The 57,671-nt window shown below is 44.5% G+C and carries 37 protein-coding genes, 1 tRNA gene and 1 pseudogene (1 of these 39 running past the window's edge); 32 read left to right on the top strand and 7 right to left on the bottom strand.

Annotation, left to right across the window (positions count from 1 at the left end; all coding sequences use genetic code 11):
- Both AC1RM2_RS02320 and AC1RM2_RS02315 read left to right on the top strand, forming a co-directional pair.
- On the top strand, positions 1–193 hold the final stretch of the coding sequence (locus AC1RM2_RS02320) for a DUF4959 domain-containing protein (protein WP_492982976.1). Its footprint begins 1,034 nt before the window's first position; 193 of the gene's 1,227 nt are visible here — the last part of the coding sequence; the start codon falls outside the window, past its left edge; its stop codon occupies positions 191–193.
- 33 nt (positions 194–226) lie between these two features.
- Positions 227–1,438: a DUF4998 domain-containing protein gene (locus AC1RM2_RS02315; RefSeq protein WP_492982975.1), complete on the top strand. Its 1,212-nt coding sequence runs from the start codon at positions 227–229 to the stop codon at positions 1,436–1,438.
- Between the two features lie 326 nt (positions 1,439–1,764).
- Here AC1RM2_RS02315 and AC1RM2_RS02310 read toward each other — a convergent pair whose 3' ends face one another.
- Positions 1,765–2,892: a hypothetical protein gene (locus AC1RM2_RS02310; protein ID WP_492982974.1), complete on the bottom strand. Its 1,128-nt coding sequence runs from the start codon at positions 2,890–2,892 to the stop codon at positions 1,765–1,767.
- 444 nt (positions 2,893–3,336) lie between these two features.
- Here AC1RM2_RS02310 and AC1RM2_RS02305 point away from each other — a divergent pair, with 444 nt between their 5' ends.
- The 14 genes from AC1RM2_RS02305 (at position 3,337) to AC1RM2_RS02240 (ending at position 31,070) form a co-directional block, all read left to right on the top strand.
- Positions 3,337–5,046, top strand: coding sequence for an alpha/beta hydrolase (locus tag AC1RM2_RS02305; protein WP_492982973.1), 1,710 nt, complete (start codon positions 3,337–3,339; stop codon positions 5,044–5,046).
- 29 nt (positions 5,047–5,075) lie between these two features.
- On the top strand, positions 5,076–6,677 hold the full coding sequence (locus tag AC1RM2_RS02300) for a M81 family metallopeptidase (protein WP_492982972.1): 1,602 nt from the start codon (positions 5,076–5,078) through the stop codon (positions 6,675–6,677).
- Between the two features lie 261 nt (positions 6,678–6,938).
- Positions 6,939–7,328 (top strand): hypothetical protein, encoded by a 390-nt coding sequence (locus tag AC1RM2_RS02295; protein WP_492982971.1) that lies wholly within the window; start codon positions 6,939–6,941, stop codon positions 7,326–7,328.
- A gap of 107 nt (positions 7,329–7,435) precedes the next feature.
- On the top strand, positions 7,436–8,734 hold the full coding sequence (locus AC1RM2_RS02290; RefSeq protein ID WP_492982970.1) for an aminotransferase class V-fold PLP-dependent enzyme: 1,299 nt from the start codon (positions 7,436–7,438) through the stop codon (positions 8,732–8,734).
- A gap of 577 nt (positions 8,735–9,311) precedes the next feature.
- Positions 9,312–10,193, top strand: a complete 882-nt coding sequence (locus tag AC1RM2_RS02285) for an AraC family transcriptional regulator (protein WP_492982969.1) — start codon at positions 9,312–9,314, stop codon at positions 10,191–10,193.
- A 122-nt stretch (positions 10,194–10,315) separates the two neighbouring features.
- The gene (locus AC1RM2_RS02280; RefSeq protein WP_492982968.1) at positions 10,316–14,470 is read left to right on the top strand and encodes a hybrid sensor histidine kinase/response regulator transcription factor; all 4,155 of its coding nucleotides are present in this window, start codon (positions 10,316–10,318) and stop codon (positions 14,468–14,470) included.
- Between the two features lie 50 nt (positions 14,471–14,520).
- On the top strand, positions 14,521–15,483 hold the full coding sequence (locus AC1RM2_RS02275) for a family 43 glycosylhydrolase (protein WP_492982967.1): 963 nt from the start codon (positions 14,521–14,523) through the stop codon (positions 15,481–15,483).
- Between the two features lie 596 nt (positions 15,484–16,079).
- Positions 16,080–19,301, top strand: coding sequence for a SusC/RagA family TonB-linked outer membrane protein (locus AC1RM2_RS02270; RefSeq protein WP_492982965.1), 3,222 nt, complete (start codon positions 16,080–16,082; stop codon positions 19,299–19,301).
- A 23-nt stretch (positions 19,302–19,324) separates the two neighbouring features.
- Positions 19,325–21,070 (top strand): RagB/SusD family nutrient uptake outer membrane protein, encoded by a 1,746-nt coding sequence (locus AC1RM2_RS02265; RefSeq protein ID WP_492982963.1) that lies wholly within the window; start codon positions 19,325–19,327, stop codon positions 21,068–21,070.
- Positions 21,071–21,303: 233 nt separating this feature from the next.
- Positions 21,304–22,521: a multiheme c-type cytochrome gene (locus tag AC1RM2_RS02260; RefSeq protein ID WP_492982961.1), complete on the top strand. Its 1,218-nt coding sequence runs from the start codon at positions 21,304–21,306 to the stop codon at positions 22,519–22,521.
- Between the two features lie 15 nt (positions 22,522–22,536).
- Entirely contained in the window at positions 22,537–26,109 is a 3,573-nt protein-coding gene (locus AC1RM2_RS02255; RefSeq protein WP_492982959.1) for a VCBS repeat-containing protein, read from the top strand.
- Positions 26,110–26,451: 342 nt separating this feature from the next.
- Positions 26,452–28,287: a 3-keto-alpha-glucoside-1,2-lyase-like domain-containing protein gene (locus AC1RM2_RS02250; RefSeq protein ID WP_492982957.1), complete on the top strand. Its 1,836-nt coding sequence runs from the start codon at positions 26,452–26,454 to the stop codon at positions 28,285–28,287.
- Positions 28,288–28,299: 12 nt separating this feature from the next.
- Complete coding sequence (locus AC1RM2_RS02245; protein WP_492982956.1) at positions 28,300–30,270, top strand: c-type cytochrome; 1,971 nt, start codon at positions 28,300–28,302, stop codon at positions 30,268–30,270.
- A gap of 29 nt (positions 30,271–30,299) precedes the next feature.
- Complete coding sequence (locus tag AC1RM2_RS02240; RefSeq protein WP_492982954.1) at positions 30,300–31,070, top strand: 3-keto-disaccharide hydrolase; 771 nt, start codon at positions 30,300–30,302, stop codon at positions 31,068–31,070.
- Positions 31,071–31,239: 169 nt separating this feature from the next.
- Here AC1RM2_RS02240 and AC1RM2_RS02235 read toward each other — a convergent pair whose 3' ends face one another.
- From AC1RM2_RS02235 to AC1RM2_RS02225, 3 genes are all read right to left on the bottom strand, one after another.
- Positions 31,240–31,836, bottom strand: coding sequence for a hypothetical protein (locus tag AC1RM2_RS02235; protein WP_492982952.1), 597 nt, complete (start codon positions 31,834–31,836; stop codon positions 31,240–31,242).
- A gap of 364 nt (positions 31,837–32,200) precedes the next feature.
- Complete coding sequence (locus AC1RM2_RS02230) at positions 32,201–33,007, bottom strand: phytanoyl-CoA dioxygenase family protein (RefSeq protein WP_492982950.1); 807 nt, start codon at positions 33,005–33,007, stop codon at positions 32,201–32,203.
- A 257-nt stretch (positions 33,008–33,264) separates the two neighbouring features.
- Positions 33,265–34,041 (bottom strand): SDR family NAD(P)-dependent oxidoreductase, encoded by a 777-nt coding sequence (locus AC1RM2_RS02225; protein ID WP_492982948.1) that lies wholly within the window; start codon positions 34,039–34,041, stop codon positions 33,265–33,267.
- A 235-nt stretch (positions 34,042–34,276) separates the two neighbouring features.
- On the opposite strand from AC1RM2_RS02225, the gene AC1RM2_RS02220 reads away from it, so the two are divergent.
- Both AC1RM2_RS02220 and AC1RM2_RS02215 read left to right on the top strand, forming a co-directional pair.
- Positions 34,277–35,476: a hypothetical protein gene (locus AC1RM2_RS02220; protein WP_492982946.1), complete on the top strand. Its 1,200-nt coding sequence runs from the start codon at positions 34,277–34,279 to the stop codon at positions 35,474–35,476.
- Between the two features lie 877 nt (positions 35,477–36,353).
- On the top strand, positions 36,354–38,030 hold the full coding sequence (locus AC1RM2_RS02215; RefSeq protein WP_492982944.1) for a hypothetical protein: 1,677 nt from the start codon (positions 36,354–36,356) through the stop codon (positions 38,028–38,030).
- Between the two features lie 213 nt (positions 38,031–38,243).
- Here the strand turns inward: AC1RM2_RS02215 and AC1RM2_RS02210 are convergent, their stop codons facing one another.
- The 3 genes from AC1RM2_RS02210 to AC1RM2_RS02200 form a co-directional block, all read right to left on the bottom strand.
- Entirely contained in the window at positions 38,244–38,696 is a 453-nt protein-coding gene (locus AC1RM2_RS02210) for a cold-shock protein (protein WP_492982942.1), read from the bottom strand.
- 306 nt (positions 38,697–39,002) lie between these two features.
- On the bottom strand, positions 39,003–39,620 hold the full coding sequence (locus AC1RM2_RS02205) for a hypothetical protein (protein WP_492982940.1): 618 nt from the start codon (positions 39,618–39,620) through the stop codon (positions 39,003–39,005).
- Between the two features lie 123 nt (positions 39,621–39,743).
- Positions 39,744–39,816 (bottom strand) — tRNA-Gly (locus AC1RM2_RS02200).
- Positions 39,817–40,388: 572 nt separating this feature from the next.
- Here AC1RM2_RS02200 and AC1RM2_RS02195 point away from each other — a divergent pair.
- From AC1RM2_RS02195 to AC1RM2_RS02130, 14 genes and pseudogenes are all read left to right on the top strand, one after another.
- Complete coding sequence (locus AC1RM2_RS02195) at positions 40,389–40,616, top strand: hypothetical protein (protein ID WP_492982938.1); 228 nt, start codon at positions 40,389–40,391, stop codon at positions 40,614–40,616.
- Entirely contained in the window at positions 40,594–40,746 is a 153-nt protein-coding gene (locus AC1RM2_RS02190) for a hypothetical protein (RefSeq protein WP_492982936.1), read from the top strand. The genes AC1RM2_RS02195 and AC1RM2_RS02190 overlap by 23 nt, the downstream gene beginning before the upstream one ends.
- A gap of 392 nt (positions 40,747–41,138) precedes the next feature.
- Positions 41,139–41,513 carry a hypothetical protein gene (locus tag AC1RM2_RS02185; protein WP_492982934.1) on the top strand — a complete coding sequence of 125 codons (375 nt, stop codon included), beginning with the start codon at positions 41,139–41,141 and terminating at the stop codon, positions 41,511–41,513.
- A gap of 4 nt (positions 41,514–41,517) precedes the next feature.
- Positions 41,518–42,054 carry a hypothetical protein gene (locus tag AC1RM2_RS02180; protein ID WP_492982932.1) on the top strand — a complete coding sequence of 179 codons (537 nt, stop codon included), beginning with the start codon at positions 41,518–41,520 and terminating at the stop codon, positions 42,052–42,054.
- Positions 42,039–43,472: a GspE/PulE family protein gene (locus AC1RM2_RS02175; RefSeq protein WP_492982930.1), complete on the top strand. Its 1,434-nt coding sequence runs from the start codon at positions 42,039–42,041 to the stop codon at positions 43,470–43,472. The genes AC1RM2_RS02180 and AC1RM2_RS02175 overlap by 16 nt, the downstream gene beginning before the upstream one ends.
- A gap of 8 nt (positions 43,473–43,480) precedes the next feature.
- Positions 43,481–45,415 (top strand): type II secretion system protein GspD, encoded by a 1,935-nt coding sequence (locus AC1RM2_RS02170; RefSeq protein WP_492982928.1) that lies wholly within the window; start codon positions 43,481–43,483, stop codon positions 45,413–45,415.
- A 4-nt stretch (positions 45,416–45,419) separates the two neighbouring features.
- A complete protein-coding gene (locus tag AC1RM2_RS02165; RefSeq protein WP_492982926.1) occupies positions 45,420–46,634 on the top strand; it encodes a hypothetical protein in 1,215 nt (404 codons plus the stop codon).
- Position 46,635: 1 nt separating this feature from the next.
- Positions 46,636–47,160: a hypothetical protein gene (locus AC1RM2_RS02160; RefSeq protein ID WP_492982924.1), complete on the top strand. Its 525-nt coding sequence runs from the start codon at positions 46,636–46,638 to the stop codon at positions 47,158–47,160.
- Positions 47,161–47,477: 317 nt separating this feature from the next.
- A complete protein-coding gene (locus AC1RM2_RS02155) occupies positions 47,478–51,512 on the top strand; it encodes a PKD domain-containing protein (protein WP_492982922.1) in 4,035 nt (1,344 codons plus the stop codon).
- 18 nt (positions 51,513–51,530) lie between these two features.
- Complete coding sequence (locus AC1RM2_RS02150) at positions 51,531–55,319, top strand: DUF6443 domain-containing protein (protein WP_492982920.1); 3,789 nt, start codon at positions 51,531–51,533, stop codon at positions 55,317–55,319.
- Positions 55,320–55,330: 11 nt separating this feature from the next.
- The gene (locus AC1RM2_RS02145) at positions 55,331–55,741 is read left to right on the top strand and encodes a hypothetical protein (protein WP_492982918.1); all 411 of its coding nucleotides are present in this window, start codon (positions 55,331–55,333) and stop codon (positions 55,739–55,741) included.
- 458 nt (positions 55,742–56,199) lie between these two features.
- Positions 56,200–56,283: pseudogene (locus AC1RM2_RS02140) on the top strand (transposase); the annotation flags it as partial.
- A 30-nt stretch (positions 56,284–56,313) separates the two neighbouring features.
- A complete protein-coding gene (locus AC1RM2_RS02135; protein WP_492988278.1) occupies positions 56,314–56,439 on the top strand; it encodes a hypothetical protein in 126 nt (41 codons plus the stop codon).
- 279 nt (positions 56,440–56,718) lie between these two features.
- Positions 56,719–57,372, top strand: coding sequence for an NADase-type glycan-binding domain-containing protein (locus tag AC1RM2_RS02130; RefSeq protein ID WP_492982916.1), 654 nt, complete (start codon positions 56,719–56,721; stop codon positions 57,370–57,372).
- The last annotated feature ends 299 nt before the right edge of the window (positions 57,373–57,671 follow it).

The following is a 57,671-nucleotide window of genomic DNA, read 5'->3' as shown; positions in this document are numbered from 1 at the left end:
GCCGCCGCCGTCGGGTTTGCCAAATAACCAGGCCAACGCGTCAGATCTGGCCTTTGTTGCCGCGGGCGTAAACTTTGCCATCCCGTTTGCTGCACCGGCTACCAAATTTATCAGGCTGGATGTATCGCGCACGTTTGGCGGCTTAAACTATGTAAACGCTATTGAGGTATCGTTATATGGCAATCCTTTGTAATACAACGTGTTGTTAACATTAAAAATTAAGAAAATGAAAATTAATTTCAAGGTTGCTGTTTTCTTTTTGCTGTACCTGTCGCTGGCCGGCTGCAAAAAATACGATACAGACTATAAATCTTTTTTAGATCATCACGAGGTAACTTACCCTGGTTTAGCCAGCGGGGTTACCTACCACACCGGCAATTTGCGGGCCGTACTGGTTTGGCACCCCAGCCCCGATCCGAGTATCAAAAACTACGTGGTAAGCTGGAATAACGGCAGCGATTCGGTAGTTGTTAATGCTACCTCGCACAGTCCGGCCGATTCAATTACCGTATCAATCCCCAATTTAAAAGAGTATGTATATACTTTCACCATTGTGACACATGATAACGATGGCAATAAATCGGTAGGGCAGGATTTAAACAACGTGCGGGTATACGGTCCATCGTACATCTCGGCGCTGTTTAACCGGGGCTATAACACGTCAAACCCATATTCGTTAAATGACGACGGCACCGTAACGTTAAACTTTAACAAGGCCGATACAGGTAACGTATCAACCACCATTATGTATACCAATAAGCTTGGTGTTGCCGCCCAAAAATCATTCGGGCCAAATGATAACTCGGTAACTTTAACCGATTATAAGCTGGGCAGCCCTATAAGCTACCAGTCGGCATATAAACCAACGCCCGACGCGGTGGATGCGTTTCCGGTAAAAACAGCCGATAGCTTCCCAACCATTTACAATATTGTGGAGTGCGATAAATCATTGTTCAGGGCCTATAACCTGCCAACAGATGTGCCATCGGCCTACGGCTGGGAAACTTATTACCTGTGGGATAAAAGCACCGGCGAGCCTGGTTTTCATACCCCCGGCCAAAATTTTCCAATTTGGTTCACCTTTGATATGGGGCAATCGGCATCGCTGGCGAAAATGAAAATCTGGCAGCGCGAATCGGGCCTGTATAACTACGGTAATCCAAAACGCTTCGAAATTTACGGCAGCAACAACCCAAGCTCAAACGGCGACTTTAGCAATTGGGTAATGCTTGGCAGCTTTACCTCGGTTAAGCCATCGGGCCTGCCGGTTGGCCAAAACACCGATGCCGATCTGGCGTTTGAACGCGCCGGCGAGCCATTTACCTTCCCGGCCAATTTAGCGCCATACCGCTACATCCGGTTTAAAGTACTGGAAACATGGGGCGGCGGCAACTACTTCCACCTGTGCGAGCTTACGATGTACAAAACAGATAAATAATAGGTTTATAAATTGGTTAAATGTAGCCGGTAGCCGTAATGGTTGCCGGCTTTTTTGTGGGGGGGGCGAAGGCAGTTTTGTAGAGACGCATCACATGCGTCTCCCACATGCAAATCATCCCGCAATAACGGTTGCCGGCTTTTTTCTTGCGGAGAAATGTGGCAGAAAGCGGGGGAAAGCGCGATTCCCCTCTCAAGAGGGGCGGAGGGGTGTGTTTATACAAGCGAACGATGAACGCTGGTTAACACACCCCTGCCAGTGCTCAATCCGGTGCGCCCTTTTTTGAGAAAGGACCTCAAACAATCGGATATTCCAACAAGGCGTCCTCACTTCTTTTTAGCTGTATCCGGCCCGGAAAAAGTTGTTCTGCCAATTTGGGTAGTTACCCTTAGTTTTTGAGTGGTGGCCACTTTATCTTTCTGCACCATGGCCAGGTATTTTTTTAAGATGGCCTTTTGCTTCGTAGTTCCTTTTTGGGCTAATTGGGTTAGCTGGTCGTGAAAGGCATCTGTAAAAAGCGTGTCGTTGCCAAAATTGCCAAAGCAGGCTATCTTTTTGGCGGTAAGTTCTTTATGGTCAGATTGCTGCGCCGAAATATCGGGTTGATAAGCCTTGCTTTTATAGTCCCATACATAATTTACCCCCTCTTCGCCATCAATAAGCGAAATGTCTGAATGGGAACACCAGGGGCAATCGCCTTCGTTAACAGCGCCGGGAAAAAACTTGTATTTATAATTAACCCAAATTTCATCGGCATCTTCGGTGTTAAGGTCGCTGCTGTTAAATGTAAAGCTTGTGCTCACTTCCTGGTTTATATATAAACCCCATCCGTCAATGTGGGTTTTATTAACCAACTCGAGGCAATGATAAACCCTGTTGTTAATCAGTTTATAAAAACTATAACCATCTGAATAAATTCCCGAACCCCGTTCATATAACCGCCTGAAATAAAATGTTTTGTTTGCCGAAAAGCTATTTGCCACATAAAGTTCGGGCCCCGAATAAAAAATGTAAAATTCTTCCAGGTAAACCAGGTACCAGTTACCGGCAATGTTTTTAAATACCGCCATCGAGGGGTAACTCGCATCCCAGCCCATCAGGCATGCCAGTTCTTCGCCTGGTTCCTGGTCAAGGTTTATAAATAGCGGGTTTAGCAGCGCCATTCCTCTTCTAACCGAATCTACGTCACCCTCATCCTTGATTTTAAGAAGCGAATCGGGTTTGGTATACTTCTCAAATTCGCGCAGCAATAAATTGGCGTGCTTGTGTTTGTATTCAAAATGCCGCACCTTCTCTATCCAGGCCGTTGGTATAGATATCCTCACATTATAATCGTCGTGCCGGCTAGTGTCCCGGTAAACGTTTTTCTCCGGTTTTGGGGGATTATTATCGTGACGGCCGCAGCCAAAAAACAAGGGAAATAAAAGCAAAACAACAGAAAAAAAGCGGCGCATGGTTAGGTTGGTATTTGGGTATTAATTTACAGAATAAGTGCCGCATTTATTTAATAGAATCTGAAAAAATTAGCATCATTTGAGAAGCCATTCACCAATTTAATCTTTGGGCGTTCCCCTCTGGGTCGTGCTTTCTCCTCATACGCCTGCAGGCATTACGCACGAGGCCGGTATCCGGTACAATCACTAACGCGAAATAGGGGTGCTGAGGGGTATGGGTAAAATTGCTAATTCGATTTAGCATGATGTTTAGTTGTCAATGGAGGTGCTTATAAGCCATGGATACAGTTGCTAATTCGTTTTAGTATTGTATATATCTGTCATTAAGGTAGACACGACATCTCTCATTGCGCCCTCTCGAGAGAATAAAAAAAAACGCCAAAAACATGTGTTTTTTTTAACCTTCATCTTTTTCCCTATATTTAATCCCAAACCCGGCCCTACATGAAAAAGCTGATCTTATTCATACTCCTTATCTCTCCATTTTTTGTAAACGCCCAAACCTTCCGGGTAAATATTGATCCTTCGCTTGGCGAAAGCAAGGAATTAGATGGCAGGCTGTTATTGTTGCTGTCAAAAAACAACAAAGCCGAGCCCCGTTTCCAGGTGAGTGACGGTGCCGAATCGCAGCTGGTTTTTGGGATGGATATCAACGGGTGGCAGCCGGGCACCAGCCAGCTAATAGATGTGCAGGCTTACGGTTACCCGCTGGAGCGTTTGAAGGATGTGCCTGCCGGCGATTATTATGTGCAGGTGCTGTTACATAAATACGAGACCTTTCATCTTAAAACCGGCCAAACCGTAAAGCTGCCCATGGATAGGGGCGAAGGCCAGCACTGGAATATAGCGCCGGGCAATATTTATTCGACCCCGGTCAAAATTCATTTCGACCCGGCTGTTTCTAACGAATTAGCGCTTAATATCAGCAAGGTTATCCCACCTATTGAAGCCCCCAAGGATACCAAATACATCAAACACATCAAAATTCAAAGCAAGCTGCTCACCGAATTCTGGGGCAGGCCGATGTACCTTGGCGCCAATATATTGCTGCCTGCCGGTTTTGATGAGCACCCTAATGTGAAATATCCGCTGGCTATTTTCCACGGGCATTTCCCTGCCGACCTGGAAGGCTTTAGCACCACGCCGCCCGACCCGAATTTGAAGCCCGATACTTCGGCACGCTTCCATATCACAGGTTATAACAGGATAGTGCAGCAGGAGGCCTACGATTTTTATAAGCAATGGACAGGGCCTGCCTTCCCGCGGGTGCTGGCCATCGAGATTCAGCATGCCAACCCGTATTATGACGATTCATACGCCGTAAACTCGGCCAATCTTGGTCCGTACGGCGATGCGATCACTTACGAATTGATCCCCGAGATTGAAAAGCAGTTCAGGGGGATAGGTAAAGGCTGGGCCAGGTTTATGTACGGCGGCTCCACAGGTGGCTGGGAAGTACTGGCCGCGCAGGTTTTTTATCCCAACGAGTATAACGGCTGCTACGCCGCCTGCCCCGACCCGGTAGATTTTCACCATTACATGACCATTAATCTTTATGGTGATAAAAACGCCTATTTCCTGTCGTCAGATTTTAAACAGACACCCCGCCCCGAAGAACGCGACTACCTGGGTCACGTAGGATCGACCATGAAAGAGGTTAATCAAAGCGAACTGGCAATAGGGACACGGAGTCGTAGCGGTGGTCAGTTTGATATCTGGGAAGCGGTATTTTCGCCCATGGATAAGGATGGCTACCCCAAACGCATTTACGATAAAAATACCGGCGCTATAGATACCTCGGTTGCCGCCTACTGGCGCGAGCACTTTGACCTTACACACATCATCCAACGCGACTGGCCTAAAATTGGCAACCGCTTAAAAGGCAAAATTCACATCTATGTAGGCGATATGGATACCTACTATCTCAACAACGCCGTTTACACTGCCGAAGACATGCTCAAAAAGCTCAATAACCCCAACTGTAGCTGCGAAGTTGACTACGGCGACCGCGCCGAACACTGCTGGAACGGCGACCATACCCAACCCAACTATATCAGCCGCCTGCGCTACCACCAAATGTTTATCAAAAAATGGGCCGCCGAAATTAAAACAAGGGCACCAAAGGGAGCGGATTTGAAGAGTTGGAGGTATTGAGAGGATGAAATGCAATTTACCCAATAGCTATGTTTAAACACCCCATACCGGCAATACTATTATTTAGCCTTACTTTTTGTTTGGCGGCCACCTTGCCCAATAAAATCAAACACAGCGGCACGCCATCTGGTAACAGGTCTACACTGAAACCATTGCCCCGGATAGCCATTTGCGGCCTGGGCATCGAGTCGAGCACGTTTTCGCCGGCACTAACGGATGAAGCCGCTTTTCATGCCAAATACGGGGCCGAGGTTTTTAGTTCGTACCCATTTATGGCTGCCGACTCGCCTTTGCGCAGGAGCGCGCTTTGGTTCCCTGCTTTGGTGGGCAAAAGCCTGCCTGGCGGGGCGGTTACCAGGGCTGCTTACGAGTCGCTGGTTGGTAAAACTTTAGATTCGCTTAAAAAACACCTGCCTTATGATGGGTTGTATTTTGATATTCACGGCGCCATGAGCGTTGTGGGATTGGATGACCCGGAGGGCGACCTGATAACCAGGATCAGGAAAGTAGTGGGCACAAAAACGCTTATCTCCACATCTATGGACCTGCACGGCAATGTTTCCTGGCGGCTGGCCCAAAACACCGACCTGATTACCTGCTACCGCATGGCCCCGCATGAAGATGCCATGCAAACCAAACAGCGGGCTGTTGCAAACCTCCTTAGCCGGATTGAAACAGGTAAAGGAAAACCGATGTTCAAGGCTTATATCTCTATCCCGATTTTACTGCCCGGCGAAAAAACAAGCACCCGGATTGAGCCCGGTAAAAGCATATACAAGGCTGTAGCGCCGGCTTCGGTACAGCCGGGCGTTATTGATGCTGCTATTTGGATTGGCTACGCCTGGGCCGATGAGCCGCGCAACCATGCCGTTGTAATGGTAACTGGCGACGATAAAGCCGTAGTAACAGCCACCGCCGAAAAACTGGCCCAAAACTTTTGGAATGCCCGTAAAGCTTTTGAATTTGTAGCTCCAACAGGCACTTTAACAGAATGTCTTGATAAGGCTGTAGCCAGCCCAAAACATCCATTTTACATCAGCGATTCGGGCGATAACCCAACTGCTGGCGGTGCAGGAGACGCCACTTGGACGCTGACACAGATATTGGCCCGGCCGGAGTTTAAAACCGATGCAGGCCCATCGTTGCTGTATGCATCTATCCCTGCGCCGCAATTGATCAAAAGCGCCATAGCCGCGGGCGTAGGCGGCCATGTGGATGGTTTGGCCGGCGCAGCCGTTGATGCGCGTTTTGCACCACCCGTAAGGCTATCGGGCGCGGTAGAATCTATCCAATACGGCGATAAGGATGCCGAAGTGGAAGCCGTGATAAAAGTGGGCAGCGTACACGTGATCATTACCCAAAAGCGCAAACCTTATCACAAAGAAATTGACTTTACCCGCCTGGGCCTAAACCCGCGAACCGCCGGTATTGTGGTAGTGAAAATTGGCTACCTTGAACCCGAACTATATGCCATGCGCGCCGATTGGCTGCTGGCCATAACCCCCGGCGGGGTTGATCAGAACATCGAACGGCTGCCGTACCAACGCATCCAACGCCCCATGTTTCCATTGGATAAGGACATGAAAGACCCGGATTTGAAGGCAAAGCTGGTGCCGGCGGCGGGTGAATAATAGTTTTTTGATGTAACGCTATGAAGCTGACGGAATTTTATTCAATATTGTAACCTGTTTTTCGTCGTCCTTGTGCGTATTCGTCGGTAAAACCCAAAGAAAAGTAATAACACTCAACAAAATATATTAAAAATCAATATTCTAATCTACCGTCATTGCGAGGTACGAAGCAATTCCAAACAATGTGGGACTCAGCATGTAGGGGATTGCTTCGTGCCTCGCAATGACGGATATGTGATATAGATAATCAATAACTAAAAAATGAAAACAACCGTCCTCATATCCCGCCTGCTGCTTGGCTTTTTATACCTGGTGTTTGGCCTTGATTATTTTCTGCATTTTATACCGTACCAGCCCTTACATACCGGCGCTGCGGGAGCCTTCATCGCCGGGTTAAAGGGGACGGGGTACTTTTATCCTATCCAAAAAGTGATACAGATAACAGGAGGCCTGTCGCTGCTCACTAATCGTTACGCGCCCTTTTCGGCAGTAGTACTGTTCCCTATCAGTTTAAATGTGTTGTTGTTCCACACCTTCCTGGTGCCGTCGGGCTGGCTGATGGGCGTTTTCCTGGTAGCCCCAAACCTGCTTTTAGGCGTTGGGTATTGGAAGTATTATAAAGCAATGTTTGTTGCAAAGGCGGTGGCATAACAGCTTAGTTAATACCTTTCTTTAAATCGCTTCTAATCAGCAATCTCAGCAGCAAAAAACACGGGCCGATTGCTTGTTTGTATCCATCAAATACGCTAAATTCGTTCATGACCAATAATCGACGCAGTTTTATCAAACAGGCGGCCGTACTAACCGGCGCTTTTTCGGCTACAAGCTTGTTTAACCAGGCGCATGCCGCCGACTGGACATCAGCATTAAACAGGGTAAGCCGTTTAACGCCGCAAGAGGTGGCGCAGGACGAGGATTTTTGGGGCGTTATCCAGCGGTCGTACTCGGTGAGCGCCAATATCATCAACCTGAACAATGGCGGTGTGTCGCCCTCGCCAATTGTGGTGCAGCAGGCCGTAGAGCGCTACAACCAGCTTACCAACGAAGGCCCATCGTATTTTATGTGGCGCATCCTTGACCAGGGACGCGAGCCATTGCGCGAAAAGCTTGCCTTGCTGGCCGGTGCCCTGCCCGATGAAATTGCGGTAAACCGCAACGCTACCGAAGCGTTGAATACCATCATCTGCGGCTTGCCCCTGAAAAGCGGCGATGAAGTGATTGGCGCAAAGTTAGATTACCCGCATATGGTACAAGCTTATCGCCAGCGGGCTCTGCGCGACGGCATAGTATACAAACAACTGACTTTCGACTTTCCGATTGAGAATGACGAGCAGATTGTAAAAGCCTACCAGGATGCCATCACGTCCAAAACAAAACTGATACACGTTACGCATATAGTGAACTACGTAGGCCAGATTATGCCCGTGCGCAAAATTTGCGATATGGCACATGCCCGGGGTATAGAGGTTATTGTAGACGGGGCCCATTCTTTTGGGCTGCTCGACTTCAAGATTCCCGATTTAAATTGCGATTACTTTGGCACCAGTCTGCATAAATTCCTGTCGGCACCTATTGGCAGCGGCATGATGTGGATTAAAAAAGAAAAAATAAGTAAGGTAATGCCCCTTTTGTGCGATGATAACCCACTGGGGCCCGATATCCGCAAGTTTGAAAACCTGGGCACCCGCAGCTTCCCGATAGAGCAGGGGATAGGCGAGGCCATCAACTTTCAGCTGGCAATTGGCAGTAAACGTAAGGAGGATCGCATCCGTTATCTTAAAAATTACTGGGCTACCAAAGTACAGCACCTGCCCAAAGTAAAGCTGCATACCTCGTTAAAACCCGAATACTCCTGCGCTATCTGCGGCATATCTATTGATGGCATGACACCCGCGCAACTGGATGCCGCGTTATTTAGTCAATATAAAATTCACCAGGTATCCATTGTATTTGAAAATGTAAACTGTGTGCGCATAACCCCGCACGTATACACCACCCTTGCCGACCTGGATAAGCTGGTAAAAGCGATTACAGAAATAGCCGGCAAGGCCACCTGATGTTAGGTTAATTATGATAGTCCTGAGTCGAAAGTTTTACGTTCTGAGAGGCTGTTTAAAATAAAAAAAACGACCGTCATTGCGAGTGACCATCAGCCTATGCTGAAAAAAGCAGTAATGACATGGCTGCGACCGGAATTTATGTAGAGACGCATCACATGCGTCTCCCGCCAGACCGGCTTCGATTTGCATGTGGGAGACGCATGTGATGCGTCTTTACAAAAAAACATTAATAATAAATATATCATAATCATGTCATTGCAAGGTACGAAGCAATCCCCGACATGCTAAGTCCCACATAGCTCGGGATTGCTTCGTGCCTCGCAATGACGGTAGTTTAGGACATTGGTTTAACTGTATCCGTTAAGTCAAAAAGAATAATTTCCTTTTAACTCAATACTCAGTACTGCTCACCTGACACAAACAATTGTTTTGGGTACCAAAGGATGATATAAAAAAAAGCTGCTTAACATTTGCTGTAGAAACTGTAACATTTGTGGCATTAAAAAAAAAGGCAATCGCATAGTTTTACGCCATAAACCGTAACTCCTGGTTGCCAATAATTTAAATGTATCAAATGTCGGTTCCTAATGTGATGCGCGAAACAACGTCCCTGAATATGGGCGATTGTTTTTCGATATTTTCGAAAGTAAAGGAGAAGTTTGATTTTCCTTTACATTACCACAACGAATATGAGTTAAACCTGATCATAAATGCCAAAGGCGCCAAACGCATTATTGGCGATAGTATAGAAACTATTGACGATATCGAGCTGGTGTTTATCGGCCCAAACGTTTACCATGGCTGGTTTACCGGCGAGTGTACCAGCGAGGCCATTAATGAGGTTACCATTCAGTTTCATACTGATTTATTTGATGAAAAGTTTTTGCAACGTAACCAGTTGCATTTTATCAAAACTATGTTTGAAAATTCGCGGCGGGGCCTGGTTTTCTCCTATGAAACCACCCGCGATATCACCCGGCGTATATTAAACCTTAGCAATAAGGATGGCTTTAACTCTGTGGTGGAACTGCTTGCCATACTGCATACCCTATCTACATCCAAAAACAGGAGGATGCTATCCGATCCCGGCTTTTCGGACGAAAAATTCCGGTATACAAACGGGCGTGTTGATAAGGTTTTTGATTATATGAAAAACAATTTCGACAAGCGCCTAACACTTGCCGAAGTAGCCACGGTAGCCAACATGCCCGAGGCCTCATTTTGCCGGTTTCTGAAAAAAAGCACGGGCAAATCGTTTATTGAAAGCCTTAATGATATCAGGCTGGGCAATGCGTCGCGTATGCTCATTAACACCACCCACTCCATTGCCGAAATTGCTTACCAGTGCGGCTTCAACAACATTTCAAACTTCAACCGGATATTTAAGCGCCATAAGTTATGTGTTCCTAAAGAGTTTAGGAAGGCATACACGCTTGGCACAAGGGTAGCCGGGTAGTTAATGGTTTTTATTAATAATTAAAATATATTGATGTTAATATAGCACTTATTACGTAATTTTATAAACCCCGCAAACCGGATTATTAAACCCCGCAATCGATTGTTGGTAATTATTTAATAATGAGCATTAAAGGTTATATTGTATTTGTATTTTTTGTTTGTACTCATCAATGGCTATCTGCCCAAAATCATTTATATAAATTTTCGCGTTTAGATATTACCGATGGCTTATCTGATAATCACGTTAATTGTATTTTTAAAGACGAAAAAGGGTTCATGTGGTTTGGCACAAACTCGGGCCTGAGCAGATATGATGGGTTTAAATTTAAGGTTTTTAAGCACGAAGCCGATAACCGCAATTCGCTAAGTGAAAGCTTTGTTTCGCGCATCAGCGAAGGGCCTGATAAAAAGCTGTGGATTTTTACGCACAGCAACATCAGTATTTATGACCCCGCTACCGAGAACTTTGCCGTTAACGTTGCCGATGAGCTTAGGCGGTATAAAATTATAACCAGTGATGTAACACTCATACGAAAGGATAAAGACCGCGGCTTTTGGTTTATCACTAAAAATAAAGGCGTGTACAGGTATAACCCGACAGACGGCTCCACGTCGTTTTATTGCACATCGTCCTTTTCAAAAACCATTTTGCATTCAGATGCCATAATGGATGTGGCAGCCACAAAAAATAATGCTGTTTGGTTAATTTATAGCGATGGTATTATCGATTTGTTGGATACCCGGTTAAATAAGATCATCAAACGTTTTGATGGCCTGGCCAGGGCCAACTTAAATAAGCAGGAATTGTACACGCTTGCAGTTGATAATAAAAGTAACCTGTGGATTTATTCGGCCGCGGGGCCTTTTGGCACCTACTGCTTTAATACCCAAAACTATTCGCTATTACACTTTAGTAAAGATACGCCCGATGGCCGGCTAAACTCCAACATTGTGAATACCATAATACAGGGCGATGACAACAAAATATGGATAGGTACCGATCATGGCGGCATCAACGTGCTCGATCCGGTAACCCATAAAGTAACTTACCTGGTAAATAAGGAGGATGACCCGCAATCCATCAGCGGTAACAGTGTTTTTTTATACAAGGATGATGCCGGCATTGTTTGGGCAGGCACCTTTAAGCAAGGGATAAGTTATTACCACAGTGCCATCATTCAATTTCCGGTTTACAGGCATTTATTAACAGATAAAAACAGCCTGCCCTATGAGGATATTAATGCTTTTGCCGAAGAACGGAACGGTAATTTATGGATAGGGACAAATGGCGGCGGTCTTATCAATTTTAACCCTGAAACCAAAAAGTATACCCAATTCATGCACGATGCGTCTAATCCTAATAGTTTATCAATCGATATTATAATAAGCTTATACGTTGACCATGAAAATAAACTTTGGATAGGCACTTATTTTGGTGGCCTGGATTGTTTTGATGGTAAAAAGTTTATTCATTACCGTCATAGCGATAAAGATAAAACTACCATTACCGACGACCGGGTTTATACCATAATTGAAGATGGCGCCCGGAGTTTATGGGTAGGAACCTTTGCGGGCGGATTGAACGTACTTGACCGTAAAAGCAATACCTTCGGCCATCCCGAGTATAAAATGGTATCTGACTACACAGCTTTTTTTTACCGGGACAGGCAGCAAAATATTTGGATAGGCCGCGATAAAGGCGTTGATGTGATAGAGCGCAAAACAAACCGGGTGCGGCATTACTACTATCAGCCTAAAAATCCAAACAGCCTTGCCGGCAGCGACGTAAATATAATAACCCAGGATAGCCGCGGATTGATGTGGATTGGCACAAAAAGCGGCTTAAGCATACTTAACACCCAAACCAATACATTTTTAAATGTAGATAAGGGCGTGGGCTGGCCGGTAAATAATGTATCGAACATTTTAGAAGATAACCAGGGCAGGATGTGGGTAAGCACCACCAACGGCCTTTCAAACATCAGTTTAACACCCGCAGGCGGGCAATATAAATTCCAGGTTGATAATTACAATGAGGCTGATGGCTTACAGGGGCGGGATTTTAACTTATATGCCGCTATAAAACTACGAAACGGGCAAATGGCATTTGGTGGGGCGCATGGATTTAATTTATTTGATCCGGCAGTAATAAATACCCTTAAACCCAATCCCAAATTGGTATTCACCGATTTTAGGCTATTTAATAAAAGTGTGGCCGCCGGCGATTCGGTAAAAGGACGGGTTGTGCTGGATAAGGCTATATCAGAAACAGAGTGGATAACCCTGAATCATAATGAAAATGTATTTGATATAGAGTTTGCCGCCAACGAATATTTTTATCCCAATAAAATAAGTTACCAGTATACCCTTGAAGGCTTTGATAAAGGCTGGATCACTTTCCCGGCCAACAGCCATAGTGTTACCTACACCAACCTTGACGGTGGCGATTATACTTTTAAAGTGAGGGAATTAAATACCGGTAAAGAGATCTCGCTTAAAATTACCGTTCAGCCCCCGTTTTGGAAAACACCTTTAGCCTACATCGCTTACATGCTGTTTGCACTTGGGCTGTTATTTTACATCAGGCACCGCGGTATAACCAAACTGGAACGGCAATTTGAATTTAAACAGGCAGAGATAGAGGCTGAAAGAAAACTTGCCGGCCAGCGCGAAGAAGCGCAGCGCATGCACCAGCTTGATTTAATGAAGATTAAATTCTTCGTTAATATCAGTCACGAGTTTCGCACGCCGTTGTCATTAATCTTGTCACCAATTGATGATCTTATCAAGGTATCTGACAATCCCGATCAGCAACATCATTTAACCATGATTAAGCGCAACAGCAAGCGCTTACTTAACCTGGTTAACCAGTTGATAGATTTCAGGAAAATGGAGCATAACGAATTGAAGCTTAGCTTAAACAAGGGCGATATTATTCAATTTATAAAAGAAGTTTCCTCGTCATTTACCGATGTGGCCCATCAAAAAAAGATTCAATACCTGTTTGAGAGTGAGTTACATTCATTTATAACCAAATTTGATCAGGATAAAATAGAAAGGATATTGTTTAACCTGCTGTCAAACGCGTTTAAGTTTACGCCGACAGGCGGCAGCATCAGTGTAATTTTAAATACCCCGCAGGTTGCTAATTTGCCTGCTGATAAAAGAATGCTCGAAATCAGGGTAATTGATACAGGTATCGGGATCTCGAAAGAAAACCAGGAGATGATTTTTGAACGGTTTTTCCAGGATGATATCCCCGAAAGCCTTTTAAACCAGGGCAGCGGAATTGGGTTGTCAATTACAAAAGAGTTTATAAAAATACATGGAGGAACTATCAGGCTGGAAAGCGAACCCGAATATGGCAGTTGTTTTATTGTAAGCATACCATTTGAAGGCAAAACCGAGAAACTGACGCTTGCACCCGCAATACAGGAAAATAACACGTTGCCAACTTTAAAAAACACTGATGGCATACAGGGCTCAAACAAAAAACCAACGGTTTTATTAATTGAGGACGATGATGATATGCGTTTTTACCTGAAAGAGAACCTGAAAGATCATTTCCACATTATTGAGGCCGTAAATGGTAAAGAAGGCTGGCAAAAAGCGCTTGCCTTGCACCCCAAATTAATAGTGAGCGATGTAACCATGCCCGAAATGAGTGGTTTTGAATTGTCGCGAAAGCTAAAGGGAGATAGCCGTACATCACATATCCCCGTTATATTGCTAACCGCTATGGCCGGCGAAGATGACCAGTTGGTGGGCTTGGAATGCGGGGCTAACGATTATATTGTTAAGCCATTTAATTCGGGCATACTGCTGTCCAAAATCAACAATTTATTGCTGATGCAGCAAACGTTTAAAGAAACCTATCAAAAACAGGTCGATATTCAATCGCAGGATGTGGTGGTAGTATCTGAAGACGAAAAATTCCTGAAAAACGCGCTCGATTTTATTGAGCAGAATATCACCAAACCCAATTTCTCGGTAGAAGAGCTGGCCAGGCACCTGGCGCTGAGCAGGGTATCCCTTTACCGTAAATTATTAAACCTTACCGGTAAAACGCCGGTTGATTGTATCCGCACCATCCGTTTGCAACGGGCAGTACAGTTGCTGGAGAAAAGCAAGCTAAGTATTGCCAATGTGGCTTATGAAGTGGGCTTTAACAATGCCGCTTATTTTGCAAAGGTGTTTAAAGAAGAGTTTGGCATGCTGCCGTCTGAATACATTGCCGAGCTGAAGAATAAGGAGCATGAAAATATTTTAGCGTAGCACTAGCACGATTGATACCGGTAATTGATAAAATTGTTAATTTGCGCACCATGAGGATATTTAAAACCCCGTTGCTGATAACATTATTTTTTAGCTTTTTGCTGATAGCCCATGCACAAACAAAGGCTGTAAATAATCCGGTTGTTAAAGGCTACTATGCCGATCCTACTATACTTAAAGATAAGGGGCTTTATTATATCTATGCCACCATTGATCCCTGGGGAGGCAACGAGTTGGGGGTACTGGTAACCCAAGATTTTGTGACCTTTAAAACAGAACATATTAACTGGCCAACTAAACAAGCCTGTACAAGCCCAACTTCCAATGGTTCGATGGTGTGGGCACCATCCATCCGCAAGGCCGCCAATGGCAAGTATTACCTGTACGTAGCAGTAGGCAGCGAGTTGTGGGTAGGGGTAAGCAGCCACCCGCTTGGCCCGTGGAAAAATGCGAAAGCCGATAATACACCCCTTGTTGCAGGCAATAAATACCCTGGTGTTCATAATATCGATCCCGATTGCTTTATTGACCAGGATGGGCAGGCCTATTTATACTGGGGATCGGGCTTTAAGTGGGTAAACGGCCATTGTATGGTAGTAAAGCTTAAAAAAGATATGGTCACTTTTGATGGCGAACCAAAGGATATTACGCCGCCACATTATTTTGAAGCCCCGCATATGGTTAAGCGCGGCGGCTTGTATTACCTGATGTATTCATACGGTAAAGCCATTGACGCCACTTACCAGGTACGCTATTCGGTAAGTAAAACCCCCTTTGGCCCATGGACAGAAGGTGAGTACGACCCTATCCTGGCAACCACACCCGATAGTACCACAGTTGGGCCCGGCCATCACACCGTGTTTCAGCAAAACGGCCAATACTATATTTTATACCACCGCATTCATCCCCAAAATAAAGAATATGTATTGCGCGAGCTTTGTTTAGATAGCCTGAACTTTGATAAGCAAGGCAATATTTTAAAAATTAAGCCATCGGCGTTGAGCCGTTTTTAAAAGTGCCTGTTTTTTAAGTCGAAAGTCTTTAGCCCAAAGTGTTAAGCAGCTGTTTAAATTTAATTTAAACTACCGTCATTGCGAGGCACGAAGCAATCCCGAACTATGTGGGACTTAGCATGTCGGGGATTGCTTCGTACCTCGCAATGACGGTCTCTTTTTAATTAGACAGCTTCTAAGTTAAAAAGAGACCGGATTTGAATAAATGGTATTATCAGGTCTTTTTCCTTAGTCCATCAAGTTTTACGAAAGGGCTATGCGAACTCCTGGCCTTCCCCGTTAACCAACACTTACCTCCCAATCTATTTTAAGCCTGTTTTACCTCAAACCACAGCTTTAACACCTGTATCAAAAGTTGTATCGGCTTAGTGCTTATGGTACTTTTTTGACCATTAATACTCGGTATTCTGTTTATCTTATTGATAATCATTGATTTAAATGCGTGTAACATTTGTTGTATCAATTTAAACATAAGTAGTACAATCGATTGTGCGGGTTGTATAGTTTTGGTATCAAGGTTCGGTGAAATTTTGCCGACATAAAAAAGCCGAACCGCTTCGATCGCAAACCAATTTTCAAAATCTAATAATTAATGTATGAGAGGAAAACTACACATCAAAAAGTTTGTGGCTTTAATCTGGATCAACTTAGCACTTATGCTGGTAAGTATGTCTGGATATGCACAAAGCAAAATTACCGGTAAGGTAACCGGAGCCGATGACGGGCTGCCAATACCGGGCGTTACCGTAAAAGTAAAAGGCGGCGTAGCCGTAACAAGTACCAATACCGAAGGTGCTTATTCAATTACAGCCGGCAGCAATGCTACATTAATATTCAGCTTTATTGGCTACACCAGCCAGGAAGCGGCAGTTGGCGGTAACGCAACAGTAAACGTAAAATTATCGCCCGAGAATAAAGCACTTAACGAGGTAGTTGTTGTGGGTTACGGCAGTGCCAAACGCAGCGATGTTACCGGCGCAATTAGTTCTGTTAACGCTGCAACCATTGCAAAAGTACCCGTTACATCGTTAGATCAGGCTTTGCAAGGCCGTGCGGCTGGTGTACAGGTTACCAATAACGATGCTTCGCCGGGTAGTAACATTACCGTATTAATACGCGGTACAGGTAGCCTGGCCAGTGGCGGTAACACTCCGTTGTATGTAGTTGATGGTTATCCAATAAATGCAGGCGGTATCAACAACATCAACCCAAGCGATATCGCATCTATAGATGTATTGAAAGATGCTTCGGCAACCGCTATCTACGGTGTTAGGGCAGCCAATGGCGTGGTTATGGTAACCACCAAAAAAGGTAAAAAAGATGGTGGCGCGCAGGTTGAGTTTAACGCTTACAACGCGTTTCAAAGCAAGCCTAAGCAGTACGATTTGTTAAACGCGCAGCAGTTTGCCACCCTGGCCAACGATGTAGCAGCAAACGACCCCAACAAACACTTTACTACATTGGCCAACTGGGCCAGCCCATCGTCGTTAACCAATGCCGATTGGCAAAATGCCATTTACCGTGGCGGTTTAACCCAAAATTATGATTTGGCTATCCGTGGTGGTAATGAAAAAGTACAATCATCAACATCTATAGGTTATTATGATCAAAAAGGGATTGTGCTGGGCTCTTACTTTAAAAGGATCACTGTAGGGACAAATTTAGACTATCAGCCAACAAAATGGCTTAAATCTGCAACCAGTGCCAAATACTCTTACCAAAATTTAAATAACCCTTATGGTACCGGTAATTTAGGTAATATAAACCAGTTGCCACCAACACTTGATGGCGGTAATAAATTAACCAGCCAGATAAAAGACGCTAATAGTAATTACGGTTTTTTTAACCCTATTTACACTTATGTGGCCAAAAATAACAACCCTATCTACTCAATCGAGACCAATAAGTATAAAAATATAAACAACTACTTTTTGGTTAACTCATCATTAGAAGCTACTATTTTTGACGGCCTTAAATTTAAAACCAACGGCGGTATTACTTATACCGGTTACAACGGTTCTTACTTCCAACCTTCAGATAGCCGTAAAATAGATCAGTATGGCGCTTCTGCCGGTGCGTCGGGCACCGCTTTATATTCGCAGCATATCAACAGTACGTTCGACTGGTTGTGGGAAAATTACCTGTCGTACGATAAAACATTCGGCTCACATACTATCAATTTTGTAGCTGGTGTTTCTGAACAGGAAAGCGATTACAATAGTTTAGGTGGCAGTGTTACACCGCCAAACAATACTATTAAAAGCTTGAGCCAGGGTACCAACCTTATATTGGATGCTAATACCAATGGTGCTGTTAACAACGGCGAAGTAAAACGTTCTTACGCTTCGCAGTTTGCGAGGTTGGCATACAACTACGCCAGTAAGTATTATTTAACAGGTACGGTTAGAAGAGACGGTTCATCGCAGTTTGCGCCAGGCCATCAGTATGGTACTTTTTACTCAGGTGCTGTAAACTGGAATGTTAAAAAGGAATCTTTTCTTACCAATGTTAACTGGCTTTCGGGTTTAAAATTCAGAGGAAGCTATGGCGAGTTGGGTAACCAGCATGGCATCGGCGATTTCACCTACCAATCGTTATATTCTGCAGGTGCTTCTGCAACAGCCAGTGGTAACCTTGGTTATGCTTTCGGTAAAGTAGGTGGTTCAAACGGAACTTACCAGGCAGGTGTGGCTTCAATCCAGCCAGAAAATGATAACATCAGGTGGGAAACTGACTACGTGACCGACATCGGTATGGACGCGTCGTTTTTAAATGGCGAATTAAGCCTTACTGTTGATTATTTTAACAGAAGATCAAAGGATTTCCTGTTAAACATAGCGGCATCACCACAAACAGGTTATAATACATTACCTTCAAATGTGGGCTCAATGGTAAATAAAGGCTGGGAGTTTGCCCTCAATTATAATCACGCTGTAAATAGTGATGTACACATTGATTTAGGTTTAACGCTCTCATTCATTAAAAACAGACTTACAGGCTTGTATTCTGGTACTAATGCAATCTCCAATTTTGGTGGCCTTGGATTAACAGGCGATGGCTGGAGTGAATTTACCAGGACTTATATAGGCCAGCCAATTGGCGAGTTTTATGGATACAAAGCAATCGGAATTATCCAGAACCAGGCTCAATTAACCGCTTTAAACGCAGCTGCACAAGCAAAAGGTAATGACTTTTATTACAAAGCTACTACCGGCGTAGGCGATAGGTTATATGCCGATGTGGATGGCAGCGGTAAAATAACAGCCGACGATAGGGTAGCCCTTGGCAGTCCCCAGCCTAAATTTTTTGGCGGGTTTAACCTTGGCGGGTCTTACAAATCGTGGGATTTTAACGCCTATTTCTACGGTGTTTACGGTAACAAGATTTTGAACTACCAGGAAAGTAACCTCGAGAGCTTTGCACAAAGAGGATCGGTAAGTATCGAAAACGTGAGCAAGCAGTATTACAATAACTATTGGACTCCTACACGCTCGTCAAACCGTTATGCCGCGGTACATTATGATGATACCGATTACGGTAACCTTTTGCCATCAAGCGCCTGGATTGAAAATGGTAGTTTCCTGAAATTGAAAACTGTTACGGTTGGATACTCATTACCACAGGATTTGGTTAAGAAACTTACATTATCAAAAATAAGGGTATATGTTTCGTCTCAAAACCTGTTCACCATTACCAAATACACTGGTCTTGATCCCGAAATTGGCACTCAAAACGCCAACCCAACCCAAAACGGTGTTGATAACGGTACTTATCCATCATCAAGGTTTTACACTATCGGCTTAAACGTAGTATTCTAACCAAGGACAAAAAAATTAATGATATGAAAATCAATAAAAAATATTTCACTATAGCGGCCTTGTGTGGGGCTATGCTGATCCCGCTCAGCTGTAAAAAGAATTTCTTAACACAAACCAATACTACAGCATCAAACGCCGACGCAACCTTCGAAAAATCGCAGGATGTAGTAGCGTTGGTAAACAGTATCTATGATGGTTACCAAAACAGCGATTTGCTGAAAAAATCAATCTGGTACTATGCCAATTTTACCAGCCATGACTGGTTTAATGACGGTGGCGATATTGCCTGGAACAATTATACCATCAGCCCAACTTTTGGAGCGTTGTATACCTTTTGGCAAAATGCTTATTTTGACATCATCAGGGCAAACTCGGCGTTAGAGATCATTGCAACTGCAAAAACAAAAGGTGTAGTTACCGCAGAATTGGGTAACCGTTTATTAGGCGAAGCTTACTTTTTAAGGGGGATGAGCTATTATTACCTGGCAGGTAGTTTTGGCGGTGTGCCGTTGGAGTTAAAAGCATCAACTAACGGTTTAACGCCAAGAAATACACAAGCCGAAGTATTTGCGCAGGTTGTAGCCGATATGAAACAGGCTGAAACCCTGCTGCAATCAAAAACGGTATTGCCGGCTACCGAAAAAGGCAGGGCTACCAAAGGTGCGGCCTATGCTTACGAAGGTTCGGCACAAATGTGGTTAGGTAAATATGCTGAGGCACTTACCGCATTTAACAATACCGAACTGACAGCCAATTACCATTTATTGCCAAAATTTATTGATGTACATGAATTTAGCAATCAAAATAACGACGAGTCGTTATTTGAAATTCAGTTTGATATCCAGGGCTCACAAAGCTGGGATGGCGGCTGGCAAAATGGTGGCGAAGTAGCATGGATAGATGACTTTAGCTGGCCACATGAGTTAAGCGGTTTTGGTTATGATTATGGTAACCCAGGTTTAGAATACTCATACCAAACAGGCGATTTACGTAAAAATGCGACTATCATTGGTCCCGGCGATCAAAACATCAGCCCAGGCATTATTGCCAAATGGGGTGGTATAAAAGGTTACCAGGTGGTTATTGATGGTTTCAAAAACGGAACAAAAGATAACTCGGCACAAAAATACGGCTCATTTGTTGGCGATGATGGCAATATCATTAATACCTGCGGAGCCTTAAGGCAGCCATGGTATGGCGATGACCTTACCCGGTCTGGCTTCTATTGCGCAAAAAAATGGCGCGATCCAAACCTTACCGGCGCCAACGGTTCATCAACCATATTTGGTTCGCAAAACCAAATCCTGATGCGTTATGCCGAAGTGTTATTGTCAAGAGCAGAGTGTAAAGTGCGTACCGGTGATATTCCTGGTGCCATGGCCGATTTGAAATTGGTTAGAGACAGGGCTTTTGGTGGCTCGGCCCCTGCTGTTATGCAGGATGGGCTTACTTACGATGGTAAACCAACTACCCCTATCACCGATCCGTTGCAAATGGTATTAAGCGAGTACAGGCACGAATTGACCGGCGAGTATTCCTTATTTTACTTACTGCGCAGGGCAGGTCCGGGTGTAGCTGCTTCGTTTATTCAAAAAAACTACGGTACCGATGCTACAGTAACCCCGCAGCCTTATCCTTACGGCCCAACTGCCGATGGAAAACTGCATGGAGTTTGGCGCACATCGTTACCTGCAAACCACGATATATTGCCTATACCGCAAACCGCTATAGGGCTTAACCCTAACCTGAAACAAAACCCAGGTTATTAATAAGGGTTATGATGAATGAACTGAGTTTAGTTATATAATTGGTTACTTGCTTTGGCTTTCTCCTTCGGGAGAAAGCCTTTTTAAATTCGGCCCAACCCAAACCCTCCCCGGTAGGGAGGGCTTTTAAAAGGAGTGAAGTTAAGTCTTCCTGTAAACGGCTTAGAGTTTAAAAAAAATAGATTTTAAAAGTCTCCCCTACCGGGGGAGATTTAGAGGGGGCCGGGCTCGCTGTCATGAAAAAAACACTAATAGTAACAAGCATATTAATTACACTACTGGTAGTTATCTACTTCCAGTTTAGGGGTAATAATGCCTATGCCGATCCCCGCGGCCCTTTATACGCCGGTTCAAAAGCCTGTGCTAAATGTCATGGTAAGCTTTATGACTCATACTTGCATACTGCACATTATATAGCGTCAATCCCTGCATCGGCAAATACGGTACACGGCAGCTTTGCAGCAGGCTTTAACGTCTTTAACATCAGCCAAAATCAAAAAATATTGATGGAGAAACGCGATAGCGGCTTATACCAAACCCTTTACCAGGATGGCAAGGTTAAGCAAAGCAACCGATTTGATATTGTTTTTGGCGGGGTAAAAGGCGAAAGCTATTTATACTGGCAAAACAACCAGCTTTACCAGCTGCCATTATCTTATTATAATAAACAGGAGCAATGGTCAACCAGTCCAGGCTATCAATTTAATTTTGTCAACTTCAGGTCGATAGGTAAGCGTTGCCTGGAATGCCATGTATCATATGTTGATGAGCTGCCCCAGGAAAACCAGCAGTTAAGCCGCGATGAGCAATTTGATAAAAGCACCATGGTATATGGTATTGATTGCGAACGCTGCCACGGTCCCGGTGCACAGCACGTCGATTTTCAGGCTAACAATCCCGGTGTTAAAACGGCAAAATTTATAGCCCGCTACGCAAATTTAAGCAGGGAGCAAAGGATGGACATGTGTGCGGTATGCCACTCAGGTATCCATACGGCATTGTTAAAAACAACATTTGGCTTTATGCCCGGCGATACCTTTGCCAAATATAAACTTCCCGAATTTCAGCGCACGTTGGATACCAGTCATTTAGATGTGCATGGCAAGCAGTTGCAACTATTACAAAGCAGCAAGTGCTACATGAACAGTACCATGGATTGCGCAACCTGCCACGATACGCACCGGAATACGCGCGGCAACGATATTTTATATACCCAAAAATGCCTCAGCTGCCATAACAAGCCCAATCATGTGTATTGCAAAATGACGGATAAGCTGAGTGCTGGTGTGCTTAAAGATAAATGCATCAGCTGCCACATGCCCGAATTAACTACCAATGTAATATCTGTGCAAACTGCCGATAAAGCCCCGCCTGTAAGGTTTTTTGTGCATACCCATCATATAGCCGTATATCCGCAGGAGGTTAAAAAGATAATGGCATTTGTTAACAAATAATTGAATATCCCCCATATGAATAAGATCCATTTCCCGGTGCTGCTTTTATTGTCGATATGCTTGTTTTCCTGCAAAAAGCATACGTTGTTTCAGCAAATTTCTTCATCGCATTCGGGCATTCATTTTAATAACCAGATTATCGAAACCGATACCATTAACCCCATCGACCTCACCAATATTTACAACGGTGGCGGCGTTGGCGTTGGCGATTTTAATAATGATGGCCTACAGGACCTGTACTTTACCGGCAACCTGGTGTCAAACCGGCTTTATCTGAATAAAGGAGATTTTAAATTCGAAGATATTACTGATGTGGCCGGCGTAAACGGTATGGGCCGCTGGGGCAGGGGCGTTGCCGTTGTTGATATCAATAACGATGGCCTGATGGATATTTATATATGTAATACCATTTACCCCGATTCGTTGCGCCGTAAAAATATTTTATACATCAACCAGGGGCTTGATAAGGATGGCATCCCGCATTTTAAGGATGAGGCAAAAGCCTATGGCCTGGAGCTGACCAAACAATCAACCATGGCCAGCTTTTTTGATTACGATAATGATGGCGACCTGGATATGTACCTCACGGTTAATACCGCGTCATCGGCCTATTACCCTAACGTTTTTGGCAAAGCCACCCGTACCAGCAACAGCAGTACCGGGCAGCTGTACCGTAACGATTGGGACGAAAAGCTGCATCATGCCGTTTTTCATACTGTATCGGCACAGGCCGGCATCAATTTAGATGGCTTTGGCCATGCAGCCACTACGGTTGATATTAACGGCGACGGCTGGAAAGATATTTATGTATCTGATGATTTTGTATCCAGCAATATTCTGTACGTCAACAACCATGATGGTACGTTTACAGATCGGTCCAAAGAGTATTTTAAACATACATCCTACAACGCTATGGGGCAGGATATTGTGGATATTAACAACGATGGCCTGGCCGATGTGATAGAGCTGGACATGAACCCCGAGGATAACTATCGTAAAAAAATGATCCTGGGTGCCAACAGCTATCAAACCTTCCAGCTTTTTGATATGTTTAAAACGCAGTATCAATACGTACGCAACACACTGCAGGTTAACCAGGGGCCGCGTTTGGGCCAAAACGGAACCATTGGCAGCCCGGCATTCAGCGAAGTAGGTTTCATGAGTGGCCTATCCCAAACCGACTGGAGCTGGACACCATTGGTAACCGATTTTAATAACGATGGTTTCCGCGATCTCATCGTTACCAACGGTTTCCCTAAGGATGTATCCGACCGCGATTTTATGACCTACCGAAGCCAGGCTTATGCGGCTGTGCCCAAGGAAAAGGTGCTGGAGCAAATCCCCCAGATCAAAATACCAAACTACGCTTTTCAAAACAATGGTGATCTCACTTTCCATGACGTAAGCAAAAGCTGGGGATTGAATACGCCATCGTTTTCAAACGGAGCTGTTTATGTTGATCTGGATAATGATGGCACTATGGATATGGTAGTCAACAATATCAACGATGAAGCATCTGTATACCGCAATACCTCGCGGGATGATAAAACAAAACTGGATAGCGCCCATTACCTGCAAATTGGCTTTAAAGGCGATAAAATGAATATTAACGGCCTGGGGGCATTGGTCGAAATTTTTTACGATAATGGCAAGCACCAGGTTTATGAACACAACCCTTACCGGGGCTATTTATCATCGGTACAAGCCATAGCCCACTTTGGTTTAGGCAAAATCAGCAAGGTAGATTCGGTAGTGGTAAAATGGCCTGGCGGCAAAAAGCAAGTATTACTTAATGTAAAGGCCGATCAAAAGATAACCGCAAACATTGCCGCTGCCGGCAGCAGTTATTCGCCCACACAGCCTGCGGTTTACGCAAAATCGTTGTTTAAAGAGGTAACAGATTCTTTGGGTATTGGCTATGTGAGCAAGGATGGCAACTTTGTCGATTTTAACATTCAAAAGCTTTTACCGCATAAATTATCGGAGTATTGCCCTGCATTGGCCGTTGGCGATGTGGATAACAACGGGCTGGACGATATGGTGATAGGGGGGAACTCTAACTTTCCGGCGCAGGTGTTTTTACAGCAAGCGAACGGCAAATTCATCCAGCGAGACCTGGTGAAAAATAATCCTGCAGTAAGTCCGGGCAAATATAAGGACGGCGGCTTGCTGCTGTTTGATGCCAACGGCGATGGTAAACTGGATTTATATGCGGCCGGCGCAGGGTATGAAACTGCCGCGAATAGCCCTGAATACCAGGACAGGCTTTACTTAAACGACGGCAAAGGCAATTTTACCCTGACAACCGATGCTTTGCCTACAAACTTTACAAGCAAACTGTGCGTGCGCGCCTGCGATTATAATAAAGATGGCAAACTTGATCTGTTCGTATCAGGCAGGGTTGAGCCATGGAAATACCCACAGCCGGTATCGAGCATTATTTTAAGGAACGATAGCCAGAATGGCCACATCAAGTTTACCGATGTTACCGCCCAGGTTGCCCCGGCATTAAAAAATGCGGGCCTCATTTGCGATGCCTTATTCACCGACTTTGACAACGACGGCTGGCCCGACCTGATCATGGCCGGTGAATGGATGCCCATTACTTTCCTAAGAAACGACCACGGTAAGTTTGTGAACGTCACCGCTAAGTCGGGCGTTGCCGACAAACTGGGCATGTGGAACACCATAACCGGTGGCGATTTCAGGCATACCGGTCGTACTGATTACATAGTGGGCAACCTTGGCCAAAACAGCCTGCTGCAGGCCAGCGACCAATACCCGATTTACATCACCGCAAAAAACTTCGACGGCAGCGGATACAGCACCATCCCATCCGTGTTTTTCCCGGATGTAAATGGCGAAAAGAAAGAGTTTCCGTTGCAAGGGAGGGAAGACCAGCTGAAACAAATGATCAGCCTGAAAAAGAAATATACCAACTACAAATCATTTGCCACCGCCACCCTGCAGGATATGCTTACGCCCGAGCAGCTAAACGGCGCTTTAAGGCTTAAAGCCAACCTGCTTAAATCATGTTACCTGCGCAACGATGGAGATGGCAAATTTACGCTGATACCGCTACCAATAGAAGCCCAGGTATCCGTCCTTAACGGCATGCAAACCGGCGATTTTGATGGCGATGGCAACCTGGATGTAGTGATGAATGGAAACGATTACGGCTCAGATGCATCAGTCGGTCGCTACGATGCCTTGAATGGTTTGATGTTGAAAGGCGATGGCAAAGGCGGCTTTAAGCCAATGAGTATTTTGCAAAGCGGCATTTACATTCCGGGCAACGGCAAGGCTTTGGTGCAGTTGCGTGATAAAAACAGCCATATCCTATTGGCCGCCAGCCAGAACAGGGATAGCCTGAAGGTTTTTAAACAAAATATAAAGGTTAAAACCGTGGCGGTACAGGAGCGTGATGCTTATGCTATTATTAAATATAACGATGGCCGGGTAACCAAGCAGGAGTTTTACTATGGCAGCTCCTTCCTGTCGCAGTCTGCCAGGTTTATACAGGTTGATGATGGGATGAAGAGTGTGGTTGTTTTTGATGATAAGGGGAATAGGAGGGTGATGAAATAGTGGGGAAATTGTTTGCTATAAAGAATTTTAAAGTGAAGAAGGAATAAAAGAGAGCAGGGGGATGTGCGATTCCTTCCTTGGGGAAGGAGGAGGTAGGGGTTAAATCAGGCGTTCAAGTAGTCTTTTGCCGGTCGCTCGAATAAACCCCTCCCTGCCTTTGCCCGCATTTCCATCGCGCCCCTCCCGAGGGAGGGATTTGAAAAATAAGGTTTTAGGTTGCGGTGTTTTGTATCAAACAAGTTATTCAAATAATTCCGCAATCGATTGTATAATTTATTAAATTGCACGGGTATAAGGCTTAATCATCTTATGCCACATAAACCAAATTATAATTTAAATAAAATGTATTGTATCAAGTATCCTCCTATAACCCTTGACGGTAAAAAGCTGGTTATGTTGTTGGGCTGCCTGTTGGGTTGCCATCAATTGATGGCACAAAACACAGTGCCCCTAACCGATCTTTCGGCTTTCCAGGAGCCATCCTCAAACTGGAAACTGGCTACCGGCGCGCAGGCCGACCTGGATAAAGACGAAGTTTTAACCACCAAAGATGGCACCGGCATATTGGTTAACCTGCCCGGCAAACAGGGTGCGAAAGACCTTTATACCAAAGCCTCCTACGGCGATATGGATCTGGAGCTGGATTATATGATGGCCAAAGGCTCAAACTCGGGCATCTATTTACAGGGCCGGTACGAAATTCAGCTGCTGGATAGCTGGGGTAAAGTTAATCCCCAATCGGGCGACAACGGCGGTATTTACGAGCGTTGGGACGATAGCAAGCCCGATGGCCAGCAGGGCTATGATGGCCACGCACCAAGGCAAAATGCCAGCAGGGCTCCCGGCTTATGGCAGCACATGCGTATCTCGTTCCAGGCTCCGCGCTTTGATGCACAGGGCAAAAAGATAAGTAACGCCAAAGTAATTTACGTTTGGTTAAACGGGGTTTTGATACAGGATAATGCAGAACTGGCAGGTCCAACCCGCGGTGCGATGGACAGCAAGGAAACAACCGCCGGTCCGCTGCGTATCCAGGGCGATCATGGTGCGGTAGCTTTCAGGAATATCAGCATTACCAGTTTTGATAAAGCGCCACCTGTTTTATCTAACCTAAAATATGCGGTTTATAAAGGCGCAGCCACCGCAGCAAATGACGCTAAAGTTAAGGCAGTAGCCGAAGGAAATTCGACCATATTATCATCAAACGTAGGTAAACTAACTAACGATTTTGTGATCCACTACACAGGAACCATAAAGATTGCCAAGGCCGGGCAGTATACTTTTAAGCTAAGTGTGCCGGGGGGTAAAGGTTCCTTAAAGATAGGCGGCAATGATGCCATAGCGTCGGCCAATAACCGCGGCGATGGCAAAATTCAATTGCAGCCCGGCGATCAGGCTTTTGATCTGTATTATTCCAAAACTGCCGATTGGGCCAAGCCTGCTTTAGGCTTAACCGTTTCGGGGCCCGGCATCCGCGAATATCTGCTGACTGATGCCAACGTAAGTAATAACGATCCGGTTGATCCTATTCTTATTAATGCCACATCAAATACGATTTTGCGCAGCTTTTCTGATCTGCCGGGCGGCATCCGCGTTACCCATGGCGTAAATGTGGGGAGTGCCGAACAGGTACATTACACCTACGACCTGGATAAAGGGATGATAGTACAGATCTGGCGCGGCGGCTTTTTAGATGCCACCCCCATGTGGCACGATAGGGGCGATGGCTCATCGCGTGTAGCTGGTTCGGTACAATACCTGGGCAAACCGGTACCGGGGATAGAAAAACTGGCCAATGCACAGGTTGCCTGGGCGGCGGATACTACAGGAACAGGATACCGCCCTAAAGGATATGTTTTAAATGCGGATGACAGGCCAACGTTCAGATACATCATCTACGGATCGACGGTAAATGATGCCAGCACCGTTATAGAAGGAGGCCATGGCATCCACCGCGAAATTACTTTGCAAAACCCGGTTGACGGCTTGTTTGCGCGCCTGGCTACCGGCAACAATATTGAGGATGCGGGTAACGGATTATATATAGTTGATGATAAATCTTACTATATCAAAGTAGAAGATGCTGCTGGGGCTAAACCCGTCCTTAGGGATGCGGGCGGTAAGCAGGAGCTCATTATCCCCATCAAGGGAAAATTAACCTATTCAATTATCTTTTAAGCAGCCGTCATTATGAAATACATATTAAAACAAATGATAAACAGGGCAGGCTTATTTACTACACTGATAGTTGGCGCACTGTTAAGCAATACGCAACATACCCTGGCCCAGGCCGAATCGCCTAAAGAAGACGATTTTTTCAAGATCATGAAAGTACCCGCACCCGAAGGTACTATACTGGAAGTTGGCGGTTTATGCACCCTGCCTAATGGCACTTTGGCGGTAACTACCCGCAGGGGCGATATTTTTATGGTGGAGAACCCCACAGGCCAGCACCCGTATTTCAGGAAATTTGCATCGGGCCTGCACGAGGTTTTGGGCGCGGCCTGGAAAGACGGTGCTTTATACGTAGTACAACGAGGCGAACTGACCAAACTGCAGGATACCAATATGGATGGCAAGGCAGATGTATTTGAAACCATTTATGCCTGGCCATTATCGGGCAATTACCACGAATACAGCTTTGGGCCAAAACTGGCACCCGATGGCTCTTTCTTTGTTACGCTTAATCTCGGCTTCCCGCCGGATTGGTGGCACCCCAAAAGTTTTGTGCCTTACCGTGGCTGGGCTTTAAATATCAAGGAAGATGGTACGGTTACGCCTTGGGCCGCGGGCTTCCGTTCGCCATGCGGTATCAGTATGATTGATGGCGAACTATGGTATTCCGATAACCAGGGCGACTGGGTAGGATCGGGCAGTATCATGAAGATAGAAAAAGGCGCTTTTATGGGCCACCCTTCAAGCCTGGTGTGGACTAATTTGCCAAACTCGCCATTGAAGTTAACGCCGGAGCAGTTCTTCGCCAAAAACAACCCCAGGATTGAATTTGATAAAGACGGCCAGCCCTTTAAACCACAGGATATCGTAAACGAAAAATTCAGGACAGAATTTGAAGTAAAGAAGGAAATTCCAGAACTAACATTGCCAACCGTTTGGTTACCGCACGGCATCCTGGGCATTTCCAATTCCGAAATAGTAAAGATCCCCGAAGATGCCTTTGGCCCCTTTGCCGGCCAGTTGTTGGTTTGCGACCAGGGGCAGAGTATGGTTGACAGGATCTTTTTAGAAAAAGTTAACGGCCAGTACCAGGGAGCAGCATGGGCATTCCGCAGCGGCTTTCAGTCCGGCATCGTTAGACTGGCCTGGTTACCTGATGGTTCATTGGCAGCCGGCGAAACCAACCGTGGCTGGGGATCGGCAGGCGAAGCCACCATGGGCCTGCAACGTTTGGTATGGAACAATAAAGTACCCTTTGAGATGCGCGCCATCCGCGCCATGCCCGATGGATTCGAGATTGAATTTACCAAACCGGTTGATAAAAAGGTAGCGGAAGATATCGCTTCATACTCGGTAGAAAGCTACATCTACAAATACCAGGCTGTTTACGGAAGTCCGCCGGTAAATACCGAAAAATGCCCTATAGTGGGTGTTAAAGTATCGGAAGACGGACTAAAAGCCAGGTTAATTGTAAACAACCTGCGCCGGTATTACATCCACACCATTACGTTGGATGGCATGCGCGATAAGGAGAATTATTTTAACCTTGTCCATCCAACCGCTTATTATACTCTCAATAACATCCCCGAAGGGCAAAAGCTTTCGATGGCGGGGGTGAGTACCCTGAATTCGGCCAAAATGGTAAAAACTGGGGCAACTGCAGATGCTAAAAAGGGCGCTTTAGCTAAAGGCGCCGGTGCAAAAGCATTGGCTATGGCCAACGCTGTACCTACGTATGACGAGGTAAAACCACTGTTACTAAAAAACACCTGTTTATCGTGCCATAACGCCAATAAGCGCCAGGTTGGTCCGGCCTATGTTGATGTGGCCAAAAAGAAGTACAGCGTGAACGAATTGGTACAACTGATCCACAACCCCAAACCAGAACACTGGCCCGATTATTCGACACCGATGCCGCCAATGCCGCAGGTGCCTAAAGATGAGGCCCGGAAAATAGCGCTTTGGATTAAATCACTGGCTAAATAATTTATTAAAACAGATCATTAATAGTTAAAATGAAAAACGTTATCATATTATCAGCATTATTAGCTGCTTCGGCAATAGCTGCAAACGCGCAGCAAAAAGGAAAACCAGAGGATACCGAATACTGGACACCGGTACCAGCTGTAGTAACACCCGGCCAAAAAATGGGCGAGGCCCCATCTGATGCCATTGTTTTGTTTGACGGTAAAAACCTGGACGAGTGGGTTGCCCTTAATGATTCTGCCTCCACCCATAAATGGATAGTGGCCGATAATGCCATTACGGTTGATAAAAGCGTAGGCGATATCCGCACAAAAAGAAAATTCATGGATTTTCAATTGCATATTGAGTACCGCATCCCATCCAACATTACCGGCACCAGCCAGGCACGTGGTAACAGCGGTATTTTCCTGGCGGCTTTGCCCTGGGGCGCAGGTGGTTACGAGTTGCAGGTGTTGGACAATTATAAAAACCCAACCTATGTAAACGGCCAGGCCGGCAGTATGTACAAACAATCGCCGCCTTTGGTAAATGCCTGCCGCAAACCCGGCGAATGGCAGTATTACGATGTAATTTGGACAGCCCCACGGTTTAATGAGGATGGCACCCTAAAATCGGCAGCCCGCGCTACCGTTTTGCATAACGGTGTGCTTGTGCAAAACAATACTATCCTGAAAGGAGATACCCCTTACATCGGTCAGCCTGAATACCGCAAGCACGGCGCCGAGCCCATTAAGTTACAAGCCCATGGCGATAAAAGCGAACCTATCAGCTATCGCAATATCTGGGTAAGGGAGCTTTAGTTTATATTGGGCAATAAAAGTGATGTACCTGCTGTGCTAAAAAGCATACCAGGTACATTGTTTCACGTATGTTACGAGATCATCTTTAAAAAAGGTTTGTTAAACAATCAGATGTTGCAACATGCCCGCCGCTTGTAATTGACGATGGCTTTCAATCGGACTATGAAAATTATCGTTTCCAATATAATGTTAACCGAATTCTGTAAGTGGAGGGTGCAAAAATCATATCAAGTGTTGCATGAAATTCGGTATTGTCCCAAACCGTTTCTCTTGAGAAATATTTTTGACCATCTGTACTTACTTCTTTTACGGCAGTATCAGTTGTAGTTGGCGTTTCCAATTGGCTTACTACATCTTTTTTTATTCTTTCGTATTCGCTGTTATACACTTCTAATTTTGAACTTTCCTCACCCCACATTTTCTGTTTTTTAAAAAGATTGCCATATCGGTCTTTTTCCCAATCATAGGATATGAGCCGTAAGGTTGAGTCGGCAGGTGTATAAAAATATTCTGCATTGATCGGTAAATAATTCGATTCAGGTCTTTGAATTACAATGGGGTTGGTTACCTGGTATTTATCTGCCAAAGGGTAATAATCTTTAGAAAGAGAAATGTTTTTCGACAAAAATTGCACCGATGGATTTACACCTTTTTCAAAAGCTATCACCTCAGAAATTTTTGTTTGCTTTAGCCAAAGGGGGACCTGAGCGTAAGCTGTTGTTAAACTGAAAAATATAGCTATTAATGAAATTAATCTTGCGGTCATAAGGTTATAACGGTATAATGCAATATTAACAAATAATAGCAAGAAAGTCACTGCTTTTAAAAAGAGTGTAATGAACCAACGATGAAATTTAACCCTTACCTTTTTGTTGGTTAGTAGTAACTTCTTGATTTTATATTATTAGCATAAACATTAAGGCGCTCTCTATCTTGATGCCGTTTATAATGTCGAACCGTAATAGCGAGATGGTTTGATTAACGGCAGTATTTGCCCTATGTGACGAATAAAACGTATTACGAATTACTTTTGGTTAATAAGTTATTGTTTACGAAGAAATTTTTGATGGCGGCAATCTTTCCTGTACGGATAAGGTAACCGGTGAGTAAGGCTATCAGCATAATTTAATTTATTTAACAATTCCTGCAAAACGCTGATAAAACGCGGTAGGGCTATCAGCATTTTTTGGTTCGAATTTGCCCGCTATGATGGGTATGTATATTACCCTGCGCCTGCTTGCTTCGCCGGTTATGGTTGATTGTGCCACACGGTGCCATAAGCGGCCATCGTGTATGGTCAGGTCGCCGGCATTTGGTGTAATTGCTACCTCGTTTTCATCAGTATCATGATCCAGGAAATACTTTTTACGGAAAAGCATCTGGTAAAGGTTTTGCCTGTGGGTACCAGGCAAAATGCGTAATCCTCCGTTTTCGGGTTTCAATGTGCTCAGGTGGATACCTACATTCAGCATCGGGTTTAATCGCTGCCCGTGAAATATATCGCGCAAGCCATCGGTGTGCCAGCCCATTTTGGTAAAGCTGCTTTCGGGGCCGTTAACATAGTGGTTAAAAACCATTCCGTCTTTTTCTTCAGTTCCCAGCCTTGCACCATCGCCAATGAGGTTTAACAATACCTGGAATCTTGGGTCCTGCGTAAATTCATTGAGCACGGCATGGTGCTGGTTAATGAACGCGAAGCGCTGTACAATTGCTGAGCCGTCCAAATCCTTGCCATATTTAACCGGGACACCGTTTATCTTTTCTACTTTATTATCTATCCATTGCTGCTGTACCTGTTCAGATGCTTTGATGATATCGGCCACGGTTTCGGGCTTAATGAAATTGGTAAAATGGATAAAACCGTGCTGGTTAAAAAAAGCTTGTTGTTCGGCCGTAATAGTTGTGCCTAAGGTGAATTTTTGATATACCGCTGCCATAAAATGGGTAGTTAAAATAATAGATAATTAATGTTGAATTGGATAAAAGCGCTACGCAGCTTTTAAATGGGGGAGCCTGGGGCCGGTGATAATTAACAACAACAGCTACACATCGCCCTTTTTAAGGAGGGCATTCGCATGGAGGATGCAAAGGTTATATGTTGTGTTTTGTTCAATGTATATAATGTCTATGTATTTTATAGACTATGCAAATGTAGATAAATTGTTTAATCAAACAAATTTTCCTGGAAATATTTTTATCGCTTATATAAACCGGCCGTTATACGTTCAATAAGGCGTTTGGGGCTGTGCCTGGCCGCTGTTGACGATAGCTTATTTAAAAAGCCGGGCACAATTTCGGCTTTGTTGGCAAACATACCGGCGATGCCTATAGCCGCAACATCATCAGGACTCATGTTAAATTTGGCTGCCAGTTCTGCTATGGCGTCCATCCCTGCACGGTGCACAAAGTTGGTATCAGTAGGGCCCGGGCACAGGCAACTTACAGATACAGGAGTGTTCTTTAATTCGTAGCGCAAGGCCCTGCTAAATGATAAAACAAATACTTTGGCAGCCGCGTAAATAGCCATCGTAGGTACGGCCTGGTAGGCCGTAGTGCTGCTTACGTTAAGCATATAGGCTTGTTGCTGTAATTTTAAAAACGGAATAAAATAATGTGATAACTCGACAACTGCATCTATATTAACCCTCATCATGGCCATTTGGCCTGGTAGTGGCAGTTCATCAAAGTTACCCCACTGACCGTAGCCCGCATTATTAACCAGTATAGATAGTGGTAGAGACAACCCGGTAAACCAGGCAGCTATATCTGCGGCCGCGCCCGCGTTTGATAAATCGGTCGCGTAATAGTGCACATCAACCTCATGGGCCGATGTGATAGCCACGGATAAAATATTCAATTCGGCCTCTGAGCGGGCAACAAGCAATAAATTATAACCTTTTTGTGCCAATAGCCAGGCTATCGACTTGCCAATCCCTTTACTTGCGCCGGTTATTAAAGCATATTTTTTCATCCTGAAATTGTCATTTTAAAGCAAAACCCAAAAAACTCCGCAAGTTAAATAAATACTCTACTAAATTTGTAGACTATTTAAAATGTTATTACGTTTGTAACGGATATGAAAAACACACCCACATGTTTTAATTTTTTAAGTTGTAGCAGCAACTATTGTTGTTGCCGGTAAGCAAGCCGTATATACCGTTTACCAATAAATTACGTTAATACAATATCCATCTAAGCTCCTTTTCATGAATAGCCATCGAATAGCGCAATGTTTAAAAGCGTTTACCATTATAGGTTATCTTTTATATAGTATACCCGTTCATGCCCAGTTATCGGCCGCGGTGCATTATAAACCAATGCGGGCAGATACGTCGGCAGATGTTATAACTGATTACGATGTTAAAAAAGAGTTGTTGCCAGGTGAAAACAAAGCATCTGTAATAGTTAATAAAACACGCGTGCCGGCCGAAGGCAACATTAATTTCCTGGAGAATATGGAAACCCATTTAAGCAGCCGCCAGGAGCGCAAGGCGCTGATGGGCTACTTGAAAGAGTTTTCGACCGGGAGCAACGAAGTAAATTATAACAGGTCGAGGGTTAAGATATACTACAAACTGGCCAATGTATTTGCCCGGTTGCGTATGTACCCGCTGGCCATGAAATGCTTTTTTAAAACGATGCAATACAAAAAAGGCCAACAAGCGCCTGATTTGCAAATAAAGCCTGTAGCTGATTCGATATCAGTAGATACATTGGGTGTTGATTCGGGCCTTAGCACACGGTACCTGGCAATTAATTCAAAAGACGATTCGTTATTTGTAAACGATCCAAAACCTTTGGCATTGAATGATAAGGGCGAAGAGAAAAGCAAGGCTGTTACTTACCAGCGTATTGTAAACACTTTTAATGATGGCAAAAAGGCGGTTGCGTACGCGCTGTTATTTCATGTGAAACAGCCGGTACCCGGTAAACCACGGATATTTAAGATAGTTAACACGGGCCATACTTTTATAACACTTATTAAATATAATACCGATTCAACTTCGGTTTCCATATCGTTTGGATTTTATCCTCAAAAAGACAACCTGTTTTCGGCAACGCCGCTTGATCCTTCCTGCTCGGGCACGTTCAAGAACGATAACGGGCATAACTGGGACGAGGTGATGGGTAAGTTTATCTCCAAAAAAAGGTTTGATAAAATACTGCTGCTTACCAAAAGCTACGATGGGCTTGAATATCATTTGTCTAAAAATAACTGTACCGATTTTGCAATTAAAGCTGCTTCATACGCAGGCATCGGTGTGTCTGATACAAAAGGCTCGTGGCCCCTGGGGCATGGGAACAATCCGGGCATAACCGGGCAAAGCATTATAACAGGCGGCGTTTATAATACCGAAGGCAAAGACGGCCTTTTTATTGATTTTGATGCCGCGTTGGGCAAATAATATGGCTGGTTGGCAAGTTATTTAGCAGGGTTATTTTGGGTATAAAATGAAAATGATGGCTCTATGGCGGTTTGAATGGGTTGTTCGATTTCAATTAGCTTCTACATAACTCTTCCTAAGGACCATCGGCCCGGCACATATTGTAGCCGCGGGTTTCAACCCGTGGCCGATTGGCCAAAGGACAACAAGAGTGCCATCGGCACGGCACATATTAGGGTGTAAATCCTGATATTTTCAATTTGTTCAAACGATATATACGCGTTGCTCATATGGATCGAACCTACGGCTCTCAATCGTTTTTTCCATTTTTTTCCACGGGTTAAAACCCGAGGCTACAAGATTGGCCGAGGCTACGCCTCTAATCCGATTGAACAAGCCCGGATGTATCGGCAAAATATATCTTTAGATACTAATGAGCAACCGCATCTGTGTTACCCACATGAACCATCATAGCACCATAAATAACCTAAATCAAACTCAACCAACTTCGCAGAGGTCAAAAAGCCGCACAGATATTTCTATATATTAAAACACGTCTTCATAAATTCAGAATTATATTTTACAGGCATATTAATATGGAAATTAATTACCGACTGAAACGTCTTAATATCTCGTTCTGATTGTTCGTGCAATATATTTATCTAAATATCAAATAGTTGAATTGCTATTCTGGTCTGAATTTTCACATTAAGCGATAATTAATCTTTTATTAATCGCCCCCGGCTTACTTTATGAGCAACCAATAATATCAGTGAAAATTTCACAAAATCTACTAAACAAATTAATCTGCAGCTATGAAAAGGAAACGCTTTGTACCTCCGTAGTGGGTACGCAACTCCGTTGTTTAACCAATTATTAATTTTTAACATCAATCTTTATGAATTTTAAGAAAACCAATCTTATCTTGATGATAGCATGCACGGCTGTCATCATCAGCTGTTCCAAAAATAAACTTAGCACGCCTGCTACAACTCCGAATGGAAAAACAACTAAGCTTAAAACCTCGGCTTCTGCCGCCGGCGACGTTGTAGGCAAAGTAATAGTAGGCTACCAGGGCTGGTTTGCTGCACCGGGCGATGGTTCGCCCCTTAATACCTGGTGGCACTACGCTTCCGGCGATCCTTTCGGCGTTCCTACACCAACCAATGCCAGCATTATTTCCTGGCCGGATGTTCGCGAGTATACCAGCACCTATACTGCATCCAATTTTGGCAACCTGGGCAATGGCCAGCCTGCCAAATTGTTCTCTTCGTTCAACGATCAAACAGTAAACACCCATTTTTTATGGATGCAGCAAAACAATATCGACGGAGCTGCCTTACAACGTTTTAACCCCAACGGGCAGGAAGGGCCAATCCGCGATGCTATCACCGCTAAGGTTAAAACAGCAGCCGAAACCTACGGGCGTAAATTTTACATTATGTATGATGTGGGCGGTTGGACTAACATGCAATCGGAAATTAAAACAGACTGGACCAACAAAATGTCGGCCTATACCTCATCATCGGCTTACGCTAAGCAAAATGGAAAACCTGTTGTGTGTATATGGGGTTTCGGTTTTAATGATACCAACCACCCCTGGTCGGCAGCGGTTTGTCTTGATGTTATTAACTGGTTTAAAGCCCAGGGCTGCTATATCATTGGTGGCGTACCTGCTTATTGGCGCGATACAAATAGTACCGAAGTTAGGCCAGGCTTTTTGGCAACTTATAACGCCTTGAACATGATTTCGCCCTGGATGATTGGGAAGATTTCAAGCAGCTCGGAAGCCGATGGTTTCTACACCGACCATAACGTTGGCGATCAGTCTTATTGTAATACCAACGGCATCGATTACCAGCCATGCGTTTTACCAGGCGATTTGCAAAAACATCAAAGAGTTCATGGCGATTTTATGTGGAGGCAATTTTACAACATGGTAAGGCTGGGCGCCCAGGGTATTTACATTTCTATGTTTGATGAATACAACGAAGGCAACCAGATTGCCAAGACTACCGAAACATCGGCCTATACGCCTGCCGGTTTGGGCTTTTTTTCGTTGGATGAAGATGGTACGGCCTGCTCTGCAGATTATTATTTACGCCTTACGGGCGATGGCGGCAGGATGCTGAAAGGTCAGATTGGGCTTACAGCTACACGCCCTACACTACCGGTGGTATCGGGCAGTGTTCCTGCACCAATAGGGCAAACAATTACCATTAAGGGAAATAATAATCTTTATGTGAGTAGCGAAAACGGTACCCAGGCTATGAACTGTAACCGAACTACAGCACAGGGCTGGGAACAATTTACCATCGTTGATGCTGGCGGAGGTAAGGTTGCCCTGATGAGCCAGGGTAAATATGTGTCTTCTGAAAACGGTACCCAGGCTATAAATTGCAACCGCACGTCAATTGGGGCATGGGAACAGTTTGATTGGGTAAACAATGGCAACGGCACATTTTCGCTGAGAGGAAACAACGCGAAATATGTTTCGAGCGAAAACGGTACGCAGGCCATGACCTGTAATCGCACCGCTGCCCAGACTTACGAATCGTTCCGGGTTAATCAATAAATATCTTATCGCGATTGAGTTTTTAAACTATTTTTTAGATGGCCGGCATGTTGATGGCCGGCCATTTATTTACACTCCGGTATAAGGAAGAAAGCTTTTTAAAACCGCTTCCGTAACCGAAAGGCGAGCCCTTAACTCCCGGTCATTAGCCATTTTAATAAATGGCTATTGGAATGTCCAATGTTTTCGGAAATTAATGACCGCGAATGACGACTATTGCTTTTTTACTTTAATTGCATTCAAACCCTTGGCTCCCTGCTCGGTTTCAAAAGTTACTTTATCGTTTTCCTGGATAGCTTCCGTAAGGCCGTTAGCATGTACAAAAATACTTTCCTGGCTAACCAGATCTTTGATAAATCCATAGCCTTTAGAATCATTATAGAAGGCAACCACACCTTTACGCACCGGATCGGCGGGCGCAAGGTTTTCCTGTTTGGGTACGCCAATCTGGATATCCTCTGCTATAATCTTTTTCTTTTTAGCCGGATCGGGTGGGGTAGAGGTGATATTGCCATTCTCATCGATATAGGCCATCATATCTTCCAGTCCTTTTCCTTTACCTGAATTTGCTTTCCTTTCTTCAGCTTTATCTTTCTTATCCAGTTGCTTTTTAAACTTTTTCTTTTCTCTTTCTTTTTTACTAAATGTTTCTACTGATCTACCCATAAATTTAATATACGAAAAAACAGGGACATATGTGACATTTTTCAGTGGTTTTGAAAAATATTTTTTTCGGCCCGGATGCTGCCTGCTTAAAGGTAAGGTAAACCGAAGATTGGCGGTGCTTGGCTTCGGCTTACAATTGTGGCTAAAGCCCCGGGCGCGATGGCAACGTTGATCCCGTTCACTCTAACCTGGATCGCTGAGTTTGGCTATCTGTTTCGCGCTTTTGAAATTATTACAGGTGAATCCCAACGCATACAAATCTTATTTCGCAGCGTTGACCAGGTTTAAAGCACTGCAAAAGGTTATCTATTCCTGCTTGCTGCTTGTTGCTTGTTGCTTATGTTTTCGTCGTGGTGCCGGCACAACTTTACAGCAATTGCCATCTTTATCAAGTTGTTTGTTCGGAGGTAAGTATAATCCGTTTGTTTTTATATCCTTGTTTCTTGTTAGCGTATTATCCGGATGGATTTTTCCTTCACGTATTTCGTAGTAAGCCGATGGTATATAATACATCGAATCGGGATTAACATACGCTTCCGTTAAATCCCTGCCCCCAAATTCCAGGTATCCATCATTGTCATAATCTTTAATAGGTGAAATAATGGCGTCAACCAGCAAAGTAGCTTTTGTGGGCGTGATTAAAAATGCGTTTAAGCGGTCAATATTGGGGTTGCCTGCCATCGCAATAAATAAAAAAACAGAACCACGATCTTCTATTAAGCGATTGGCCTTGCTTTCATAAAGTACGTCGTCGGCGTACTGTATTTTAAGTATTATCTTATTATCGTAAACAATTTTCCCCTTGGCTACTTTGATAGTGTGTCCTGCCAATGTTTTAAAGCTTAAGATATTTTTTACAGGTAACTGAAATGCAGACAGCGTAACAATGACGATTGCTAAAACTAAAATGTACTTGTAGTTCATGTTACGTGCAAAATAGGTACTTATTTTGATATCATCCGGTTTTTGAACTAACTAGTTTTTTGCCACTGGCCACCAGGAACTGGTCACAAAAAAAGCCCCTCTTTTTACAGAAGGGCTTTAATGAGCGAAAGACGAGATTCGAACTCGCGACCCCGACCTTGGCAAGGTCGTGCTCTACCAACTGAGCTACTTTCGCGTTGGTATAGGCTCTCATTTATAACAAAACCCGATACGCCGATATCAGGTTTTGTACTCAGAACGGGAATTGAACCCCGTCTGTAAGTCCTTAATTTATAATAAGTTATAAACTCTTAAAAGATCATTCGACGATTTGTACAAAACTGAATTTGACCAGTCCATCGTCGCGCTGCAAATATACGAAACTTTTGATCTTATGGAAATTCCTAAATGATTAATTTATAAAAATTGGACTGGACTCGAACCGAATCCAGGAGCACTCTTATTTTCAATAACTTACAAATGCTGTTTAGTGATTACTCGCCAGTTTGTCAGAAATAAGAGTTTGACATAGCTTGATCCCGGCTGCCAAATACTTGTGAAGGTTTGTAGTCCCCGCTGTTCTTATATCGAAACATCTTCCTCCTGATTTGCGTCTGATATCTGAGCCGGATTAATGATCCGGCGAACTGCACCGACCACACAAACGATGTTTAACCTGCAACGGGGTACAATAGCTGTCCATCGACGTAGTATAACGGCAATATAGTTAGCCAACAATGGTTTAGCTTCAGGGATCGCTACTACCAGTTGAACCGGCTTACTGCGGATGTATCGGGCACCATGACCGAAACCGGAATAAGTTATGACCTGGACGGCAATATTCAGTCGCTGAAAAGGGATGCTGCAGCGGCATATGCATATGCTTACAATGCGGGTATCAAACAGCTGCAATCTGTTAGCGGGCTTACAACGGGCATCTATGTGTATGCCGTGAACGGCAACGCTACCTCCGATGCCCGTACAAGAGCGGCATAACATACAATTTATTCAATATCTGCCTGCTGCAGCTATTAAAACCGGCGCAGGCGCGTTTAATATAGCTTATATCTACAATGCAATCGGTGAGAAATTAAGCAAGGTAAGCGAAAGCAACACCACCGAGTAAATAGGCGGCATCCGGTACGACAAGCTGAGCGGAATGAACTGGATCGACTTTATTGAGACGGAAAAAGGCCGGGCTCACATGGCGTACTGATGACACTACCGTTACGATTACGACCTGTGGATCATCTTCGAAACACAGGTGTCAGTTTTTTCAGAGACCAAACAACGCAGGCGGCGATTTCAGATCAGCCAAACACTTCAAATCACACGAACTATACTTTCAAATCATTTTTTTCTGAAATATTAAAGCTTTAATTAACGATATTTTATTAACTTTCACTCCAAATTAAAAATATTGCCCCGAAGCCTGAGCCGTTTATTCGCTATTTTATGTTTTTTGTCAAGAAATACCTCAAACCAAACCCCGAAAGCGCGTTAAAAGCGCTGTCACTCATGGAAATACTGGTTGTACTGATCATTATCGGTATTTTAGTGTTATTGGCCCTGCCCAACTTGTTGCCCGTGATTACCCGGGCAAAAACCACCGAAGCTAAACTACAGCTTGAACACGTATCGATGCTGGAGAAAACCTATTTCTACGAGCATTCTAAATATACCAATGACCTTAACGAACTGGGCTTTATCCAGGAAAAGCTAAGCACCGAAAGTAAGGATGCGAGGGCGAACTATAAGATAGAGATTATCAATGCTTCCAATACCGGTTTTACCGCCAGGGCAACTTCGGTAGTTGATTTTAACCAGGACGGTAAATTTAACGTTTGGGAAATGAACCAGGACAAAGTGTTAAAAGAAGTAACCCCGGATTAAAGTGTTGCTGATTATTCGTTTTGCTTTGTTATTGTCTCTGCTCGTCATCCTCCTGCAGGATTTCTGGTTTCGGGCTGTGCATTGGGTGTTGTTCCCTTTGCTGACTGTCGGGTTGTTAAGCCTCAAACTACTCGAGGGTAACGATGCCTCCTTGGCCGGCGAACAGATTGCTGTTAACTTAAGTTTCCTGGTGCTGGTGCTGGCTGTATTAACCGGCTACCTCTTCATTAGCAGGAAACGGTTCATCAACATTACTACAGGGTTAATGGGCTGGGCTGATATTGTATTTTTGGCAGCCATCGGGTTTTATTTATCGGTACTTAACTATGTGTGTTTTTATATAGTTAGTATCCCTTTAGTTTTAATATTATGGGTATTTTATCAGCTTATAACCGGCAATAAGGGCAAACATATTCCACTGGCCGGGTTACAGTCCTTATTATTTATTGTATTTTTAGCAGGCGACTGGTGGTATTTTCATATCGATATTGCTGATGACTACTGGTTGCTCCGTTACCTTACACCATGGATACAGCAATAAAGATCACATTACTAACCGAGCATATCCATATCCTGTCTAAAGATATGGCATGGCATTACCGTGTGCTGCCCAAAGGCCGCGTTAATGGGCAACTTGCATTGTATTGTGAAGAAAATGCTGATACGGGCAGCCTTACCGCCGAGCTGGAAATCATGCTGGGGCTAGATATTCTCCTGGAACCCATTGCTGCTTCCGAAATTGCCCGGCTGCTGGCTACCTACTATATTAAGGATAATACCACAACCGGGGCACTGCAGGCCAATGTACGCCATGACGAAGATAGCTTTTTGATGAACCTGATTGGCGAAGCAAAAAACCTGAAAAGCAGCGATATTCATATTGAACGGTATGAGAACAAGTGCAGGGTGAGGATCAGGATTGATGGTAACATGGTAGAGCGTTACCTGCTGAAAGAGGACGATTACCCCGCGCTGATTAACAAAGTAAAGATCATGGGTAACCTGGATATTGCCGAAAAACGGCTGCCCCAGGATGGCAGGATTAATTTTAGTCACCAGGGGCACCAGTTTGATATCCGCGCGTCCATCCTGCCTACGCTTTACGGCGAAAAGGTTGTACTAAGGTTGTTGAACAACGATGCTACAGATATTGATTTGAACAGCCTTGGGTTTTCGGCGTTTGATTTGGATAATTACCTCCAGGGGGCAAAAAGGCCAAACGGGATCCTGCTGATTAGCGGACCTACCGGCTCTGGTAAAACTACCACGCTGTATGCTACATTAAAGCTGCTTAACAAAGAAACCCGTAATATCCTTACCATTGAAGACCCGGTAGAGTATACGCTGGAAGGGGTTAACCAGGTGCAGCTTAAAGAGGCTATCGGCCTTACTTTCGCCGCCGCCCTCCGTACTTTCCTGCGGCAAGACCCGGACGTGATTATGGTTGGCGAGATCCGTGATACCGAGACCGCTAACATGGCTATAAGGGCCGCCCTCACGGGGCACCTTGTATTGTCGACCATCCACACCAATTCCGCCTGGGGAACGGTTTCCCGGTTGATTGACATGGGCATTCCATCATATATGGTTGCCAATACCTTGAACACTACTGTTGCCCAGCGGCTGATTCGCCTGCTTTGCCTGCATTGTAAAGTGGAAAAGGGCTTTGACAAAACATTGTATCCCCGGCAGTTTAAGCCTTATCGCGAAGTTGCCGCCCATTATACACCCCGGGGGTGTGAAAAATGTTATTACACCGGCTACAAGGGGAGAAAAGCCGTTTACGAAGTAATACCCGTAGACCTTGACCTGGCCAACGAAATAAAAAACGGCAATATGCAGGTGCAGGCACTTTTAGAAGAACGGGGCATTAAAACCCTTGCCGAAAATGCTTTCGGCCTGTTTGCCGATGGGCAGACATCTATTGACGAGATATACCCGTTGTTATTTAATTATTAAAGTATTATATGCTAAAAAAAATTACCTGCCTTATCATTTGTTGTTACTTGTTTACCGCAGCTATAACGGCCAGCGCACAGCAGCAGGACAGGCTACAGGTTATTAAACAAAAACTGGATGAGCTTGCAACGGATGTTCCCGGGCTTAACCAAAAAGTGCAATTGTTGGTTACCGGCGTATCCATTCACGAATACCTGAATGCCATTGCGCGCTCCAATAATTTAAGTATAAGCTCTGACCCAGGCCTTAATTTTAGTATCTCGGATACCTTCACCGGTGTTTCGGCATCCAATATATTGCTATTGCTTGCCCAAAAATATAACCTGGATATTGCCGTTGTTGGCTCCATTATTAATATCACGCCTTACCGGGATCCCAACCAATTTTTAAAGCCCCCGCCTAAAGAACTGGGTGTAAAATATAATGCGGCAAACAACACCCTCTCACTATCATTAGCTAACGACAGTTTGGCGGCAGCGGCAAAAAGAATAACACAGTTATCCGGCAAAAACATTGTGGTGCCTGGTTCATTGCAAGGCAAAACGGTTACCTCTTATATTACTGATGCCCCCTTCGAGACGGCTTTGGGCAAGCTGGCCTATGCCAATGAAATAAAAATGGTGCATACGGCAGATGACTTTTACCTTTTTCAACCGCTTGACGAAAACGAGGAAGTGTATGTTAACGGCGATAAAAATACCGGTGTAAGGAAATCGTTCCGCAACACAACCCAACCAGGCGCTGGCGGTGCCAGCGGTTTATTTGTAAGGCAGGTTAATGGCCAAAAGCTCATCTCGGTGGATGCCGTTAACAGTCCCATTATCGATCTGGTTAAACGTGCTTCGCAGGAAACAGGAAAAAACTATTCCATTTACTCTGATATTAAAGGGTCTATAACCCTCCACGTAAATGATGTTAGCTATGACGACCTGCTAACTTTGTTATTTAAAAGTACCGAATACACCTTTCATGCCGAAAAAGGCATTTACGTAATTGGCGACCGTAAACTGGAAGGTTTGCGTACCTTCAGGGCTATTCACCTGCAAAACCGTGCAATTGACACCATTGTTACCATGATCCCCTCAGAATGGAAACGTGGTATCGAGATTAAAGAATTCCGCGAACAAAACACCCTTTTACTTTCCGGGTCGGGAGCACAGATAGATGAGGTAGAAGGTTTTATTAAACAGATGGACGTGCTTGTTCCGGTGGTACTGATAGAAGTTACCATGATTGACGTGCACAAAACCCGGAGTGTTTCAACCGGTATTTCTGCCGGTGTTTCAGACAGTGTAAAAACGGGGGGCACGGTTTTGCCCGGCATAGATTATACTTTTGGCGCCAAAGGCGTTAACGACTTTTTAAACAGTGTGGGCAAGGCTACTTCGCTCAACCTGGGCCATGTGGTGCCTAATTTTTACGTAAGGCTTCAGGCGCTGGAGAATAACAATAACATAGATGTGCGCTCGGTGCCTAAGTTAACAGCACTTAACGGCCATTCGGCTACGCTGAGCATAGGCAGCAAACGTTATTATAAAAACACCACGCAAAACGTTATCCCATCCATTCAAAGCGCGCAATCTATATTTACCAATGTGTACCAGGAAGTAAATGCCGATTTGTCTATCGCCATAAAACCTATCGTGTCCGGCGATGACCAGGTTACGCTTGGTATTAAAATAAACATATCCGATTTCACGGCTATTCCTACCGATGGCTCGCCGCCACCGCAGGCCATCAGCAAATTTGAAACCAGCCTGCGGGTACACAGTGAGGATACCATTGTTTTGGGCGGCCTGGAGCGTACGGAAACCGACGACAGCGGCTCAGGAATACCCCTGCTTTCCAGGATTCCTATTTTAAAATGGATATTTAGCAGCCGCACCCGTAGCAAGTCGAAGGTGGTTACTGTACTGTTTATCAAATCCACTATTATCAGGTAATATTATGGGTATATTATCGCCATATTACCATATTAACCAGGCGGCCGGTATCACTATAGATATTGCGCAGGATGGCTCCTATACCATAAACTGCTGCCAGGTTAGTACCGATCATAAGCAGCTTAGCATCGAAAAAAAGTTCGGTGTAAAAGATGACGCGGAGGGACTTGCCAAACAACTTGGCGCCAAGGTTCCCATCGCTTTAAATTTATCGGGCAAAGGCATCTTAACCAAGCAGGTAGCAGCAGCATCTGGCGATGAGCAGCAGGATATGGCTAAAATAATCCCGAACCTGAATGTAGATGATTTTTACCTGCAGCAATTTGCATCGCACGATCAGTTGTTTGTATCCCTGGTAAGGAAAACACTGGCCGACCATTGGATAAATATATTGGAACAGCAAGGTTTTACTGTGCTGATGCTGAGCCTTGGCCCCTTCGCCGCATCCCACATGTTAAACCAGCTTAATGTTTACGAAAGCGATGTAGTGTTTAACGGCATCCAGATAAACCGGGATACCGGCCTGAACTGGACCGCCGTGCAATACAGCCCCGCGTTTGTGGCCCCTTTCACTCTTAAAATAGGCACGGAACCCCTCGATCAGCAACTGATTATGCCCTATGCTGCAGCTTTTCAACTGGTGCTTGCCGATAAACTGGAACCGGTTAAGGCGAAGGTTGATGCCACCGATGCCCGGTACCTGCAAATTATCGGAACAAAAAAACTTAAAGTAACAGGCGCCTTAATATTGGGTGTTTTCTTTATCCTTTTGCTCCTCAATTTTGTAACCCTTTCCTGGCTCAATTCAGAAAATAGCCGCCTCGATGGCCAGGCCAGCCTATCGGCAAACAGCAGCAGCGATATGCAGATGCTCACCGCGCAGATCAAAGCAAAAGAAGCGCTCCTGAAAGACATGGGCTGGGACGGCGGTTTTAACAAAGCCCGGATTATCGATCAGCTTGCTGCATTGCTGCCGGGTGAGGTAACCCTGAAGGAAATAGCGATAAACCCTCCCGATATCAACAACAAGGATTCGCGGGGGCAGCATTTTTTAGATCGTAGGATAAAGCTTACAGGGAATTCGCAACAGGTTATTGCTGTAAATGAATGGATAGCGCGCATCAAAACATTAAAATGGGTAAAAGGCGCGGGGTTGGATAACTTCGAATTTGATAACGACCAGAACACGGGGAAGTTTAACATTATCATCAACTATTAGCATGCCGAAAAATCTCAACATCAAAAAGGAATACCTGCTGATAGCCGGATCGGTGCTGCTTTTACTGGTATGCTACCGTTTTTCATTCAGCCACACTGTAGAAGCCTGGAAACTCCGGCGCCAACTACAGCAAAAAATAGCCCAGGCCGGCGACCTTACCTACCAGCCCGGCTACCTGGAGCGGAAAGATAATAACCTAAACCATATTATCGCCCGGTTTAAAATAGACACTGCCACCATGCGCAGCAATATGATCACCACGATTGCCCTGCAGGCCGAAAAACTGAACGTGAGGCTATCGAGAGTACCGGTGCAACCCAGCCCGGCTCCCGACGATAAATACATCATCCAGCGGCTTGATTTTGAAGGCGATTTTTTTTCGCTTTGCAAATTATTGCAGCAACTGCAGGTTACAGAAGGTACCGGTTTGATACGCGCGGTAGATTTTGTATCGGGTAAGGTTGTTGGGGGTAATGTGGAGATGAAGGTGCTGGGTATGCGGGTGTTTGTTGCGGTGATTAGGTGATGGATTTTTATGAAATGGGGGATTTGTAATCCTGCTTGTTTTGTTGTTCCTACCTGTTATTTGGATAAACGCGACATTTCTGAAGGCCTAACCTAATATGCCCAAAATATATTTATCTGCTTTTTTGGATATATCGCTTTCATGTAATACTTTAGCAGCACTTGAACAATCACAATCATATGAAAATAATACCCCGAAAATTTACTGGAATTAAAGTACCAGTTGCTTTAAAGTCAAAAATTATTCTCCTTATTTGACCAGGGTACCAGCCTACCAGATAAACGATATTTATTGAACCCCACAATTTAATGCTCCATATGAACAATAAAACCCTTTTGGCGTTTTTTTTCGGCCTGTTTTTATTTACAGGCACTACTTTTGCCCAAAAAAATAATGTAAACGTAAACCCTTTAACCGGCGCAGGCAACGTGGTTATACCCTTGTATGAGTATAAACGCGGCCAGGTTGATGTACCTATTAGCATCAGTTACAACGCCACCGGCGTTAAAACCAAAGATGTGGAAAACACAGCCGGCATGGGTTGGCACCTGAATGTTGGCGGCGAAGTATCAAGACTGGTACGCGGGCTACCGGATGATTGTGTTAAAGACAATACAGGACTTGACCGTAAAGGCTGGATGAATAACAGCAACGCATCAAAAATAAGTGCTCTTTTTGCTACTACTAATGATAATAACCCTGCAACCTGTACCGACGGCGATACCCAGGTGAGTTATATTAACAGCAACTTTGCCGATCTATCGGACACCGAACCGGATATTTTTTACGTAAATGCACCTGGTTTATCATGCCAGTTGGTTTATGATCAGGCATCTGCCAAATTTCAGGTTATGGGCCGGCAGGATTTAAAAATCAGCTACACAACAAATATTCCTACATCCTTGACTGTGCCGGGCGGCATTAATTACTTTATCATTACCAACGACAAAGGTATTAACTACTCTTTTGCTTCTCCTGAAACTATTACCCAAACAGCAACCGGGGGCACCCCCGTCTATTTTAAAAACAAATACAACCAATATCAAAACGGCATAACTTATTACAACAACTGGCACCTCATCGGTATAATTGATGATGGTGGCTTTGGGGTAAGGTTTTCTTACACTCAGGCGCATGACCGTACAGCTACCGATCCGGTATCGCTTTATATGCCGGGAGCAACTACACCCACGCTTCAATATAAAATACAACAACGGTTTTCGCCGCAAATACTTAATACTATTCAGGCCATTTACAGCAGCGATATGCCGGCCGATGTACTTACCTTTTCCTGGTTATGGACAGATTCTGAAACCTACCTGGATCCCAATACCAACAAAGAGGTAACTTATGGCAGCGGCCAAACGCTGCTCACCGGCATTACCGGCGCAGGGATGAACTACGCATTTAATTATGATTTTCCGGGCGATCCGGTATATGGTACCGGCTACAAACGCAAGTTTTTAAGAAGCGTTACAGACAACCGGGGATGCGCCCCTATAAGCTACAGTTTCCGGTACGCAGGCGAAACTTATTCGCCCACCACAACGCAGTACACTACAACGCTGCCCGATTCTTCGAGTACCAAGGTTGATTACTGGGGCTATTACTCTACCGCCAACACCAGCACTACATCCCTTATGCCTAAGGTATGGATAGCTGCCCCAACAACAACTTTACCGCAATACGCCATTTATCAAAACGGCACAACAGGCGGTAATTATCCTTATTATACCACCAACGGAAACATCCGTTCGGCCGATGTGACTAATGTAGCATCGGGTAGCCTGGTAAAAGTCATTTATCCGGAAGGTGGCAGTACTACAATAACGTATGAACCCAATGATTACCTGGATGTGCCATCCGGCCTTGTTTTTCCTGGTAATGGCATCCGTGTTAAAAAACTGATTGACAGTGCCGGCACAACCAACCCTATAGTAACCAATTATTCGTATTTAAACCCGGCAACCGGCGTAAGCAGCGGAAAGCCGCTGTCACTGCCTGTTTATGCCTTCAACGTTCCTTACAGCGGCAGCGCTACCGGTAATACCCTGTATAATAGCTGTACAGTAGTGTCTGATAATGATTTGTCTGCCGAAGACCATACCATTATGTACGGTTATGTAAAGCAAAGCAATACAGGCGCGGGCAGTACCTTGTTTCAGTATTACGTGCCGGCTGCATACTGGAGCCCTTCGGGCACACCGATATGCCCGAGCTGCGGCACTGATTGGTGGCCAACAGCAAATAATGTGCAGCGTACAACCTGCGCTACCGCTACCGGGCCGGCCGCCGCTAACATATGGGGCTACCCATTTGCACCAAACTCCAATTATGATTTTGAAAGGGGCCTGTTACAACAGGTTACAAATTACAATGAAAGCGGAACGCCGGTAAGCATAGCAAGCTACACCTACAACAGGTCATATTCGCCATTAACTATCAGCGCTGCCAGAATAGACGACCTTCCTTTTTCAACGGGCACCGCCGGCCTCAAAGCAATAACAAAGTACACTTTAAATTACAGATCAGATGAATTGCTTGTACAGGAAACAAACCAGGTGTTTGATTTGCCGGCTCTTACCCAATCAAAAACAACCACGGTTAAATACTTTTTTAGCAGCGCCAATCATAAGCTGATGACCCAAAAGCAGGTTATAAACAGCGATAACAGCACCTTAACTACCAATATAAAATATGTAAAGGATTATACCGGCCTTGGCACAAGTACCAACCGCAACATTAACGCTTTATATAATTTACAACTGTTAAATGAAAACCTGCCTGTTGAAACCTACCAGCAGGTAACCCGCGGCGTCACCACAAAAACAACAGGGGCAAACCTGACAATGTTTAGCGATTACCATGTGGGTGCAAGCTCTTACAAATACCGGCCTTCGGCTTCCTATAATTTTGTCAATGCCGATGGCGCAACTTCTTTTACAGCATCGAGCGTAACTATGCCGTCAACATTTAATAAAGATGCCGGTTACCCTACATTGCCCGCTATGAATTACCCCGAATATGACTACAACGGCACGCTGCAAACTGTAGATGATGGCCGACATCATGTAAATGGTACTATACTTGATAATTACAATGCCAGCCCGGCAATTACCGTAAATAACGCGGCTGCATCAGAAATAGCCTTTGCCGATTTTGACAGCGATATGGCAACTCCATGGACATATAGCAAAACAGGAACTTCATCTTATGTTGTCCCTGCCGGGAGTCATGCAGGTGCGGCCACGGGGTTAGGTACCGGGCAGGCCTTTAGCCTGACACTCAATAAGAATGCCAACGCAGGCAACTATATTTTGTCGGCATGGATAAACACTGCGGCGTCGGGCACAATATCTTTCAGTTTTTCGGCGGCATCGGGCAGTAGCGTGGTTCCCGGGCAAAATATCCCTAATACTGCCGGCGTATGGAAATACCAGGAATGGAAAGTTTCGTTGGGTACTATAACAGGTACCTTTACGGTTAATGTATCGGCAACGGTAAACGCGGGTGTTGATGATATTATCTTTTACCCCGAAACAGCCGAAGTAAGCACTTACAGCTACGATGCGGTAACCCATCTTAAAACATCGGCAACCAACACCAACGGCATTTCGGCCTATTTTGCCTATGATGCGCTTGGCCGCCCGGTTTATACCATGGACGAAAAGCATAACATTGTGGCGAAGCAAACGTATGTTTTGCAATCGCAGGTTCAAAACTGGAACCCCGTGATAGTGGCGCCAAACGGCGGCGGGCATGCCAATACGCCAACCCCTTTTACTATTGGCGGCTATGATTATTGTACCACTGCAGGTGTGCTCATTACCTGGAATTTTGGCGATGGTACTGCCCCGGTAACCACGGCCCTGTCAAGCCCGCCATTGCATACATATGCAACCGCAGGCAGCAAAACCATAAGCGCTACGGTTACATCGCCCATTTTTGGCACAAAGGTATTAACGCCGCTTACCGTTACCGTGGGCGTACCGCTTATTACGCTCAGTTACACCAATTATACTACCTATAACGATAATAACGTATACCTCACATTTTATAATAACACCACCGGCGAGGTTTTCAATATTGTTGGCAGCCAGTTTGTAAATACGCAAACCATTACCCAGGGGGTATATGGTGTAAGCGTTACCACAAGCCCGCTTGGCCAGGCCTATGATGCCGGTACGGGTATTGGCTGGAACAGCACACTTTTACATAACGACACGGGCGTGTTTGTTTGCGGCGATCGTAATGCTTCTAACACCGCCGCCATTTATAACGTGAATTTAAGTGCCACTACCGCGGTTACCATTGATATTAACCGTGTTACCTGCGCTATTGCAACCCAATAATTAAACAGCAATTATTGTATGAAAAATTATATTAAACCTATCATAGTGCTGTTACTGTTAATTACAGGTGCAGTAAATTACAATGCAGGGGCGCAAACCAGCGGCTTTGTACAGCAGGATATTATTAAAATCCCCGGTGTAACTACCGATGCACAAATAGGCACATTAAGTATAACCCAAAAGCAAACCACACGCGTTTACTTAGACCAGCTGGGCCGCACCATACAAACTGTAGATGTACAGGCCAGCCATTCGCAGCTGGATATTATACAGCCCGTGGTATATGACAACCTGGGCCGCTCTCCAAAGGCTTACCTGCCCTATGCCGGCAGCAGCAGCGATGCCATTGGCAGCTACCGTACAAACGCCGTAACCGACCAGGCTGCGTATTACAATAATGGCACAGGCGATAAAGTGGCCGATGATAGCTCGCCTTTTAGCCAGCAGGTATTTGAAAACAGCCCCTTGCAACGCTTGTTAAATTCAGGCACGGTGGGTGCCGGTTTCCAGGCCGGCGTAAGCGGCAACCATTATAAAACCATCAATTACCGTAGTAATAATACAACTGCCGATGGTAATATTATTATGTGGGGGCCCGATGGCAGCAACCAGGGTTATTACGGTGCCAATTTGCTATCAGTTATTAGTGGTGTCGACGAAGATGGTATAACCAACCTAAGCTACGCCGATATTGCAGGGCGCACCATATTAAAACGCCAGGTATTTAGCAGTACGGTAAATTACGATACCTATTACATTTATAACAATGCAGGCATGGTAAGCTACGTGGTGCCGCCAAAGGCCACAGCGCTGCTCATCGCCAACAGCAGCTATACCTTAACCACACCCGCTGTAGCCAGCCTGCTTTACCAGTATTTTTATGATAACCTGGGGCGGGTAATAAAAAAAGTTATCCCCTCGCGCGGTACATTAACAATTGTATATGATCCACTTAACCGCCCTGTGCTTACTCAGGATGCCAACATGGCCCTCAACCACCAATGGAATTACATTAAGTACGATGTAAAAGGAAGGGCCATAAGTCAAGGGATTTATACTAACACTTCGGCTACTGATGCCACTATTCAAACTGTAGTAAATGCGTTTGATTATGCCAACCATTGGTACGAAAGCCGTTCCAATGCTCCAACAACAGGATACTATACCAATACATCGTTCCCGGTAACCGGCGGAACCACTTTTCCACTGGCGTTCAGTTATTTTGACGATTATGACCTTAAACGGGACGGTAGTACTTTGCCATATGCTTATCTCCCTCAAAATATCAGCGGCGAAGGCACTCAAACAGCATTGCCTATTAAAGGGGTGCCTACCATGATCCGTACGCATACTGTTGGTTCGGGCTTAAATGCCTGGCTGTTAAAAGTGATGTTTTATGATGATAAAGGCCATTTGATCCAAACACGTAGCAACAACCAGCTTAATTATACCGCGGAGGTACTTACCGATAATCAGACCAACCTTGTTGATGCCTTTACAGGGGTGCCTGCCAAAACCTATTTAGCCAAAGTTACCGGCACCGGCACGGTTAATACACAAACGGTATTAACCACCCTAAATTACGATCACAGGAACCGGGTAAATACTATTGACCAGGTTTATAGTGGCGGCGCAGTACAGCATATTGCCAGTTACAGCTATAACGAAATGGGGCAGGTGGTTGATAAAAAGCTGGGCGGCAACGCGGCATTAACCAGCTGGCTGCAATCGGTAGATTACCGTTTTAACATTAGGGGGCAGCTTACCAGTATCAACAATAGTAAGTTAAGTAATGATGGTACTTTAAACGATGATGATACCGATTTGTTTGGGATGCAAATGTATTATAATACCAACGATACTTACCTTAACAACTGGGTATATTATAATGGGCGGCCCAATTCGGTTAAATGGATGAATAAGGATGCCGCCGGCGCTAAAAGTTACGAGCGGGCATTTACGTATACTTATGATGCTGTGGGCAGGTATACGGCATCGGGCTATGAAGAGCGTACGAGTGCCGCTACTACCTCTTTTGCAGCTGGGCACGGCTGGGACGAAACCATTACCGGTTATGATGCCAACGGCAATACCACCGGCCTTACGCGTAATAGAAGTACGCAGGGATCGGATACTCCGATACCGATAGATAACCTTACTTATACTTATGACCCTAACAATGCCAACCAGTTAAAAACAGTAACCGATGGAACAGGCACGGGTTATACGGGCGCGGGTTTCATGAACCTGACCGGTTCGACAGGATCATACACTTATGATGCCAACGGCAACCTGGCAAGCGATCCCTACAAAGGACTTTCGACTATTGCGTATAACGTGCTTAACCGTACAGATAAAATATCTTTTACATCGTCAGCTAACCGTTACATCGATTATACCTACGATGCCCAGGGCAGCCTTATCAGGAAAAGGCAGTACGATAATGTGAGCGGTGTTGCCACGCTTCAAAATACGACTGATTATATAGATGGTTTTGTATATTTGAACGGCGTTATCAGCTACCTGCCCATGCCGGAAGGCCGGGCAAGGTATACAGGTAGTTCTTTGAAACCCGAATATATTATTACCGACCAGCAAGGCAACGCCCGGATTAGTTTTGAGGATAACGGCAGCGGTGCGGCCGTAGTAAGGCAGGAGAACAGCTATTACGCAACCGGACAGGTAATGCCAGGCAGTACAGTTGCCGCGCCGAACACGCCCAACAAACAGTTATATAATGGCGGCAGCGAATGGCAAAATGATTATAGTAACCTGCCCGATTATTACCAGACTTTTTACCGCAATTATGATGCGGCGATAGGCAGGTGGGTAGGGGCTGACCCCTTGGCGGAAGCGACGGACGAGCTAACACCTTATCAGTATAGCAACAATAACCCTGTGGTATTTAACGATCCCCTAGGAGATTTATCAGGAGGCGGAGAAAGTACCCCCGACGGCATTTGGCATCAGCATACAGGTAATGCTGAAAGTGATTTTAATGCCAGGGAAGATAACGCGGCATTGTTAAATCAGTACCAAAACGATTTAGCGGGTGCTGGCGGCCCAGGCGGGAAAGGCGACCCAATAGCAATGGCTAACGCCAGGTGGAGCAGGATCTACTCCTGGAATTCGATGGCAGCAGCAGCGCTAAGTGCGCACCAGAACTCCATAGGAGCTATTATGATTGAACGTGGGCCTACAACTGCTTACTTTGTGGATGATGATGGGAATGTTTCCACAATGGAGGGAGGCAAGACTAACTCTTTGAACTGGAGGGATGAGCAGGGGAGATATGTTTTTGTAAATTTGAATGACGGTGATAGTGCCAATCAGGGAGGGCCTGATATGAGCCCTTCATATCCAGGTTCTTACGAAAATGCAGCAGGGCAAATTATCTATAGAGACGGTGTTGTACAAAATTGGGTAAGCCCTTCTGGAACAAGAATTAGCGCGCAATTTATTGATAGAAAGGGTAACATAACTGAATTGCCTGGAGTTAATATAACAGTAGCAAATACAATGAGAGGCAGAGGCGCAACCTATGTAGAATTAGGGAAAGGCTACATTCATCTTGATCCAACAGGAAATGGATTAGTAGATATCCAACATGAATATGGACATTACTTGGATTACCTATCCAGAGGCGGTTTATATTACAATTTAATTGTAATACCATTGAGTGGTTTTAACGGTGCAACAGCGGGCGCACACGAGTATTACTGGACAGAGATACGAGCAGATCGATTATCTGTTCAATTCTTTGGACCTAATTCTCCTATAGCAAAAAGTAATTATTATCCACATTAACTTATACTTCAATGAAAAGATTAAATCTTAATTTTTCTATTATATTAATAATATTCCTGTATAGTTCGTGTGTTATTGATTGGAAATCGGACCTCGTAGTAATTAAAAATAGCTCTCCAAATAGTATTTTGATTGCATATCAGCCAACAGCAACAATGACGGATAGTATTCTGTATAACGAACGTTTTGATGAAATTTGGATTGATGCAAATAAATTTCAGATTATTTCTTTGCCCAATATAAAATTTAGCACAAAGCCAGATTCAGTTAAGTGCTATATATACATTTTTAATGGCAATGTTGTAGATAATTATCAAAAAATAAAGAAAATGAAAGGAATAAAGGCAGATGCGTTTATTCAGAAAACAGAAATCCAGCTAAATGAAGTAAAAGAACCTTTAGACACAATTATAATTAAATGATGTAGTTGCCAATCAGGGTGGTGATGCTTTTCAGTATAATAGATATTTAGCTCCAAGTAATTTCAATTTTCAGCCAAGTTTTGGTGTGAATTGGCAAGCGGCAGGTATAAAAGGAATTACAATAGGGCTAATACCCAGTTACCGCAAGGTCTTTTCCCCCTGCTAAGGCAAGGTCTTTTCCCCAGCTACCGCAAGCGTTTTGTCGCTGCCGCAAGGCTCCAGCCTTGTGGCCCGCTGATAGGTAAACGCCATGCTAAGTAATAAATATGCAAATCCCGGATGTAAGTTGCATCCGGGATTTTGTATTTTTAACGTATGAGCCGTAATTATAAATTCAAAATCCTGAAGGATTATATTTTGTAAGCTTTGCCACGGTGTTTTGGGCAGATGTTTTTGTTCGGCTGCACTACTTTGACTGTTTGGTAAGAAACCTCAACTACTGTGTCGACAATAAAGGCATGGAAATTTATGCATGGTGCATAATGCCGAGCCATGTACATTTGGTTTTTAAATCGACAATTCAAAAACCAGAAGACTTGATCAGGGATTTTAAATCACTTACGTCAAAACAAATGATAGCTTTAATAAAAGATAATAACCAGGAAAGCAGGCGGGAATGGCTGTTAAACTCATTTAAAAAAGCGGGTTTGGCTAATAGCAATAACACCAGCAACCAGTTTTGGCAACAAGCCCATTGAATTATGGAGTGCAGCAGTAATTGACCAAAAAATTGATTACACACATAATAACCCGGTCATAGCAGGTTTTGTAGAAAACGATTATGATTACCTGCACAGCAGCGCACGGGATTATGCAGGTATTAAGGGATTGGTAGAAGTAATAATTACGTAGCGCACCGTCCTAAAGGCATGACGTTTACCTATCAGCGGGCCACAAGTGAGGACACTTGCGGCAGCGGGGGGCAAACCAACCATATGGTTGTCGAACATTTTAAAGTATTTTAACTCTAAATTGATATGATAAGTATACTTTTTTTCTCGTTTATTTTACAAACAAGTAAGTTAGCCCAGGTCAACTCTTTAATTGATAAGTCAAGTGACTACTATGAAAACTCAATTGATGCTTATAAAAAGAATGAATTTTGGGGCAATTGGTCAGTGCCGATAAGTAAATCGCTATTTGCATCATCGACAAAGCCACCTAAAGGGAAATTATTTTATAATATAAAGAATATTCAAGATAGTAATCTAAATACGGCTTGGGTCTTTGAATCAAATATTACAGCTAAAGATTGTTACTTTGAATTTGATTTTGATTTTCCGAAGGAGAAAGCTTATGCGCAGGCTTATCAGTTTCAGGGAATATGTAATGTTTTTAACGGCTATTGTAAATCACTGAAAACCTGGAATGAAAATGCGCGAGTTAAAAGACTGTTGGTTTATTACAACGACAAACCGATCTGTTACGTGAACTTGTTGGATACCTGGCATTTTCAGGAATTTAATATATCCCGCTTTTTTTTTAAAAATAGCGACAAAAAAACAACAAATGATAAATACGAAATTAGAGACGGCGATAAGTTAAAATTTGAAGTTATAGAAATTTATAAAGGAACTAAATTCAATGATGTCGCTATTTCCGAATTCTTATGTTTAGGAACGATTAATTAATCAGTAACCAGTTGTCCGTAGTCTACCGTTGTTCGAATGTCCCCAGTTGCCCGTAGTCTTCCGCTGTTCGAATGTCTCTGACTTCGAACGGCTATGCTTGTAGTTTATAACTACAGTATTTTCGCTGAATAAATATGCAACACCCGGATGTTTAATTTCATCCGGGGGTTTTTGCATCCCAGCGGGTTGCGTTAAGGATTGCAGTGAAAAGCCCACAGCGCGGGCAGGCCAGGGCGGCAAAGGCAAAGCGAGGACTTGTAACGGAAAGCCTGCCCACCGCTTCTACCAGCGGGGGGAAC

The organism is Mucilaginibacter sp. GW822-FHT03E02 (genome assembly GCF_058801545.1).
This window is presented reverse-complemented; position numbering and strand designations above follow the sequence as displayed.

Coding starts and splice junctions, on each gene's coding strand:
- AC1RM2_RS02315 (WP_492982975.1), top strand. CDS start 227: ATGAAAATTAATTTCAAGGTTGCTGTTTTCTTTTTGCTGTACCTGTCG.
- AC1RM2_RS02310 (WP_492982974.1), bottom strand. CDS start 2,892: ATGCGCCGCTTTTTTTCTGTTGTTTTGCTTTTATTTCCCTTGTTTTTT.
- AC1RM2_RS02305 (WP_492982973.1), top strand. CDS start 3,337: ATGAAAAAGCTGATCTTATTCATACTCCTTATCTCTCCATTTTTTGTA.
- AC1RM2_RS02300 (WP_492982972.1), top strand. CDS start 5,076: ATGTTTAAACACCCCATACCGGCAATACTATTATTTAGCCTTACTTTT.
- AC1RM2_RS02295 (WP_492982971.1), top strand. CDS start 6,939: ATGAAAACAACCGTCCTCATATCCCGCCTGCTGCTTGGCTTTTTATAC.
- AC1RM2_RS02290 (WP_492982970.1), top strand. CDS start 7,436: ATGACCAATAATCGACGCAGTTTTATCAAACAGGCGGCCGTACTAACC.
- AC1RM2_RS02285 (WP_492982969.1), top strand. CDS start 9,312: ATGTCGGTTCCTAATGTGATGCGCGAAACAACGTCCCTGAATATGGGC.
- AC1RM2_RS02280 (WP_492982968.1), top strand. CDS start 10,316: ATGAGCATTAAAGGTTATATTGTATTTGTATTTTTTGTTTGTACTCAT.
- AC1RM2_RS02275 (WP_492982967.1), top strand. CDS start 14,521: ATGAGGATATTTAAAACCCCGTTGCTGATAACATTATTTTTTAGCTTT.
- AC1RM2_RS02270 (WP_492982965.1), top strand. CDS start 16,080: ATGAGAGGAAAACTACACATCAAAAAGTTTGTGGCTTTAATCTGGATC.
- AC1RM2_RS02265 (WP_492982963.1), top strand. CDS start 19,325: ATGAAAATCAATAAAAAATATTTCACTATAGCGGCCTTGTGTGGGGCT.
- AC1RM2_RS02260 (WP_492982961.1), top strand. CDS start 21,304: ATGAAAAAAACACTAATAGTAACAAGCATATTAATTACACTACTGGTA.
- AC1RM2_RS02255 (WP_492982959.1), top strand. CDS start 22,537: ATGAATAAGATCCATTTCCCGGTGCTGCTTTTATTGTCGATATGCTTG.
- AC1RM2_RS02250 (WP_492982957.1), top strand. CDS start 26,452: ATGTATTGTATCAAGTATCCTCCTATAACCCTTGACGGTAAAAAGCTG.
- AC1RM2_RS02245 (WP_492982956.1), top strand. CDS start 28,300: ATGAAATACATATTAAAACAAATGATAAACAGGGCAGGCTTATTTACT.
- AC1RM2_RS02240 (WP_492982954.1), top strand. CDS start 30,300: ATGAAAAACGTTATCATATTATCAGCATTATTAGCTGCTTCGGCAATA.
- AC1RM2_RS02235 (WP_492982952.1), bottom strand. CDS start 31,836: ATGACCGCAAGATTAATTTCATTAATAGCTATATTTTTCAGTTTAACA.
- AC1RM2_RS02230 (WP_492982950.1), bottom strand. CDS start 33,007: ATGGCAGCGGTATATCAAAAATTCACCTTAGGCACAACTATTACGGCC.
- AC1RM2_RS02225 (WP_492982948.1), bottom strand. CDS start 34,041: ATGAAAAAATATGCTTTAATAACCGGCGCAAGTAAAGGGATTGGCAAG.
- AC1RM2_RS02220 (WP_492982946.1), top strand. CDS start 34,277: ATGAATAGCCATCGAATAGCGCAATGTTTAAAAGCGTTTACCATTATA.
- AC1RM2_RS02215 (WP_492982944.1), top strand. CDS start 36,354: ATGAATTTTAAGAAAACCAATCTTATCTTGATGATAGCATGCACGGCT.
- AC1RM2_RS02210 (WP_492982942.1), bottom strand. CDS start 38,696: ATGGGTAGATCAGTAGAAACATTTAGTAAAAAAGAAAGAGAAAAGAAA.
- AC1RM2_RS02205 (WP_492982940.1), bottom strand. CDS start 39,620: ATGAACTACAAGTACATTTTAGTTTTAGCAATCGTCATTGTTACGCTG.
- AC1RM2_RS02190 (WP_492982936.1), top strand. CDS start 40,594: ATGCCCGTACAAGAGCGGCATAACATACAATTTATTCAATATCTGCCT.
- AC1RM2_RS02185 (WP_492982934.1), top strand. CDS start 41,139: ATGGAAATACTGGTTGTACTGATCATTATCGGTATTTTAGTGTTATTG.
- AC1RM2_RS02175 (WP_492982930.1), top strand. CDS start 42,039: ATGGATACAGCAATAAAGATCACATTACTAACCGAGCATATCCATATC.
- AC1RM2_RS02170 (WP_492982928.1), top strand. CDS start 43,481: ATGCTAAAAAAAATTACCTGCCTTATCATTTGTTGTTACTTGTTTACC.
- AC1RM2_RS02165 (WP_492982926.1), top strand. CDS start 45,420: ATGGGTATATTATCGCCATATTACCATATTAACCAGGCGGCCGGTATC.
- AC1RM2_RS02160 (WP_492982924.1), top strand. CDS start 46,636: ATGCCGAAAAATCTCAACATCAAAAAGGAATACCTGCTGATAGCCGGA.
- AC1RM2_RS02155 (WP_492982922.1), top strand. CDS start 47,478: ATGAACAATAAAACCCTTTTGGCGTTTTTTTTCGGCCTGTTTTTATTT.
- AC1RM2_RS02150 (WP_492982920.1), top strand. CDS start 51,531: ATGAAAAATTATATTAAACCTATCATAGTGCTGTTACTGTTAATTACA.
- AC1RM2_RS02145 (WP_492982918.1), top strand. CDS start 55,331: ATGAAAAGATTAAATCTTAATTTTTCTATTATATTAATAATATTCCTG.
- AC1RM2_RS02135 (WP_492988278.1), top strand. CDS start 56,314: ATGATAGCTTTAATAAAAGATAATAACCAGGAAAGCAGGCGGGAATGG.
- AC1RM2_RS02130 (WP_492982916.1), top strand. CDS start 56,719: ATGATAAGTATACTTTTTTTCTCGTTTATTTTACAAACAAGTAAGTTA.